At 47.2% G+C, this 57671-nt stretch carries 45 protein-coding genes, 1 pseudogene and 1 riboswitch (2 of these 47 running past the window's edge); of the genes and pseudogenes, 8 read left to right on the plus strand and 38 right to left on the minus strand.

The features are described 5' to 3' along the window. The 3 genes in view from uca to RS891_RS24300 are tightly spaced (at most 1 nt apart) and all read right to left on the minus strand, a layout consistent with a single transcriptional unit that may run on beyond the window. Positions 1–1662, minus strand: partial view of an urea carboxylase gene (gene uca / locus RS891_RS24290; protein WP_315793431.1) — the 5' portion only. 2064 nt of this gene lie to the left of the window's left edge; 1662 of the gene's 3726 nt are visible here — the first part of the coding sequence; it begins with the start codon at positions 1660–1662; the stop codon falls past the left edge of the window. Beyond that, a complete protein-coding gene (locus RS891_RS24295; protein ID WP_113053558.1) occupies positions 1655–2329 on the minus strand; it encodes an urea amidolyase associated protein UAAP2 in 675 nt (224 codons plus the stop codon). Before RS891_RS24295 ends, uca begins: the two co-directional genes overlap by 8 nt. A 1-nt stretch (position 2330) precedes the next feature. Beyond that, a complete protein-coding gene (locus RS891_RS24300; protein WP_315793432.1) occupies positions 2331–3044 on the minus strand; it encodes an urea amidolyase associated protein UAAP1 in 714 nt (237 codons plus the stop codon). 72 nt (positions 3045–3116) lie between these two features. Beyond that, a riboswitch (guanidine-I (ykkC/yxkD leader) is annotated at positions 3117–3237 on the minus strand. A gap of 239 nt (positions 3238–3476) precedes the next feature. Between RS891_RS24300 and RS891_RS24305 the strand changes: the two genes are divergently transcribed. Together RS891_RS24305 and RS891_RS24310 are read left to right on the plus strand one after the other, a co-directional pair. After that, entirely contained in the window at positions 3477–4802 is a 1326-nt protein-coding gene (locus RS891_RS24305) for an APC family permease (RefSeq protein ID WP_113053556.1), read from the plus strand. A 176-nt stretch (positions 4803–4978) separates the two neighbouring features. Continuing rightward, positions 4979–5608 carry a TetR/AcrR family transcriptional regulator gene (locus RS891_RS24310; protein ID WP_113053555.1) on the plus strand — a complete coding sequence of 210 codons (630 nt, stop codon included), beginning with the start codon at positions 4979–4981 and terminating at the stop codon, positions 5606–5608. A 288-nt stretch (positions 5609–5896) separates the two neighbouring features. On the opposite strand, the gene RS891_RS24315 is transcribed toward RS891_RS24310, so the two are convergent. From RS891_RS24315 to RS891_RS24370, 12 genes are all read right to left on the minus strand, one after another. Continuing rightward, positions 5897–9433, minus strand: a complete 3537-nt coding sequence (locus RS891_RS24315) for an S-layer homology domain-containing protein (RefSeq protein WP_315793433.1) — start codon at positions 9431–9433, stop codon at positions 5897–5899. 898 nt (positions 9434–10331) lie between these two features. Continuing rightward, on the minus strand, positions 10332–11087 hold the full coding sequence (pstB, locus tag RS891_RS24320; protein ID WP_315793434.1) for a phosphate ABC transporter ATP-binding protein PstB: 756 nt from the start codon (positions 11085–11087) through the stop codon (positions 10332–10334). A 53-nt stretch (positions 11088–11140) separates the two neighbouring features. Continuing rightward, positions 11141–12049 carry a phosphate ABC transporter permease PstA gene (gene pstA, locus RS891_RS24325; protein ID WP_315793435.1) on the minus strand — a complete coding sequence of 303 codons (909 nt, stop codon included), beginning with the start codon at positions 12047–12049 and terminating at the stop codon, positions 11141–11143. Continuing rightward, the gene (gene pstC, locus RS891_RS24330; RefSeq protein ID WP_113053551.1) at positions 12046–13014 is read right to left on the minus strand and encodes a phosphate ABC transporter permease subunit PstC; all 969 of its coding nucleotides are present in this window, start codon (positions 13012–13014) and stop codon (positions 12046–12048) included. The genes pstA and pstC overlap by 4 nt, the downstream gene beginning before the upstream one ends. Before the next feature lie 107 nt (positions 13015–13121). Continuing rightward, entirely contained in the window at positions 13122–13985 is an 864-nt protein-coding gene (locus tag RS891_RS24335; RefSeq protein WP_063565318.1) for a phosphate ABC transporter substrate-binding protein, read from the minus strand. A 55-nt stretch (positions 13986–14040) separates the two neighbouring features. Beyond that, positions 14041–15435, minus strand: a complete 1395-nt coding sequence (locus RS891_RS24340) for a stalk domain-containing protein (RefSeq protein WP_315793436.1) — start codon at positions 15433–15435, stop codon at positions 14041–14043. 313 nt (positions 15436–15748) lie between these two features. Further along, positions 15749–16873: a response regulator gene (locus RS891_RS24345; RefSeq protein WP_315796421.1), complete on the minus strand. Its 1125-nt coding sequence runs from the start codon at positions 16871–16873 to the stop codon at positions 15749–15751. Positions 16874–16899: 26 nt separating this feature from the next. Then, positions 16900–19890, minus strand: a complete 2991-nt coding sequence (locus tag RS891_RS24350) for a histidine kinase (RefSeq protein ID WP_315793437.1) — start codon at positions 19888–19890, stop codon at positions 16900–16902. A gap of 236 nt (positions 19891–20126) precedes the next feature. Then, the gene (locus RS891_RS24355; protein ID WP_315793438.1) at positions 20127–22499 is read right to left on the minus strand and encodes an S-layer homology domain-containing protein; all 2373 of its coding nucleotides are present in this window, start codon (positions 22497–22499) and stop codon (positions 20127–20129) included. 15 nt (positions 22500–22514) lie between these two features. Beyond that, positions 22515–24014 carry a dockerin type I domain-containing protein gene (locus RS891_RS24360; RefSeq protein WP_315793439.1) on the minus strand — a complete coding sequence of 500 codons (1500 nt, stop codon included), beginning with the start codon at positions 24012–24014 and terminating at the stop codon, positions 22515–22517. A gap of 212 nt (positions 24015–24226) precedes the next feature. Then, positions 24227–25096 carry an aldo/keto reductase gene (locus RS891_RS24365; RefSeq protein WP_315793440.1) on the minus strand — a complete coding sequence of 290 codons (870 nt, stop codon included), beginning with the start codon at positions 25094–25096 and terminating at the stop codon, positions 24227–24229. Positions 25097–25165: 69 nt separating this feature from the next. Next, positions 25166–25597 carry an RrF2 family transcriptional regulator gene (locus tag RS891_RS24370; protein WP_181586587.1) on the minus strand — a complete coding sequence of 144 codons (432 nt, stop codon included), beginning with the start codon at positions 25595–25597 and terminating at the stop codon, positions 25166–25168. 331 nt (positions 25598–25928) lie between these two features. Here RS891_RS24370 and RS891_RS24375 point away from each other — a divergent pair, with 331 nt between their 5' ends. Together RS891_RS24375 and RS891_RS24380 are read left to right on the plus strand one after the other, a co-directional pair. After that, entirely contained in the window at positions 25929–26204 is a 276-nt protein-coding gene (locus RS891_RS24375) for a CD3324 family protein (protein ID WP_315793441.1), read from the plus strand. A gap of 90 nt (positions 26205–26294) precedes the next feature. Further along, a complete protein-coding gene (locus RS891_RS24380; RefSeq protein WP_315793442.1) occupies positions 26295–27038 on the plus strand; it encodes an MBL fold metallo-hydrolase in 744 nt (247 codons plus the stop codon). A gap of 93 nt (positions 27039–27131) precedes the next feature. On the opposite strand, the gene RS891_RS24385 is transcribed toward RS891_RS24380, so the two are convergent. The 10 genes from RS891_RS24385 to RS891_RS24430 form a co-directional block, all read right to left on the minus strand. Beyond that, positions 27132–28010, minus strand: coding sequence for an AraC family transcriptional regulator (locus RS891_RS24385; protein ID WP_113053542.1), 879 nt, complete (start codon positions 28008–28010; stop codon positions 27132–27134). A 35-nt stretch (positions 28011–28045) separates the two neighbouring features. After that, positions 28046–28873: a sugar phosphate isomerase/epimerase family protein gene (locus RS891_RS24390; protein ID WP_315793443.1), complete on the minus strand. Its 828-nt coding sequence runs from the start codon at positions 28871–28873 to the stop codon at positions 28046–28048. Between the two features lie 12 nt (positions 28874–28885). Then, positions 28886–29893 (minus strand): zinc-dependent alcohol dehydrogenase, encoded by a 1008-nt coding sequence (locus tag RS891_RS24395; RefSeq protein ID WP_315793444.1) that lies wholly within the window; start codon positions 29891–29893, stop codon positions 28886–28888. A gap of 325 nt (positions 29894–30218) precedes the next feature. Continuing rightward, positions 30219–31709 carry a GH85 family endohexosaminidase C-terminal domain-containing protein gene (locus RS891_RS24400; protein WP_315793445.1) on the minus strand — a complete coding sequence of 497 codons (1491 nt, stop codon included), beginning with the start codon at positions 31707–31709 and terminating at the stop codon, positions 30219–30221. Further along, the gene (locus RS891_RS24405) at positions 31669–32877 is read right to left on the minus strand and encodes an endo-beta-N-acetylglucosaminidase (protein ID WP_315793446.1); all 1209 of its coding nucleotides are present in this window, start codon (positions 32875–32877) and stop codon (positions 31669–31671) included. The genes RS891_RS24400 and RS891_RS24405 overlap by 41 nt, the downstream gene beginning before the upstream one ends. 100 nt (positions 32878–32977) lie before the next feature. Then, on the minus strand, positions 32978–34477 hold the full coding sequence (locus RS891_RS24410; RefSeq protein WP_315793447.1) for an ABC transporter substrate-binding protein: 1500 nt from the start codon (positions 34475–34477) through the stop codon (positions 32978–32980). 58 nt (positions 34478–34535) lie between these two features. Continuing rightward, entirely contained in the window at positions 34536–35492 is a 957-nt protein-coding gene (locus RS891_RS24415; protein ID WP_315793448.1) for a carbohydrate ABC transporter permease, read from the minus strand. A 24-nt stretch (positions 35493–35516) separates the two neighbouring features. Beyond that, complete coding sequence (locus RS891_RS24420; protein ID WP_205524889.1) at positions 35517–36422, minus strand: ABC transporter permease; 906 nt, start codon at positions 36420–36422, stop codon at positions 35517–35519. A 285-nt stretch (positions 36423–36707) separates the two neighbouring features. Further along, complete coding sequence (locus RS891_RS24425) at positions 36708–38267, minus strand: response regulator transcription factor (RefSeq protein WP_315793449.1); 1560 nt, start codon at positions 38265–38267, stop codon at positions 36708–36710. Further along, entirely contained in the window at positions 38264–40096 is a 1833-nt protein-coding gene (locus RS891_RS24430; RefSeq protein WP_315793450.1) for a cache domain-containing sensor histidine kinase, read from the minus strand. The genes RS891_RS24425 and RS891_RS24430 overlap by 4 nt, the downstream gene beginning before the upstream one ends. 232 nt (positions 40097–40328) lie before the next feature. Here RS891_RS24430 and RS891_RS24435 point away from each other — a divergent pair, with 232 nt between their 5' ends. After that, on the plus strand, positions 40329–43478 hold the full coding sequence (locus RS891_RS24435; RefSeq protein WP_315793451.1) for an alpha-mannosidase: 3150 nt from the start codon (positions 40329–40331) through the stop codon (positions 43476–43478). 165 nt (positions 43479–43643) lie between these two features. On the opposite strand, the gene RS891_RS24440 is transcribed toward RS891_RS24435, so the two are convergent. The 9 genes and pseudogenes from RS891_RS24440 to RS891_RS24480 all read right to left on the minus strand — a co-directional run bounded on the left by RS891_RS24440 (position 43644) and on the right by RS891_RS24480 (position 51229). Then, positions 43644–44966, minus strand: a complete 1323-nt coding sequence (locus RS891_RS24440) for an LLM class flavin-dependent oxidoreductase (protein ID WP_315793452.1) — start codon at positions 44964–44966, stop codon at positions 43644–43646. A gap of 83 nt (positions 44967–45049) precedes the next feature. After that, on the minus strand, positions 45050–46297 hold the full coding sequence (locus tag RS891_RS24445) for an MFS transporter (RefSeq protein WP_315793453.1): 1248 nt from the start codon (positions 46295–46297) through the stop codon (positions 45050–45052). Between the two features lie 141 nt (positions 46298–46438). Next, positions 46439–46879 carry a GNAT family N-acetyltransferase gene (locus RS891_RS24450; protein WP_315793454.1) on the minus strand — a complete coding sequence of 147 codons (441 nt, stop codon included), beginning with the start codon at positions 46877–46879 and terminating at the stop codon, positions 46439–46441. 39 nt (positions 46880–46918) lie between these two features. Beyond that, positions 46919–47458: an SMI1/KNR4 family protein gene (locus tag RS891_RS24455; RefSeq protein WP_064635959.1), complete on the minus strand. Its 540-nt coding sequence runs from the start codon at positions 47456–47458 to the stop codon at positions 46919–46921. A 401-nt stretch (positions 47459–47859) separates the two neighbouring features. Further along, a pseudogene (locus RS891_RS24460) lies at positions 47860–48093 on the minus strand (GRAM domain-containing protein); the annotation flags it as partial. Positions 48094–48372: 279 nt separating this feature from the next. After that, positions 48373–49191 carry a purine-nucleoside phosphorylase gene (locus RS891_RS24465; protein WP_076287857.1) on the minus strand — a complete coding sequence of 273 codons (819 nt, stop codon included), beginning with the start codon at positions 49189–49191 and terminating at the stop codon, positions 48373–48375. A gap of 126 nt (positions 49192–49317) precedes the next feature. Then, a complete protein-coding gene (locus RS891_RS24470) occupies positions 49318–49644 on the minus strand; it encodes an immunity protein TriTu family protein (protein WP_315793455.1) in 327 nt (108 codons plus the stop codon). A 156-nt stretch (positions 49645–49800) separates the two neighbouring features. Then, positions 49801–49977, minus strand: a complete 177-nt coding sequence (locus RS891_RS24475) for a hypothetical protein (protein WP_181586586.1) — start codon at positions 49975–49977, stop codon at positions 49801–49803. Positions 49978–50068: 91 nt separating this feature from the next. Next, positions 50069–51229 (minus strand): serine hydrolase domain-containing protein, encoded by a 1161-nt coding sequence (locus RS891_RS24480; RefSeq protein WP_315793456.1) that lies wholly within the window; start codon positions 51227–51229, stop codon positions 50069–50071. A gap of 185 nt (positions 51230–51414) precedes the next feature. On the opposite strand from RS891_RS24480, the gene RS891_RS24485 reads away from it, so the two are divergent. Next, positions 51415–51855 carry an Lrp/AsnC family transcriptional regulator gene (locus RS891_RS24485; RefSeq protein WP_063565290.1) on the plus strand — a complete coding sequence of 147 codons (441 nt, stop codon included), beginning with the start codon at positions 51415–51417 and terminating at the stop codon, positions 51853–51855. 12 nt (positions 51856–51867) lie between these two features. On the opposite strand, the gene RS891_RS24490 is transcribed toward RS891_RS24485, so the two are convergent. Further along, positions 51868–52992, minus strand: coding sequence for an MFS transporter (locus tag RS891_RS24490; RefSeq protein WP_315796425.1), 1125 nt, complete (start codon positions 52990–52992; stop codon positions 51868–51870). 421 nt (positions 52993–53413) lie between these two features. Here RS891_RS24490 and RS891_RS24495 point away from each other — a divergent pair, with 421 nt between their 5' ends. Both RS891_RS24495 and RS891_RS24500 read left to right on the plus strand, forming a co-directional pair. Beyond that, a complete protein-coding gene (locus RS891_RS24495) occupies positions 53414–54982 on the plus strand; it encodes a helix-turn-helix domain-containing protein (RefSeq protein WP_315793457.1) in 1569 nt (522 codons plus the stop codon). 87 nt (positions 54983–55069) lie between these two features. Then, on the plus strand, positions 55070–56137 hold the full coding sequence (locus tag RS891_RS24500; protein ID WP_315793458.1) for an ABC transporter substrate-binding protein: 1068 nt from the start codon (positions 55070–55072) through the stop codon (positions 56135–56137). A gap of 107 nt (positions 56138–56244) precedes the next feature. On the opposite strand, the gene RS891_RS24505 is transcribed toward RS891_RS24500, so the two are convergent. The 3 genes from RS891_RS24505 to RS891_RS24515 form a co-directional block, all read right to left on the minus strand. Then, complete coding sequence (locus RS891_RS24505) at positions 56245–56796, minus strand: hypothetical protein (RefSeq protein WP_315793459.1); 552 nt, start codon at positions 56794–56796, stop codon at positions 56245–56247. A gap of 61 nt (positions 56797–56857) precedes the next feature. Next, the gene (locus tag RS891_RS24510) at positions 56858–57187 is read right to left on the minus strand and encodes a hypothetical protein (RefSeq protein WP_315793460.1); all 330 of its coding nucleotides are present in this window, start codon (positions 57185–57187) and stop codon (positions 56858–56860) included. Between the two features lie 456 nt (positions 57188–57643). After that, positions 57644–57671 carry the 3' portion of a hypothetical protein gene (locus tag RS891_RS24515; protein ID WP_029881333.1) on the minus strand. It continues 320 nt past the right edge of the window, so only the last 28 of its 348 coding nucleotides appear in the window; the start codon falls outside the window, past its right edge — the gene reads right to left on this strand; it ends in the stop codon at positions 57644–57646.

The raw sequence follows: 57671 nt of genomic DNA on the forward strand, positions 1-57671 counted from the left end.
CACAGCTTCACCCAGAACTAAAGTAGAACCCTGAGCCGCAAGTGTGGGTGTGTAGAGCGGAATCGGTGTTCCATCCAGCGTTGCAGACATATCCGCACCTGTCAGGCAGAATGTCATTTCATCACGGAAGCGGTACGAGCCTCCGCGCAAAGTCATTTCCAGCCCCGCCGCACCTTCATCATTACCTAGCAGACGATTGCCGATTCGAAACGCAAGCGAATCCATCGGACCCGAAGGCGGTACGCCGATATCCCAATATCCTTTACGGCCCGGATAATCCTGCACCGTAGTCTGAATCCCGCCGTCCAGCACTTCAATGGCATGCTCTGCCGGACTGAATCCAGCGAGCATGTTCGTATATACCAACCCTTCCCGAAAAGGCTCCGTATCCAGAAACGCCTGAATGTAAGTCTGGTTGGTGGTTATGCCATATACTCGCAATGCAGCGAGTGCTTCAATCATGCTCTCAATGGCGGCCTGTCTGGATTCGGCATGCACGATTACCTTGGCCAGCATTGGATCATACAGGGTTGTCACTTGTACACCACTGCGAATCCACGTTTCCACCCGAACATGTTCGGGCCACACGACAGCATCGATCCGGCCATCACTCGGGCGAAAATCATGCAAACAATCCTCCGCATACAGTCGCACCTGCAAACTGTGGCCTTGCGGCTGATGAACCAGAGCCGCCAGATTTTCCATCTCTCCGGCTGCTTCCCGAACCATCCATTCAACCAGATCAATGCCCAGCACCTCTTCCGTTACCCCATGCTCAACCTGTAGCCGGGTGTTTACCTCCAGGAAATAAAACTGTGTTGTCTCCGGGTCATACAGGAATTCGACCGTACCCGCACTGCGATATCCTGCTGTCGCAGCAAGCCTTCTGGCACTTTCATGCATGGCGCTTCGCGTTGCTTCCGGCAGGTTCGGTGCCGGGGTCTCTTCAATAATCTTCTGATTCCGACGTTGTACGGAACAATCCCGTTCACCCAGTGCCACCGCTTCTCCAAAAGAATTACCGAAGACTTGCACCTCGACATGTCTTGCTCTTGCGATATACTTTTCCAGAAACACGCCGCCATCGTTAAAATTCGCAACGGCCAGTCGGGTTACCGAATCGTATGCCTCTTGCAACGCTTGTTCATCCGTGCAGATGCGCATCCCGATCCCGCCGCCACCGGCGGTGCTCTTGAGCATAACGGGATAACCAATCGCAGCAGCCTGTTCCATCGCCACCTCCAGCGATGGCACCAGCCCCGTACCCGGAAGTAACGGCACAGACGCCTGTTCCGCAATGGAACGCGCCGTATGTTTCAGGCCAAACAGTTCAATATGCTCCGAAGTTGGTCCAATAAACGTAATTCCCTGCTCTCCGCACGCTCTCGCAAAGGTCGCATTCTCACTTAGAAATCCGTACCCCGGATGAATTGCATCAGCACCAGCCACCAAGGCCATGTTCAGGATAAGTTCGGCATTCACATAACTCTCCTTCGCCGGGCCATCACCGATCAGGATGGATTCATCTGCCAGTTCAACATGCAGACTATCGCGATCTGCTTGGGTGTAGACGGCCACAGAAGCAATGCCCATCTGATGCAACGTACGAATGATTCTGACGGCAATCGCTCCGCGATTGGCTATGAGCACTTTTTTAAACATGAGAATCGCTCCCTTCTGCTTCCCAGATCAGCACCTGAGCAGGTGTCGGATTGTATGCATTGCATGGATTGTTAAGCTGTGGACAGTTGCTGATCAACACCGTGACAGGAGCTAGAGCCACCAGTTCTACATACCGCCCTGGTCCCGATACGCCATCTGCAAATGTGAGCTTGCCTTCGGGTGTAACCGGCACATTCATGAAGAAATTGACGTTGGGAGCCAGATCCCGTTTGGAGAACTCCGGGCGACTGGACAGCATCAGCATGAACGTATCCCGGCAGTTATGCATCGGCAGCGCATCATGGGAGTACCGAACGGTATTGCTCTGTGCCGAGCAAGCTCCACCAATCGTATCGTGTCTGCCACAGGTATCCGCGGTAATCTTAAGCAGTTCCCGACCCGACTCCGCAACCAGCACTGATCCGGTCGTCAGATACAGGTTCTGCTGTCCAGTAATCGTTTGAATAGCACTATAGTGATCCCCAGGATCTTCCGTAGCATAAAAGAGTGTATCCACCGCCTGATTCCCTTCCAGATCGACAATGCGGAGTACCTGGCCTGCGGCCAGATCATGAATCCACCCATCCCCTGCCGGGATGATGTGGTCGTAGATCGCTGTGGCGGGTTCCCGTGTGCTCGTGGTCGCTACAAATGTTGATGTGCTCATATTAATTGGCCCCTTTCAGTAATGATTGTGCTTGCCAGGTATTTTCAAATGCTCTCCGACTCTCCTCACAATGAACAAGGCAGCGATCATCTTCCTTCACAGGCTCGGCATCACTGAACGTCAGCTCAATAACTGAATCTGGATAACGCCCTTCCGGGTCCAGCGGATTCGGTGTATTGGATACGACGAGAAGAAGTTCCATTTCCGTGCGAAGCGTTATCGAAGTACCTGCAGTCGGTTGCGATTCGTATCGCATCGTGCCATCCAGCTCACAGACCACTTTGGAAAAAAAGTTAACCGGCGTACAGAGATCACGAGGCGTCAGCCGATGTCGATACATCTCTACCACCAGATTCTCATATCCGCTACGGTACCAGTCATTTCGCTCCTGCTGATAGGTCGTGACTCCATATTTGTGATCCGTACTTCGACGTGTTGTGTATCCCGACAACGTATCATGCCAACCCGTCGTGTCATCGATAATGGATGCAAGGACACGGCCCTGATCACTCATCAACACATGACCGGATGTCAGATATGCGGTGTGTTGCGCTTTGAGTGAATCCGGCATGTTGTAACGTTCGGAAGGATCGGAAGCCTGAAACAGAAGTGTTGTCAGGTTAGCGCGATCCCCCGCTGCTGTCATTCGAATGTTCTTGCCCCGGCTAATGTAACTTGACCACTTGCCACCTGCTTGGATGCGAATTGAAGTCATATCAGTACCTCCTGTGTAGTAGAAAAAAATATAAAAAAGCCCGGGAGAAATACCAAAAATGAATTTGGTACATTCTCCCGGGCTTTTTTCCCGCCGTGTACATGGATGTGAGCCAGATCGGCTACTTCCATGCGTTTTCTCTCGGACCAGGCAACAGTGTGAGCCACCGTTCGGAACCCTAGAAAACATTTTGTATTCGGTTGCTTTTCATGTTAACAATCCTAACACATAACAAAAACAGTGACAACAATAATTTTATTTTAATTATTTTCTTCAATATAGCGATCGGATTCATGTTATATTTCCAGGCGTTTTCACCTCTTTTTACGAAAAAAAAGCTTGTGATTTCCAAAAAATCTTGGTTAAATGTGAGGTGTCATGACAAACACCAATGCAAAAAATCGATACATTCCGAAATCAGGGGGAGATTCTATGTCAGATAAACTAACTTTAAAAAGAGACTTATCGTTGTCTCACGTCGTGACCATGGGTCTGTCCTGGATGTCACCCATGATCTTTTTCACCAGTTTCGGTGTGTTGCATGAAGGTTCCAGAGGCATGCTTCTCGCAGCTTACTTGCTTGCATTTATAGCCATCTTGTTCACCGCGCTCAGTTATGGTCAGATGGCCAAGGCGTTCCCCGTGTCGGGATCAGCGTATACCTATGTAACCAAATCCATGAACCCATTTATCGGCTTCCTTGTCGGGTGGGCCATCCTGTTAGATTATCTCTTCTCCTGTATTATCGCCGTGCTCATGTTCGGTATTAATCTTCACGCACAATTCACCTCGATACCTTCCTTTGTCTGGATTCTGTTATGTACCCTTGTGGTCATGATCATTAATATTATCGGGATCAAAACATCAGCCAATGTCAGCAAAATCTTCGTAATCATGCAGATCCTGTTCATTGCAGGTTTTTGCTCCTTACTTGTATACAGAGCATTTCAGAGCGGGATCACCGCAGGCTGGAATCCGCTTAATACTCAAGATGGTGTCCCCATTTCCACGATTCTTGCCGGAGCTTCGCTAGTATGCTTCTCGTTCCTTGGTTTTGATTCCATTACGACCATGACCGAAGAAACGAAGAACCCAAGGAAAACCATCCCTCGGGCCATCATAATCATCGTTTTATTGGCAGGACTAATGTATTTCGTCACAGCTTTCCTGATTCAGCAGATGTACCCTTCATTCACGTTTAATCATGTCGATTCCGCAGGTTTTGAACTCATGCAATCGATCGGTGGTCCCTTACTTGCCTCGATCTTCACCTTTGTCATTATATTCTCTGTACTATCTCAGGGTATGTCCTCCATGACGACCGTAACACGTCTTATGTTCGTGATGGGAAAAACGTCCTTGTTGCCACGAGCATTCGCATCACTCCATCCTACACTTCGAACTCCAGTGTTCAACATTGTTCTCATGAGTGTCATCTCGTTATCGGCTATGTTTATCAGCCTGGAGACAGCGATCATGTTTGTTAGTTTTGGTGCATTAACCGCATTTCTGTTCGTCAATCTATCCGTTATATTCCACTATATTATTCGTGAAAAACAGCGTTCTCCCCGTGATATGTTCGTACGTTTCCTATGTCCGCTACTCGGTGCCGGATTTGTATTTTATCTTATCACGCTACTCGATGTTTCCTCGTTGATGCTTGGCTCCGGATGGCTCGTAGCTGGACTCATATACTACCTTGTTAAACGTTTGAAGCCCGCAACCATAAGCATATCCAAAGTGGATGAAGCCTTGTAAACAAAGGTGATTTTGTTCAATGGTACTTTGATTGTTCAGTTGTTCGTTTGACATGTTAGTTAGTGAGGGCACACGAGATTTGGCGGTAGTGCTTAACCCACTGACGGATTGTTAGAACACAGCATGTAGAGCCAACAGATAGAGTAATAGAATAGCGCGTAACGGGAGGGATTGCTGTGACGTTGGAACGAATCAAACAAGCTTCCCTGATGTTATTTTCCATCCACGGCTTTGACGGCACTTCGATGCAAACCATTGCACAACAAGTCGGTATACAGAAGCCTTCTATTTACACGTATTTCACAAGTAAAGATGCGTTGTATCTCGAATTACTGCATGATTCACTTACACAGGAGTTGGACTTCGCCCGTCAGTTAACGAAAATTCGTTCTGACGTAGCTTTCAAAGAAGTGCTCTTTCAATTCTTGTCCAGCTTCATTGATCGTTACGAGAGCGAACCGAGTGTTTCTTATATGCTCAAAACATTCCTTTATCCTCCGCAGCACCTGCAAGCTCCAATTCAGGACTTGCGTAATCATTATATCGATGAATTGGAGCAGATTTTGTTCACTGTGTTCAGTAAGGAGCCGGCGGATCAGGAATTCTACATATCCCTTGCTAACTCTGGACAATATCAGGTTGCTGTTCCCTTGCAAAGAACGAAACCTTATCCAGCTGCGGAAAGCTCCTTCGCCTTTTTCATGGTGCATCTGCAAGGGTTGTGGGTTGAGTTGCTACGCAGCGGTGCGGAGCGTGCCTACGTCAGATTGCAGAGAACATGGCCTCTGGTTAGTGCTTCAGTATAATCAGTAGCTCAACATAGAAGAACTCTAGCTAAAAATCATAAGAAAAAAGGCATTCCCTGTCATACGGAAGACAGGGAATGCCCTTTTGGGGTTTGCTCTGTGGCTTTGCTCGATGCCTTTTCTCTATCGCTTTGTTCTGGAATTCGCTTCATTCTAACGAATTGAGGATACGCTAATTCCTTCTTTTTTGTACAATTCCGAATTGTAACGAATCACAGAGACGTTATCTCGACAATTATGGGCCGTTTTTTTTTCTACTTATATACGGTTAATTCTCTTCTTCATATCTTACACATGCAACGCCAACAACAACTTATAGATCATTGCCGCGGCTTCCGCACGGGTCGTCATATTTCCTGCACGAACCGTATTGTCCGTATATCCGTTCACAATTTTGGCTTGAACGGCTGTATTGAGTGCTTCTTGTGCCCAAGCCGGCGTTTGCGTCGCATCAGTGAAGCTTGGTTTTACAGTATCTCCACTCGTTCCCGATTGTGCATCTGCACTTAACTTCAATGCATTCGCCATCATCACAGCCATCTCGGCACGAGTGATCGTCTGATTAGGCTTGAACGTGTTGTCTCCATAGCCCTTCACGATTCCGGCTTGCACAGCTGCGGCAATATCGCTCTTCGCCCAGTCTGGCAGACTGCCTTGGTCTGCGAACGTCGAATCCGACTGCACGGACTTCAAAGCCAATGCCTTACTGATCAACGTAACAAACTCTGCCCGTGTAATCTTCTTGGATGGTTGGAATGTACCATCTGTGTAACCCTGGATAACGTCCATGCCAATCAAACGATCTGCATAGTCGGATGCCCAGTGTCCGTTCAGATCGGACAGATTAGCAGCTGTGTAACTGGACACAACAAAGGTACCCAGATGATTCACATTAGCTGATATTGTTCCTGCTGCATTCGTCTTGCCACCAATGAATACCCAGCTCTGACGGGCTTCATTATAATAGTAAATCGCTGGCTGTGTTCCTTGTGGCAGCTTGGAAGCATCATATTGCAGACTCAATGCTGCCTGATCGTTCAATGTCCGTCCTCCACTGCGAGTAATCTGGACCGCTTGCCCCAGTACATTCAGCGAAGCTGCATTCTGCAATTGGTCCTGGGATACTACGGACAGTTGCAAAGTATCTTTTTCCCCAATGGCTCCAGCCGGAGCGTTGAATTGCACGATATCTTTCAGACCCGTTTGTACTGGCTGATTCGCTTCGACATCTACCTCCACTTCAGTAGTTGAATCTGATCCCGTATCCGGGTTGGTTGGTGTGGTTGGCACGGTAGGCGTTGTTGGCACGCTTGGTGTGCCTCCACCGGAATTCCCTCCAGCGTTGCCTCCATTACCTCCACTTGAACCCCCACTTCCATTGCCCGAACGGGCTTGTACAGTAACCGTACGTGTGACTTCCTGTGCAGCATTGCCGGCAATATCTTTCACGTTATAACGAATGGTGTAGAGCCCCGCCACTTGTGTGTTCACTGTGCCATCAATCTGCACGGAACCACGGATACCTACATTATCGGTAGCCTGTGCCCCAGGCTCGTTATACATATCTCCCACGGTTAATGTCATCTGGCTGCTGCCTTGCAGGGTGATGACGGGAATCTCGCGGTCTATTTTAATGACCAGAGGTAAAGTATACGTTTGTTCCAAATCGTCTGTTGCTCGGAATAAAAGGTTGTGCTCTCCCGGCTCCGTTTCCTCCAGAGGAGTATTCTCCGTATATGGTTCGTACGTCTGCCCTCCATCACGGGATAACTCAATAGTCGCCGAAGTGGCTGGCGCGTAAACTGCGCTGGTTACGCTAACCGTTACGGACTGGTTTGTCCATGTATCCGTATGATACGGCTGGCCGTCAGCGGTGGTCATGTTGTCTTTTAACACCAATACCTGATTATTTGTTCCTTCCACAATGACTGTGAACGTTCTGGTATCCGTTTCGCTGCCACGTTGTACCGTTGCTGTCAATTCCAGTCGCTCATTATTTTCAGGCTGTGTAAGAAGCTTACCCTGTGCATCCATCAATTCCGGGTTGGAGCTGGACCAGCTAATCGTGGCTCCATGTTTTCCTTCAACAGGAAGGGTAAGGTCGGAAGTGACCGCGTTGAGATCACCCAGATCAATCGCTTGAAGCGTATCCGTTACCGCCTGTGCATCACTGTAAGGTGTAGCACTCACGAAGATCGGATTGGAGTAGAACCACAGATCGCGATAGTTCTGATCATTGATCTCGTTGAACCGAGTCTCTGCATCCGCTGTTGTGATCTTCGGATCAAGTTGCGGTTCACCATCTACGGTCTCACCAGCAACATTCATGCCCAGATTTGTACCGCGCAGGCGATAATATTTATCCTGATCTGTAGCTTTGATCTTGTACGTGATGACATTGTAACCTTCCGCATCGGTTGTCCAATCGTTGGACGTGAAGGTTGCCAGCACTTCGGTAGAGTCGTTAGTATCTTTGGAGTATGCGGCTGTGCCCTTCTCGGCCTTGCCCGTCACATCTCCCGCGATGAGATCGACATGATCGACCACCGGTACTTGTCCAGCAGACGTGCCACTGTTGATTGGTTTTTCATAGTTGTTGCTCGTGGTTGGACTCTTGAAACGGATTTTCAGTTCCACTTCGTCACCTTGGGTCACACCCAGGTCACCGCCCATTTCAGCCTGAGTACCCGCGCCGGAAGCCGTGAAGTCCAGTGCGTTGATCAGATCACCGAATACGGAAAATGATTTCCCCGAACGCAGTCCTTCCAGCACGGCTTGCATACCTGTACCATCAACCCACGAATAGGTCTTCGCATATTCGCCCGGAAAATAACCGCTGGAATTCGTGCCAATCGTCTTAAAATGGTAATCCGAATTGCCATAGTTCCAGAAGTGACGCCCTTCTCCCAGCAATGCATCCCACAGACCGCCCACTTTGGCGACCATGTAATCCACACCGCCGTATGTACGGTATTTGTATCCATCATCTGCGGTCGGATTGGCTACGTTGTAGCTCGTGTTATACCCACCGCGATCCGGTTCCATCTGGTTGCCAAGCATACCTTCGATACCAAAAACAACTTGTGGAGCCAGATCGTTGAACTCACGGAAGTCCGCGATGGTATATTTGTATTTGCCCCGTGAAGGGTGATTGATCATTGCATAACTCGTCGTTGGATACTTGGTTGCCAGCCAATTGATAGCAGCCAGTGCATCCTGATGAGTTGTATAGGCACGTCCCCCCGTCAGATCCCAATTCGCTACATCAGCCGCATCGAAAAGATTTGCGTCCCGATTGGTAAAACGATACTCAAATTCGTTTGCAGCTTCCAGCGCTTCGGTCGAATTCGGCTCATCTGTGAGAATCCCTACACCAACGTGTTCATGTGTCGGCATGTCCCATTCGAAACCGGAGAAGATCGTTTTGCCTGCGTATTTGCCTGCTTCCTGAAGGGCCTTGATCTGTGGCACCTGATATTCGTTCATCCCTTTGGACATCGGAATCGATCCGCCTGGAATGTCTACTCCGTTGTGATCCCGCTTGGATAACCGCAAATGATCCGTAAGCGCAATCCAGTCCAGACCATACTTCGTCAGTCCCGCTTCGAGTACATTTTCCAGCGAATTCTGCGCATCATCGGACTCAAACGTATGTACGTGCAAATCTCCCGTTTGCCATGAACCTGTTGTCGAGCTGTTGGTTGGTGTGTTATCTCCTGCATCCGCATAGGTTACCGCAGCAGGAAAAGCTCCCATGACAAGGCCTGTAGCCAGTGGTATAAGCGTAAGCATAGCGAGCATTTTCTTTCCTTTATTGTTGAACAAAATCATCCCACCACCGTTCTGAGTTGTTGTGTCGGGAGTAAATATAAGAAACTTTGAGGACTGGGTCAACGCAATGAAAGCGCCTATTAAAAATTTGACATATTCCTGCATTACTTTACATTTCGTTAACGATTTCTTTTGCTGTGTCTATGAAGATCATGCTCTATCATTCTCCATATTGAGGTGCTGAAATGTACTAGAGAAAGGTTGCAAGAGGGTGGAGAAAAATTCGAATTTTGTTCACCATTCAGGAAAGTTCCACCACAGCTAGTGGAGCATTAGGAAGAGAATTAGCATAACAAGGGTGATGAAGAGGTATATATGAAGGACTTTGTAAATATTTGAGGACGGAGCATCTGCCGAATATAGAAAAAAGAACCCCCGAATGCACAGGCGCAACGCGCCCTTAATCCGCAGGTACTCTGGATTTGACTGGGTTTTGATTTAGCTTTTACATGTTTACTTTTGTGAAGAGGAAGTTAACGGGTTGTGAAATGTGGGGCAAAATTGATCCTACCTAAATTCATGGATAACATCAATTCAAATAAAAATTTCATTCTATGTACTCCTTTTTTACATGGCCACCCAAATAAATTAGGACGACTTTTTTTATATTCTTGCTTCGTAACGCTTAGGTTTTCTCTATTTTTGACATGCCCTCCCCTTAAATCAATTTCTAGTGAAACTGGTAGCTTGCCTACCCCTCCAAAATATTGTAAACCTAAAGCGATGCAGACTGATAATATCAGAAATATAGAATTCCAACAAATGGATGTTGGTATATAAAAAAACTTCCTCGATTTCTAACGCTGCATGCAAGACATGTTTTCCACTACAAAAACAGAAAAAAGCCTTCCAGATAACTATCTGAAAGACTTCACCTCTTGCCGATCTACAATTAACCAAATCGACCACTGATATAGTCCTGCGTACGCGAATCGACGGGCTCGGCGAACATGTCTTGGGTAGCGGAGTATTCCACGACCTCCCCATTCAGGAAAAACACCGTCTGCTGAGAAACCCGAGCTGCTTGCTGCATATTGTGTGTGACCATCACGATGGTATAACGTTCCTTCAACTCATGGGCCAACTCTTCGATCTTGAAGGTTGAGACGGGATCAAGCGAAGCCGTAGCCTCATCCATCAGCAGAATGTCTGGTTCCACTGCCAGTGCACGTGCGATGCAGAGGCGCTGCTGTTGTCCTCCGGATAAACTTAACGCGGAACGCTTCTGGTTATCCTTTACTTCATCCCACAGGACAGCAGAACGCAGGCTCTGTTCCACGATTTCATCCAGCTTCTTTTTGCCATGAATGCCATGTTGTCGTGGGCCGAAGGCCACATTATCGTAGATGGATTTCGGAAAGGGATTCGGCTGCTGAAAAACCATGCCGATCTTCTTGCGAATGGTTTCCACATGCACCTCGCCGCTGTAGATATCCGTCCCACCTACGGCCACTTTCCCTTCGATGCGTGTTCCGGGTATACGGTCATTCATGCGGTTGAGGGTTCGCAGCAGCGTCGATTTGCCACAGCCGGACGGTCCGATAAAAGCGGTAATGGCCCGTTCCGGAATTTCAATGGAGACATCCTTAAGTGCCTGAAACTGACCGTAATATAAATTCAATTTGTTGATCTCAATGATTGGGTGCACAATAGTTCCTCCCGGTGTTGAAATTGATCTGGTTACTGGATCAGCCTGACACATCAAGCTTGATTTTTGCGTGCATTCAGCCAAATTGGCACACGGAACAGAATATTAATGAGCAAAGCCACAAAGATCAACACAGCCGTTGTCTTTTGCGCAATTTCCTCGGCATCCGGCACAATTGCTTCGGATTGAATGTACCACAGATGCACAGCAAGGGTTCCTCCCGGTGATAGCAAATTGAAGTCCCACATTTCCCCGGATGTAGACACCCCTGCGGTCAGAATAATGACGGCACTCTCACCGAATGCCCGACCTGCCGTGAGGCAAATGCCTGTCATGATCCCGTTTACAGCCACCGGCAGCAATACATTACGGATCGTCTGCAAATGGGTGGAGCCAAGTGCAAAGGACGCATTACGAAGTTCAACTGGAACCGCCCGGACCGATTCCTCGGTTACCCTGGTCAGCACAGGCAAATTCAGAAAGGCAAGGCTGACAGCGGCGCCCAGAATCGTAAGACCTATCTCGAAGAACTCCACAAACAGGGCAATACCAAACAATCCAAAGATGATGGATGGAACAGATGATAGTCCCTCCACGCAAATCCGCACGATCTCCATGAGTTTGTTGTTTGGGGCAAATTCCGCCAGGTAAATCCCGGCCGCCATACCGATGGGAATGGAGATCAGAAGGGATAGAATCAGCACATAGAACGAGTTGAACAGCGCCGGCCCAATCCCTCCTCCTTCTTCAATCTCGCTTGGAACACCATATAGAAAGTCCCAGCTTAGCAAAGGCAACCCTTTTTCCAAAAGAAGAAATAACAGTCCAACAATGAATAAAATGACGACAATCCCTACACCCCATACCATGCCCGTAAAAATCCGGTCCATCAGCGTGGATGTACCTCTGCGTTTGCCAAACGAATAAGAAGGGACCGTGTTCGCCTGTTTCTTCAAACTCATGAGTAGCGTCCCCCTTTCTTCTGAAGCATTCTTACGGCTACAATCATCAGGATGGAAATGGCAAGCAGGATAAAGCCCATCATGTAAAGTCCGTGATTCCAGGTGGAATCGAATTCGACACTTGAGATTTGCATAACGATATTACTTGTCAGCACGGCTGTTGGCGTGAACAGACTGTTCGCGAGCTGCGCCGTATTGCCGATGACCATCACCACCGCCATCGTCTCTCCAATGGCACGAGTCATCCCGAGAATGACGGCGTACATGATTCCGCCTCTTGCAGCAGGCAAGACCACACGAGTTATGGTTTGAAATCGGTTCGTACCCAGTGCGTACGCTGCATCCCGGTATTTGTTCGGTACAGCAGATATGGCATCATCACTGATCCGGCTAATGGTAGGCAGCACCATAATCGTCAGAACGATGGACGCTGCGAGCAAACCATCCGCCAGATCATGTCCACTGATATCCCTAAGCCAGGGGATGAGAATCGTCAGTCCCAAGAAACCGTATACCACAGAAGGAATACCCACCAACAGATCCAATACGGGTCGCAGAATATGGCGAAGCCATTTTGGCGTCATTTCGGCCAGAAACACAGCAATGATGACGGAGATTGGAATGGCAAACAGCATCGTGAGCCCCGTCAGTGCCAGCGTTCCCAGAATAAAGGTCAGTGCGCCGTAATGCTCATTTTCCGGGTCCCAGTTGGTAGAGAAAAAGAATTCGCTGAGCGAAACATCCGCAAAGGTCAGAACGCCCGTACGAAGCATAAGAACCAGAATGCATAACAGAACCAGACAAACGAACAATGTACTGCCAATACAGATCATGCGAAACAGTTTATTGGACCATCTTAAACGCGCCTTACGGTCAAAACGGGTTCCCGATCCGGGAGCCTTGCCAATGCTTGGACCAAGCTCACTCGGAGCAGGGCTGTTCGTGGATGGATTTAAATCGATCATGAAGGGCTCTTCCTTTCACATAGAGAAGCCAGCTTGGCGACCGTGCGCAGAAGCTGGCTATCCCTTTCCTTATGAAATGCGAGAATGATGAACGTTCGCAGCTTTCGTTATTTAACGGCAGCAAGCGGAATGAATTTCAGTTTTTTCAGGGAACCGTTCTGGAACTTGCTGCTTTGGATATACTCGATGAACGCTTTCGTTGCTCCCGTAGGTTGACCTTTGGTCATGTAATATCCAATACCCCATACTTTGTATGTTTTGTTCAGGACGTTTTTCTCTGTTGGTGCTACGCCATTGATGGATACAGCCTTCATTTTGCTAGTTACATACGGAAGGTCAATATAACCGATTGCATTTGGTGTTGTTTCAATCGTTGTTTTCATATCACCGCTGGAGCCAACCTCTTTGTAGTTGTCCCCTTTGCTCATGAAGTCCTTGCCATCCAGTGCTTTTTGTTGGAAGTTAACCCGTGTACCGGAACCAAATTTACGGTTAACTACAACGATGTTGGCATCCGATCCGCCGACTTCCTTCCAGTTTGTCACTTTGCCGGAGAAGATGTCCTGCAGTTGTTTTGTTGTCAGATTGCTTACACCCACATTGGTATTAACGACAGCCGTGAACACTGTTACAGCTACCGGATTGGCTACCAAGCCATCAAATTTCTTGAAGCCAGGTACATCTTTGGATGCATCCCAGTCTACAGCCCCAATGTCCGCGATCCCTTTACGAACGGATTGGGGACCTGTGATGGAACCTGCTGCGGAAGCCGAGATTTTAACTTTTGGATTATCCTTTTTGAATTCGCTGGCTGCCTGAAGTGTCAGCGGAAGTAATGCGGAGGAACCGTTAATGACGATTTTACCTTTCTCTGTGCTCTTGGCAGCTGATGCTGTCGTTGCGCCACCCAGTCCACCAATCAGAGATACAGCCATAAGCATTGCTGTGAAGGGTTTGATCCATTTTTTCATGTTAATTAAACTCCTCTCGAATTAAAAAGCTTGTGATCATATTTGATATAAAACATTACTTCGTAACGGCTCTCCAGCTTCCGCCAGCTTGTACCAGTACTCGGCCGTTCTCAACCACAGAGATCTGTGATCCGGCAACCGCGATGGATGATACATCGGAAGATACGGTATACAACTTGGTTTGTTTTCCAGTTACCGGGTCGATCGAAAGGATCACGCTGTTGTTGTCATCCTGGGCTGCCAGTACATACAAGATTCCACCTGACAGAATAGCTTGTTCTACATCGTACTCGGTGTACACCGGCGTAGACTTTTGGGATGAATCCACAGACAGCAACGATGCTTTACCGTCTTCGGAAGGTACACTCACGTAGTAGGCCTTTTGTCCGTCAGCAGACCATACAAATACCTTGTCGTCGGTTGATGTTGTAAGCTTCACAGCCTCCGGTTTTGAATCTCCTGTGTTATACGAAAATATTTGCTGTTGATTGGATGAGAAATCAATGGAGACATTGTCTTCATCCACATTGGTTGTATCCGAAGTTACGGTACCAAGTGTTGTTACGGTATAGATGAATTTCTTGCCGTCAGCAGAAACATTCAGGTTTTCCTTATAATCCACCTTGTCTTCGACCACTTTCGTAATCGCGCCATCCGCCAGATTCAGCTTGGCAATCACAGACCCTTTATCTCCTTGCAGGAAGTAGATTGCACTCCCGTCAGCAGACCAAACCAACTCAGGCTTGATGCTGTTGTCACTCGTGATCAGTTTGGAAGCCTTGGTCTTCAGATCAATAACATAAACGGCTCCTTCGGCATTCGTATAAGCCGCTTGATCACCACTTGGCGAAATAACGAGATCCGATCCACCGTCTGTCGTTAGCAACAACTCATATTTGCCGCTTGTTGTATTCACGAGATAATCGTTTCTGCCATTGTTGTCGCTCTTGGAAACAATCAGCTTATCCGCTCCGGCAAAACGAGGATTCTCGACTTCATCGATCAAGGATACCGTACTGATCTCAAGCAGTCCGTTTCGCTTGACAATCGTACCGCCAACGCCCGACACCAGTGGACGAAGAGCGATGTAACTTGTACCACCGATGATGGTAACCGGTTGATTCAGATTCACTTTGACGTCATCTACCACAATTTGTTTGCTATTGTTTTGGAGCGTCACGCTGTGATCATTCAGCTTGATCACCGTCGTTCCGCTATGTACTTCGGCTTGTGCGCCGATGGCTTTGATCACATCACGAAGTGACACAAGTGTCTCCCCATTTTTAACGATGGAACGAACGATGACGCTGTTACCGTTTATTGTAAGCGTGGAATTTTGCACCTGAGCTGCATTAGCCGCAGGTTTCACTGCAGGAGCAGCCGATACTGCACTAACCACAGAAGTACCTAACACTGTTGCTACCATGGACACCACTAACACTTTTTTCATTGACATTGGCTCTTGTCACCCTTCTCTATTCCATTTAATTTGCCTTGTTTTGTCATGCCCTGCTGTCTGGTATTCTGCATGTATCGTCTTTATGAGAGCTTGTCCGGCTCATCCCCCCAAACTTCCACGTTCATAGTAAAAATGACCTATCACGATTGTAATTATAGGAGAGATTTGTAAACGGGAAATCCTGGAATTGTTAACGAATTGTCAATGTTTTCATAAATACAAAAAAAGAGTCGATGGAATATGATCCATGACTCGTTTTTTGTGAGTTAAAATTGCGGCTCCAGTATCCGAACATGTCGATTCTTCAGACCTCAATCTGTTCATATAACTGTCTCGTGAGAAAGGAGGGTTGAATGTTAAGCTCAGTCAATCTTTCTTTGAGATTGCGATAGATCCGCAGCACATGGTCGTGTTTACCCATGTACAAGTACGCCTGCATGGCACGACGATAGGCTTCTTCTTCATATGGCGATTGACTGATTGCACGTTCTGCTGCCTCTGCTGCTTTTCTGCCGTTACGTGAATCCAGATATTTCTCGGAAAGTTTCAGCTTAAGTTCCAGTGAAATTTGCTCCAGCTTATGACTTAGCTCCACTATCCATGGGTAATCCTCCTGAGGTAACAGTTCGTCCAGATACAAATGTAAGGTTTGCTCGATTAGAGATATCGGCATATCTTCTTGCTCCATCCTGAACGAAATGTCCAGAAAATCATATACGTCTGCTCTGATTCGTTCCTTATCCAGGATATAGTGCTCACTTTTATATCTCAACAAATGTTCAATACCAACGTTCCGCAAATTTTTTCGCAACAGGCTCACACAGGTGTGCAAATAAATTTTGGCTTTCTCATAAGGTTCATCCGGCCATAACTTTTCGATAATACGATCCCGGTGAACTGCACTTGTGGCAGGGTTATTCAGCAGCAAATACGCAAAAAGCTCCTTCTCTTTGGCTGTTCGCCACATCATCGTCTTTCCATTTGTGATTGCAACACGGAATGTTCCAAGCAATTGGACAAACAACTTGTCCGTATTATCAGTCTTGACGACAACGTGATCCGTGGGTCTGTTCTTCTCCTTTGTCAATCGCTCAATGGTCCGTGACAAGCGCTCCATCTCGATGGGTTTGAGCAGGTAATCCAGCGCTTCATGCTCGAAAGCGGCCACAGCATACTGATCATAGGCAGTCGTGAACACGATCATGGCGTCCGGTTCCACTTCGTGTATGTTCGCTGCCAACTCCAATCCGCTCATTCCTGGCATCTCAATATCCAGAAACCAGATATCCGGGTGAATGTTCCGAAGTGCCACAAGCGCATCAAAGCCATTAGCCGCACGCCCTGCGACGTGTACTTTACCTGTTCGAGTAAGGAACATTTCCAGCATATTCAAAGCATGCGGCTCGTCATCCACCAAATACGCTTGCATCACTACAGGTTCCCCCTTTGCTTCATTTATTGGTATGGGAATTCAATCGTTATCTTCGTCCCGTGACCTTGTTCACTCTGGATCACAGGTGCTTGTCCGTTCATGTGTTTCAGTCGCCTCTGTACATTTTGCAAGCCAATTCCCTGTTCGGCATGGCCTCTTTCCAGAATACTTGCGACCTGCTCAGGAGACATGCCGATCCCATCATCCTCAACCACCACTTGAACCCGATTTTCACATTTTCGGATGAATAACCGCACCGTTCCTCCATCAATCTTTTTCGACACCCCATGCCGGATAGCATTCTCCACCAGCGGTTCGATGAGGAGTGGCATCACTTTACAGGAATTCAGTGATCTGTCCACATCCAACTCAACCTGAAGACGTGAACCGAAGCGCTCCTGCTCAATCTCCACATAGGCCTGAATCAACTCCATCTCCTTGCTGAGCGGAATCAACTCCTCCGAGTTATCCAGATGAAAAAGAATTCGCAAATAACGACTGAAGCTGCCTAACAGCTCTCCCGCTCTGGGCCCGTCTGTGAAACATAACGACATAATCGTTCCCAAGGCATTATACAGAAAATGCGGTTTGATCTGTGAACGAAGAAACGCCATTTCGTTGTTCGCAGCTTCCTTCACCAGTCGTTTCATACCGAGCAAGGTATGTACTCGGACCAGAATCTCTCCCGCATCCAGCGGACGTGTAATAAAATCGTTGCCTCCTGCCTTAATGCATGCCTCAATATCCGCTGGTGTACTGCGCATGTTGATAAACAGAACCGGCAGCTCCACCTGGCTGAATTCCAGCCGAATCTGTTTACACACCTTATAACCTGTAACCGCAGGCAGCATTGCATCCACGATGACGAGATCAGGCAGCTTACCGCTTGCAAGTAATGATTGCACCTCTATGTCGGAGTCCGCAAAGCTAACCTGAAAACCTTCTGTAGAAAGTAATGTATTCAAGTGCTCCATGTCCACAAGATCGGTTGTTGCAATTAATATGGCTGCTGAAGCGTTGCTAGATGGCAATTCCGATAAATCCTCTACGTACGTTTCCTGAGATACTGCAGTCTCAGTAACGCTCTCCATGCCAGCATTTTCTGCGGATGGAAGCTCGATCTGAATTGATTCTGTTGCATCGTTGACCGTAAGCCGCCCCCCCATAATGCCGACAAGCTCTGCTGAAACAGACAAGCCTGCTGAACCGTTCTGCATACTCTGTAAATCAGCGCGGTCTTCTCTCCCCAATCGGGTAAACTGTTCCGTGTATGCCTCGAAACGAAGTATAATCCGCACTCGCTCTTGATGCCGCTCGCACTCGAATACCAGCTCCCTGTGACTATGCTGACCAATCATATGATAAACAAGGTTGTACAGCACTTGCAGCAGACGGCTCTCATCTGCCATAACATAGCGGGCCTCAAGCTCCAGCCTGCGTACCATAACGATTCCTTTTCCCGTAGCCAGAAACCCGAGCACCTCAGTGACCAAAGAAAGGCAGGATACCAGATCAACAGTGCCCACCGCAATCTTCATATTGCCGTCTCTAAATCGCGACATATCGATCAGATCATTCACAAGATTGGACATCCGGTATGATGTATTGCGTATGAGTTGAAGCTTACTTCGAATTTCGGTCTCATTCGTGCGTCTCAACGACGTTCCTAGAAGAGAACGGGATAAATGAATGATGCTGTGAAGCGGAGAGTTCAGTTCATGCGATGTCAGCAGCAAAAACTCATCCTTTACCTTGTCCGATAATTGAAGCTGTTGCGTAAGCCGCTGCATTGCATCATAAGCTCCGACATATTGATAGATCAGGAGCACGGCGAAGACACTCAAAATTACTAATGTTGTACAATTAAGTAGAATCTGACTCACCGGATACCACGTTACGAGGATGCCAAGAACGTAATTTACAAGCATAAGCCAGATACATGTGATGAGAAGTTGTAACTGGGAACGACTCTTGCTCTCATATTTCTTCAGAACATAGTGATGCAGAATGACAGCAAAGGCTACAGCATAAGACAACAGGTTAACGATATACATGCCTTCCTGAATGGAGGAATACACTCGAAATGGAGATATCATGATCAGGGCGACGTATAGAGCAAGCAGAACACTTGGCAGCTGCAGCCATCTTCTGATCGTTTGCCCCAGCCCAGGGGCCAGTTTCCATGTAATCATGCTAACAATGACGGATACACCATATACCGCTGCATATTTCATTTTAAAGGCGAACTCAAAGGGAATTCCCGGCGCAAGCTGTAATAACAGACGCTCCCCATTCGTCACCACAATGACGGCAAAACCCAAGAAAAATAGCGCGTAAAGCAACTGAATGCGATCACGATGCAGACGAAGATAGAGATAGAAAAACAGCAAACCAAAGATGACTACAATCCCCATGATGAACAGCTCCAGTCCAGACTGAATCATCGTTCTTCTTTCAATCTGACTGGCATACCCCAGTTCAATCGAGTTGTAGATGCCACCGCTGCGAAAATCAAAATTAGCTACCTGTAACACAATTTCGAGCTCTGCTTGTTTCGTATGAAAATAAATCGTATATGGCTCATTGCGTGGTATATAGGATGCCGCAGACGTGCTCGGAAGCCCTGATCGGCTCATCTGCTGCCCATCCAGATACATCGCATCCGCGAATCGAACATATCGTTTGGCAATTGCCAGCTGCTCCCCCTGAGGCAAATTCCGCACAATCAGGCGATAGGTCCCATATCCCTTCCCGCTCATTGGATAGCCTTGATTAATCACATCCTCATCCCAGTTCCCAGGCACTTGCATCATGATGGGCTTGATACGCGTTAGATGGATCTGCTGTGGTGAGAGCAGCTGCTCAGGATAGAATTCCCATTCTCCATCCAGTGGAATAATGGTATGGCTTGTCCATGAGAAGTCTGCCAACTCCAGAGTCCCCTGCTTGGCAACAGGCGCCCCTCGTCCACCCCCGATCTGCAACACAACCACGAGTGCGAGCAGCATTGTCATTAATCCAACCCCTAACAAAAACCGATCCTTTCTGATGACAGTCATCTCTCCTTCTTCCGTAGCAGCTACCACTCAATATAGCGTTATTTTCGCACTCACGCTTGACCCTGTCCATCCTTTTCCCAGGCTACGATATAACGATGAAAAAAAGGCATCCGCAGATGCCTCTGGAGTTCATCTGATGCTGCTCGTCCCTAGCGCAGGATAGGAACAAAGCAGCATCAGCAATAAACATTCTAATTTTGGGATGCAGCCTGGATTGCGCCGTGAGCCCAATGACCAACAGATACATCCTTCCACATGGATGTACTGGACAGATCAGGTTCGATATGAACCAGACGATTCAGCAATGTAACGGCCTCTGCTCGTGTCACAGCATCGTTTGGACGGAATGCCCCATCTTGCGACACACTCATGATGCCTGCTGCCAATACACGCTGAACTGCTTCGCGTGCCCAGTGCTGTGTAAGATCAGCAGCTTCGTTTGGCACAGCCGTTGTTTCTGCAGTTGCTTCCTGAGTTTTCAAAATCCGTTCAATAATGACAGCCATCTCGGCTCGTGTAATGGAACGCCCTGGCATGAAATCCCCGGCAGCATCGCCACGCATGTAACCTGCTGCAGTAGCCTTTGTAATCGCTTCGCGTGCCCATTCCGCAACCGGCATATCCCGATATGATCTATTGTGCGCAGCCTCGTCGCTGCCAGACGGCAGTATTCGAGATAATAAGGCAGCCATTTCAGCACGCTGAACCGCTTGATTCGGTCTGAACGTGCCGTCCGCAAATCCTTGAATGTAGGCTGATGACTGGCCCCCATTCATCAAAATAATGGAAAATGTGCTGAACTTGGTGACTTCAAACTCAATTCCTGGTTGATCTGTTCCATTAAACTTAACGATTTTACCCTTAACGAGTTCCTTTGTCCCATCGCTATGTTCGATAAATACTTGCAGCTTGTCCAGTTCCTTCTGCGTCAGGTTCTTATCTCTGACCGGAAGCACAACCATCACTGGACGACTGCTTATATTCGTCTCAATCGTCATTGGACGTCCTACCAAGCGGAAGTCGGCAGGATCTGTTGATGCTTTGATGATTAATGGATCTTTCTGGATACGCTGTTCCACCGCTTCACGCCCTGCGGCATCCTTAATCGGAACAAGGTGGAAGAATATATCGGAGCCCAGTCCCTTTAAAGAATTCGCCGGAAGTTGAAGGGAAGCGTTATCCGTTTCAATATACAGATTCATCTTCTCATCTGCCATCAGTGAAGTAGACTTGGCTGGCAGCTTCACATTCAGTTCGGATACCTCGTCCTTCTCATCCGGAATCATGATCCGGGCAATATTCGAACCGGCCTTCTTCAAGCTCTCAATCGCACGAGAAGTCTGCTCGGCTGTCAGATTCACCACATCCTTTTTACGTCCATCTGCCCCTGTTGTTCTTTCGATGATCGTTGTAGAAACAACTACATTTGCATTCCGTTCATTGGTCACATTTAGCGTAATCTTCTCGGAAGTGCTTGCAGACGGTGAGGTTGGCGTCGAACCACCGGATGAACTTCCTGAACCGGACGAACCCGGATTGGATGGTGTTGTTGGCGTTGTTGGCGTTGTTGGTGTTGTTGGCTCACCAACGACCGTGATATCGCCTGATATTGCCTGTTTATGCATTTCAATTCCATCGGTATCCGTCACCGTGAAGTGTTCTAGTAGCGTCTCGTTGACGAACTCCACCGGATACTCGCCTGCAACAGCATTGGAGGAAATCGTGAATTCAATTTTGAACAACGTCTGGTAGGTCTCGAACGCCGGGATAGGACTCAGTCCTCCATTTTCATCACTCCAGCCCACGATAAGCGATCCTGTCTCATTATTCGCATGATGTCGTATTCCCGGACTGCCTGTAACATCAGTCACCTGTAAGGCTGCCGGGTTGAACTTCAGACGTACCCCGTAAGAGCCAATCGGTTGAGAAAGCGCCACCGTGTCGACAGTTAGCGTTACCTTGTCACCTGCTTTTCCTTCTTCTGATCCAATGTAGACAACAACACTCCCCACCGGTTTCACATCGGCCAGCACAGTAACTTGCCCATTTTCCCCAGTCACCTGAAACGGATCAAATTCCTCTACCAGTGCGCCCGCATGAAGAGCTACTGAACTTTGACCGATAGCCGCACTCTCCTTAATTTTAAAATGAAGGGAATACAGCGCCGTGGATTCCTGAATGAAATTTTGCGTCGTCATTATCACTGATATATATCCTGGAGCAGACGTATCTTCAGTTAGGCTGACTCCCTGATAATTCTCATAAGCTTGGCGGTTTACAACCTTGTCCCCTTCAACGAGTTCAAGCACAGCCGAATCATAGGCAAAGGACAATTCAGAGTGATAAAAAGAAAATTCTGAGCCTTTTGAATCATAGGATACAGGCACTTCGACGATGTCTCCTGGTTTACCAGATACTTCTCCGATATGAATTACAGGATCTACACTGGCATGTGCTTGAGGAAGCCACGAAAAGCTCATGGAAACCAAGAGCAGCACAGCCAGAAGCGCCTTCATGAATCGTTTGGATTTTACAGAAATGAAATGTCCCTTATTGTTTGGCAAGATAGTCACTCCCTTCTAATTATATGAATTAATCCCCAAGTAAACGCCCATAATCAGGGCTGAATCTTCGGCATCCAGTACACCATCATCATTCATGTCCAACGCTTCAATCTGACTCGGTGTTAACGTGATTAAACCTTTGATATATTTATTCACCAATAAGGCATCGGCAGGTGTAATCACACCGTCTCCATTCGCATCCCCTTTAATACGCAGCATGATCGTTACCTCCACGCTATCCGAAAACACAGCTCCATTCTTGGCCTGCCAGCCGAACGTTGTCTTGATCCCTGTAAAAGCCGAAGAAGGAACGAAGGCCAATGTGTTCAACTCTGCGACAGGAACCACCTGATTCTTCACAACGTCTGTACCATTCAGTTGTAATTTACCGCTGTCAGGCAGGGAGGCGATGCGAATATCCGTCATAGACCGGTTCTCTGGGTCGGCATAGTTACTGGTAAAATCCGTAGATGTAAAGGATACCGGGAGCCCCTGTTTTACCGTTTTGTTAAACGTGCCTACAACAGGTTTGGGGGTGATATCCAGCGTTAGTCCCAAGATACGGGCAGAGCTGCCATCTGCACTGAATACAACGATTCGGTCTCTCGCCGTATCAGCCATATACAATTCGCCTTCCGGTCCGAAGACAATCTGATTAGTGAGGTCAATCGGATATGTCTCGTTTCCACTCGCCCACGTACTCAGGACAGGACGTTCAGGAGATACAAAGCCCTCGTAGCCACTCTGCATGATCTGGTTCTCGCTCACAACGTATACACGTTTGTTTACTGGATCCAGTGTCAAGTCTCCGAGTTTATCTGTTGAATTCAGTATACTTGTTACGGGGTAAAGCATCGCTCCCTGCCCATTGGTATACCATACCTGATCTCCAGTTCCCTGGGTTGCGCCAGAGTATTCTGAGAATGCGCCACTCAAACCTCCCCATCCTTCGTGTCCCAAAGCGAAGTTGGCCAATGTGCCATATCTCGCTGGAGCATTATTCATTTCTCTATACACGTTGAAGAAAACGTACAGTCTTTCATAATCGCCCTGCTTATATCGAATTAAGTTTCGAATGTAAGGCTGCTTATCCTCATCTGGATGCGGATACAACGAAAATTTACGCATAACGTCTATAGGCTGTCCGTTCACAGTACCATCCTGATTAAAAATATGTACTTTTGCGGCTGCTCCGGATTCAGCAGCGTAGATCAGCCCATCGTTCCCCATCGTAACCGCCGTCACCTGGTTGACCTCTATCGTCGATAGTACCTTGCCTTCCGGTGTAGACCGAATAACCCGATTGTTTCCAGTGTCTGCAATCAGCAACTCTGTTTCACCATTAGCCGTCTTATAGAACTCGATATCTGTAGGTCTGTTTAATGAAACGGGCTCTGTTGCAGCCAGAGCCGATGAAGCTGGAAAACCCACGCTTGTGAGTAATGTAATGACAAGAGCAAGCATACTCCATCGTGTTCTTTTGACTCTCGCACCCTTTTTAGTGTGTAAACTCAAATGGTCTCCTCCTTAGGTTTCTGATAACGTTCTGTACCAATATAGCAAGCAGTTCTTAACAATCACTGAACACCTAAGAACCAACAGAGTAGGGTGCAAAAGACCTTTTTCCTCAAAAAAAACGAAGGAATTAACGGATACACCCGTTAATCCCTATCGCAATTGTTTCATTCATATAAAATTAGATATGCCAATGCAACGGATCCTTCGTTCTACCGAATAAAAAGTTTCATCAATGTATTAAAAATCGGATTCACAATATAACCTGTCGGATGGATAGAATACCTCTTACCCGAGTTCAGACGGCTGATCTTCTCCATTTCCTCAGCGGACAGCTCAAAATCAAAGATTTCACTATTCTCTCTGATCCGCTTTGGATTGGATGATTTGGGAATCAGAATAACACCTCGTTCCAGATGCCAACGCAAAATCACTTGAGCCACCGTCTTATGGTGATGATCAGCGATTTCCTTCAATATGGGATGCTGCAATAACACTTTATTCCCCTGTCCCAACGGACCCCATGCCTCATGTAAAATCTGATGTTTGTCCATATAGGCTCGTAGTTCGTTCTGAGGAAATTCCGGGTGCGTCTCGATCTGGTTGATCATCGGCAAGATTTTCGCGTGCTTCCTTAATTCTTCCAGATGCTGAATCTCAAAGTTCGCGACCCCAATGACTTTGATCCTGCCTTCCTCGTATAATTCCTCCATGGCTTTCCACGATTCGATATACTTTGGCGAGGCAAAATGGATTAAATACATGTCGAGGTAGTCGACCCCCAGCTTGTTTATCGTTTTCTGGAAAGCTTTTTTGGTCGCTTCATAACCATGATCCGTATTCCAGACTTTCGACGTGATGAAAAATTGCTCGCGCGGAATCTGACTATGCCGGATCTCTGCTCCCAGCGCTTTCTCATTTCCATAGATTCTGGCAGTATCAAAATGCCGGTACCCGACTTGAATGGCCTCACGAGTCGCTGTTGTAAATTCTGCTTCTTTCGTTATTTTGTAAACCCCAAAACCCAGTTGGGGAATGGGAACCCCGTTATTGGCTTCAATCACTTTGGTATGCAAATTCATTTTAACTACTCCTCTCAAAACGGAATATACTTGATATATATTATATCTAGTTAAAGCCAAAAAAAGAGGTTAACCCTTTTTTTCTTCATGAAGCAGATCGGTTAACCGTATGTCTTTTAAATAATTCTGCATGGCGATCTCCGCACCTTCAAGATGATGAATGACCTTTTGTTTCACGTCATCCACGTCCTGTCCCTGGAGTGTTACATCGGTATGAATTTTAAACAAGTCTTTGCCAGGTTCAACCGCCAGGAATACGTCCAACATCGTGATTTCCGATAACGGCTGAGCAAGCAATATGCCGCCTTTCGCCCCTTCTTTGGCCATTGTCAGTTTGGCGTTATTCAGGTTGCGAATGACTTTTACCGTCGTAGGAACCGGAATATTTAGCTGCTCCGATATCACTTTGGTCGATAGATAGTTAAGACAGTTCTTCTCGGTGTACGTGTGAACGTAGAGCAGAATGGAGATTCCCTGTGATAAGGCTGTAGAGTATGCCATTGCATTCATCCTAACTTTTTTTCTAAATATACTATATATCTTTTATGTTTAGTTAGCAACTACAACACAATCTCCAAAGCAAGGTCAAGATACATTCGGTTGACTGTTCCCTTCCAGTGTAATACAATGCCAATTTTAAATGTATATCATGTTCATCTGCACATCATCCTGAACTTAAGAAAGGAGCTGATGGGATGGTTCGAATCGATGCATCCGGCTCTGGGCAGAGCCCTCTTTCCATATTTGCCTGGAGCCTTTTCTAACAGCATTGAAGGTAAGAGCTTTGCCCCTCTATATATCCATTACGTTATATAGATAGGAGCAAAATCAGATGAAATACAAAAATGCAGACTATGTACTACCACCAGAACTGGTGCAGCGCATTCAACAATATATTCAGGGAACCTATTTGTATATCCCGGTCCAGGAAGAATATAAGAAACCATGGGGAGCATGTTCCGGTTCGAGAGCCATGTTGCAAAAACGCAATAAGGCGATTGCTGAGGCTCATCATTCCGGAATTTCTGTTCGTCTTCTGGCACAGCAGTACTACCTGACAGAGCGCAGTATTCGCCGTATCCTTCTCCAGCATAAACACGGACAATAATAATGTTGTATCATGTATGTCCTTGCTCGTTGTTAAGAGCATACGGTAATCTGTTCCTGAAGGATTCAAATCAGGAGGTGCCTTTACTTCATGAGTTTTTACGTTACACCACTAAGTATCGAATTTGAATACAACGGGATACCACAGGTTATTTCACCTGCCCTGATTGGTGATCAACGGCATGCCTTTCTGGTAGATTGCGGTTACGCCGGCTTCATTCCACATATTGAAAAAGCATTGAATAGACATGAGTTGTCGTTGTCCAATCTAACTGGCCTCATCATTACCCATCATGATCTGGATCATGTAGGCTCTCTCGCAGAGATCAAGCGAACCCATCCCGATATCCGGATTATCGCGCATGAACAGGAAGCTCCATATATTGATGGCACGAGAACCTCATTGCGGCTGGAGCAAGCGCTAGCGACACTTAGCCTTTTGCCTGAAAAAGCACAGCCCGCAGCGAAGGAATTCATCTGTACGTTGGAAATGATTGAACCAAGTCCGGTTGATCAGACGGTTCATGATCATGAACTACTGCCATGGTGTGAAGGTATGGAGATTATACACACACCTGGTCATACACCAGGGCACATTTCCATTTCCCTTCCCTCAAGTCGTACCCTGATAGCTGGTGATGCTGTGGTCATTGAGAACAATGGGGAGCTCGGAATCGCCAATCCCCAGCATACACTGGACATGAAGGAAGCGGTTCGCTCTGTACAACGCTTGCTTGGATATGAGATCGATAAGCTCATTTGCTACCATGGGGGGCATTATCAAGGGGATGTTCGACGTGCGCTTCAGCGACTACTTCAATCCTATGCCCCGTGAAACACCAATGGCCCATACCTGATGTATGGGCCATTTTTTATGATCGTTATTGCTGTCATACGGACGCATGAACTTTGCTGAACTTTACTGAGTTTACTCTACCCTCGACTTCATCGCTGCATATTTACTGGGGGTGATACCTACAGCAGCCTTGAAAGACCGACTGAACAGATGAATACTCGAAAAGCCAACCTCCTCGGCAATCCGGGTTAAATTATGTGTTCCTTCAATAATTCTTTTCTGGGACTGCTCTATTCTGATATGTGTCACATATTTGTGAAGGGTAATCCCCAGCTTGCTTTTGAACAAATGCGATAAATGGTTCGTCGATACACCAACATGTCTGCTGATGGCAGTATTATTTAATTGAGGGTCGGCGTAGCATTCATGAATATAACGAATCGACTTTTCAATGAATGCCCACCCCTTGGTCATATTCCCCTCTTGGTCGTGATCTTCGGATTGATTTTTGAAAAAGAGATGTAGCATCTCCAAACATATGGATTTCGTAATTAACGAAGATCCTCCCCGCTGCTCCTGAAACTCCTTATGCATAAGCGCAAATCTCTTTTTCCATTCGATTCGATCGGCTAGCTGCAAATGAGAGATTGGGCGTATGGAAGCCAGCTTCATTTCCCTATCTTCCAGATCGGGTCTTTCACTATGCGCTGCACTCGTATTCTTCAATAAACTGCGCTCTTCCTCATAATACAGATCAAAATGAAAAATATACTGAATCAATGGCTGCTGGGAGGTGGACCGAATGATATGAGACATGAATGGATGCATCAGCACAATATCGCCTTCTTTGACCTGGTATTTCACACCACTCAAGAAGAACTCCGCTTCCCCTTGTTCGATGTATGTATACACATGATCGTGGTCTATCCATTCCCCTGCCAAAGAAAATGATTCCGTCACTCTTGCCGCTCTTACGAATGGCGAAATGCTATTCATCCATGGCTCATACACATGTATTCCTCCCAACTGCCTTCTCACTGATCCGGTTATATTGTCGCAAACACTTTATCGAAGCCTGCTTTGGACTTGGCAAACAATTCACTTGAATCGACGGTTGGCGTTGGTGCCAGCACCTCTTGAGATACGACGCCATTGTATCCAATCGCCTTCAGGTTCTTCAAGAACCCCTGCAAATCGATTACTCCCTCGCCAGGGTATAAACGCTCATGATCCAGCAATTCTTCAATGGGCAGATCATAAGCATCATTGATATGAACATGGACAATCTGTTCCTTCTTAAGATCCAACACCTCTTCGATCTTTAATCCATTCGTATGCCAATGATAGGAATCCACCAATAAACCAACATTCGGAGCATGAATTGTTTCGATCCAGTCAAGCGTATCCTCCACACTCCAAATAAATGGATTCTTCCATTGAGTGCGCAGATGATGGCAACCCACAAACTCCAGGCCCAGTCGAATGCCATAGGCGTCCAGAATATCTGCACACAATCTCAATCGTTTGGTAGCTGCCGCCATAAATGATGCTGCTGGCTGATCTGTGGAAGGTAAAATATAGGTGCAACAGCTGTAACAGTTCAATGCAGCAGAGGCTTCTGCCATTTGAACCAGCGATTGAAGTCCATCACGAAACTGTTCATCTGTGGTTCTCCAGTCTACGGTCAGATCGGATGAACCGATGATCACCTGATTGCTCTCCAACAGATGTATAGCCTTTTCCTTGCCAACCTCTTCAATCAATGAGAGCGGATTCAAATCTACAGACTGAAATCCGTATGTTGCAGCGTTTGTAATATATTGTTCATTGGACTCGATGTTCCCTAAGCCTGCTCTTGTTAACCCTCTAATCATCCCAATCTCCTCCTAGGACCAGTCAAACAGTACACCGTTATACTGGTCTTTATTCAATCTCAGTCCCTCGTATGCTTCTTGTGCTTGATCCGGCTTCATCACATGACTGATCAATGGTTCGATATGCAGCTTGTTCTTTAACATCAGTTCAAATACAATGTTCGAATTTCTCACCAGAGAATGCTTAACGAATTCGTTCGGCTCAACCGGGAAGCGCCATTCATGTGCCCCCTTAAACGTAATGCAGCCTCGTCCATACAGGTGGCAGTAATTCAATATATCAGTGACATCCGTGTTATATTCGCCTCGTGGACTGCCGAGGAAAATAATCTCTCCCAGCTTCCCGATCCACTCCAGACTTTGAACACCTACACTGGGTACACCCGTCGCCTCAATATGAGTGGATACACCTGCTCCATTCGTTATGGCATGTATCTTTTCTTTTACTTTATCTTCTCCGCCATGAAGCGTATAGTCAACCCCACATGTCTGGGCAGTTCGAATTCGTTCCGGTGACAGGTCCACGCCAATCACAGTTGCACCTTGAAGGCGTGCCAATTGAGCAGCCAAATTCCCTACAAGTCCAAGCCCCGTCACCCCCACAACGTCCCCAAGTTCAATATTGGATACACGAACTGAGGTGAATGCCACGGTTACCATACGGGTGAAGGGAACCCACTTCAAATCCAAGTGCTCAGGTACCTTGATGAAAACATGATCTGTGGATACCACTTGATATTCAGCATGTTGACCATAATGAAACACAGCGTCCCCGGGCTGAACATGGCGTACACCCTGTCCCACCTCGATCACTTCACTTACACTTGCATACCCCGGACATACGGGAAGCTTGGCCCACTCTTCTTTTCCCGATAACATGGCCAGCTCCGTCCCCGGACTGATGAGGGAATAGATTAATTTAACCAATACTTCCTTCTCCCCTAGGGCTGGCAAAATAAAATCCTCTTCTACCGTTTCCACTTGCAGCGGACGAGCAAACATGATCTTTCTATTCTTCATCACCTTCACTCCTTTCTTATCTTTTTAACTACAATATAAGACTTTTCATTCGCATTGTCTTTGATTGCAAAACCGATTTTTTATCTAAAACAACGATTTGATAACCTTTGCAAGCGAATCAAGCATAAATGTAAAAAGACTCACGAGATCCAATGATCTGTGAGTCTCATAATCAATTATATTCAGTCGTAATCTGATGCAATGCGGTACATTCATTAGATGACTGGCTACTTCAGGGATAGCCAGCCGTCATTGAAACCGGATTGGCCGCATGGTTCCTTTTTTGCTAATTTCACAGCTACACTTGTCACTTCTTAACCGCCAACTACGGCTGCAACCCATGAACCTCAAATTCATAGATTCGGGCTGCGGTATCACCGCCCTGCGTAGGTTTCAGCACATTCAGCTTCACATAACGAGCCTTGACCAGCGCAATTGCATCCGAGGTTTCGGCTGCGGCGTTCCCCTGTACATGAACTACATCTGACCAATTCACGCCATCAGCACTGACCTGGATCGAATAGTCGCTTGTATTAAAACCAGACCATTCCCCACCGCTCTCCGCATGTTTGATGACAAAACCGCTGATCTGATGTTCTTTGCCAAGATCAACTTGCAGCCAATGCGGCTGGTTACCCAGTGCGCACCACTTGCTGTTGTCCGTCATCTTGCCGTCAATTGCCTTTCCCGCACCTTCAGCAGGTCCACAGGCATGGTCGGCAGTGGCCGTTTTGCCAAGTGCGACATTTTTGATCCCGGAAGCACCCTTGCTTACGGTGATCAAAGCTTGCTTCGTTACGGTATCCTGCCCCGAACTGTTGGTAGCTGTAAGCGTCACATTGTACGTGCCTTCCTTGTCATACGTTACCACTGGATTTTGCTCCGTGCTGACAGCCGGACTGCCATTCTCAAAAGTCCAAGACCAGCCTTCCGTCACCTCGGAAGAGAGATCAGTGAAATGCACTTGCTGGCCAGGTGTGATAAGTGTTGCATCGGCCTTGAATCCTGCTTCCGGCTTCGGATACGCTGGCCACTGGATGGTCACGCTTGCAGCTTGGCCTCGCTCATATTTTGCATTCACTGCCACGACTTTCAGTATAGTTGCCTGTTCCGCGTTGATTCTCTTCATCTCAGGCACATAGAAGACGTTATTGGTGGTCGCACCCACCCAAGTCTCTTTGCCGTCGGGCAGAACACGGTAAATCTCATACTGCTGAACTTCCTCATCCAGTGCTTTCCACTGCAATCTGGCATCACCGTATATACCCCCGCGGAAATCGGATTGGATGACATTCAATTCTTGAACTGCTTCAAGTTGCTTCACTGGATTAGAATTGTTCCGAATGGATATCTGACCAATATGGATGTCATAATCCGATATGATTTCCTTGCTGTCAAAATGCAGAGACAATGCCACAATCCGCTTTCCTTTGTAAGGCGTCAGATTCAAGATGTCCGTCGTCCACCCCGATGCCTTTTTGTCTTTTACATCCAGAAAGACGAACTGGTCAGGACGGTCTGCAAAAGCCAGGCCAACCTTCATGCTCGGCTTGTTCTGCGTTTTGTACGTGATCGACAGCTTGGTAGCTGGCTCAATCTTCAGATCGGTTTGATACAGCTTCAGATGGGTGGCATTCGCCGAACTTAGCGTACCCGATACCTTGAGGGAACTGCCCCCATAGTAGGCATCCGACCAATCCAGGGACGGCGTAAGTGCGTTACCTTTACTCTCTGTCAGCCAGCGCCATGTCGGAAGTACGTCCTGCAAACTGCGATTATTCCATCCAGTCTCCCGCACCTGCGTGCCATCCCACATAGAATTTCTCGCCACTGCCCGTGTTGAAGTTGGTCGTGAATGGCAGTTGGTCCACCGGCGATGATTCAACCACATTGTTCGCAATCCCTTTCCAGGCCTGGCTTGTCGCCGTATTTGCCGGGTTGCCGTTCTGCCCTACCCAGAATTTATTTTCACGATCAAAGAAATCGGTCATGCTGTCCGCGCTGTTGTACGACCAATCCGGTCGATAAATGCCGAGGGAAGTTACAGCCGGTTTCCCCTCAGGAAACAGCAAATTCCATTTCAGACTGGTATCGTATCCTTTTGCTTCCACATCAATACCTGCGAACAGTTCAAATGGCGATCTGCCCAGGCTTTTGGCTTTGGCCGCAGAACTGCCAAGATCATTCCACCAGAAATTCAGGAACATGCTGTCCGATACCTTGTTCCCGTTATCCTGAAGGAACATCGCATTCCGGTCCGTCAGCGCATTTTGCCATGAAATATTGCCTTCCTTCGTCATGGAATCATACCAGATGATCTCCATACCCGCGGGCTTATGATCTTGAAGATAACGGAGGAATGTCTTCATTAACTGTGCGTCAGTGGCTGTTCCACCTTCAGTCTCCTGGTTGATAAACCAACCGTCAAAACCGTAATACTCTGCCACCTCTATCAGTTTATCCGCAGCCGGGAAGGAGCCGTCGCTGTTCTGCTGAAGCATTTGCTTCACCCACTCATATTTTCCACCGTATACGGATGGCGGGAAGAACACTGTGCCCATGATTGGCACTCCGTTCCGGTGTGCCGCATCAATCGTGTCAGCGCTTGGCGGCACAATAATACCTTCACCCGCCGAGCCACCCCAATATACGAGCTTGTCGACATACTGCCAGTAAGAGAACGTATTTGCAGAAAATGTATCCGATCCCTGTGATGGAACGCCGCTGGTTCCCTGGTTCAGTGCAGACAAGGCCATCACTTTGGGATCTTTCGTTGCGTTCGGGTTAACTGCCTCTCCTGTGAATCGGCTTTGGAGTGGAATAGTGCTCCGGTTGAAGGCCGCATCCGGGTCGGAAGCTGGATTCCAGTTAAGCAATTGTTCAGGCAGCCAATAGGATGAATAAGGTTGCTTCGCCAAGGCCGCTGAGGAAAGAACAGCGCATACCAATACTACAAATATGAGACTCGCACCAAGTTTTTTCATGCCATACCCTCCAATCCATTTTTGGCAATCCAATCAGGGTAAAAAAAGAAACGCCCGTCAAACCAGGACAGACGTTTCCATGTCTACTTTATAATTCAGGTTATTTTTGATTTGCAGCTTTCCATTCGTCGTACTGCTTTTGCGCTTCCGCAATCACTTTATCCAGACCTGCCGCTTTCAACTTCTCGATCGCTTTCGGCAGATGCTCATCCGGGTCAACAGCTCCCGTCATGATGGATGGGTAGAATTCCTTCACGATGGCGGAGATGGAAGCCACTTCCGTCTTCACCGGATCAGGATTGAAGTTGAAGCCAAAGCTCGGGGCAACTTTCGCGGAATTGTTGAATTCCTTGAACGCTTCCCACTTATCGGCTGGATCTTCCTTGTGCATGTAGGTCAAGAACAGGTTACCCAGAGCAAAACCGGGCATCTGGAATCCGTCCTTCATCGCTGGCAGATCCTCTATGACATTATCCGAAATCTTGTTGTAATGTGTTCCTTCAATACCGTAGTTGATCAGGTTACGCAGATATGGATCGGTATTGAGCAAGTTCAGGAACATCATAGCCCGTTCCGGGTTCTTGGAGTTCGCCGAAATTGCATGCATAGCGCCTGTTGCTGAGCCAGTGAAAATAACCGGATCCTGCATCGGTGTAGTCACGATATCATAGCCCGCACTTCTGGACCATCCCAGTTCGGCGTACGGCTGTGTCTGTTCACGGTCAACAAACCATTTGCCTGTTTTGATGTTGTCGATGCCTTCCAGTGTCGCTACATCCTTGCGCAGATAACCAGCCTGATAGTATTTACGGATGGTTTTCAATGAGCTTTTCAGCTCTTCAGATTCCAACACATTAACGTATTTACCGGTGTCTCCATTCATGTTGATACCAACCGGGAATTCGTCACCGAGCAGGAAGTCGAACGCCAGATAAGGCTTAAAGCCCTTCGGAACAGCCAGCGGAGTAATGTCTGCTGGTTCATTGTCCTTGATTTGCTGCAGGTAAGGCTCCAGATCTTCTAATGTACGAATCTTGCTGATGTCCATGTTGTATTTATCAACGTACTGCTTGTTGAACCGCCATACCCATTGCGAAGCCAACTCTTTATTAACTGGCACGGCATAGTTTTGGCCATCAATCTGCGATCCTGTGAGGAATCGTGGATCAAGCTGCTCTTTAATGCCCTGACCATACTTATCCAACAGATCATTGATTGGCAGGAAGGCTCCTCTGGTGGCATTTGGCAGATAGTCATAAGCCCAGGAAGAGGTGAAAGCGATATCATAATTTTCGCCCGAAGCGGTAATGACTGGCATACGTTTGGAATAATCACCCCAGTCAATCATCGTGATGTCGACGGTTGTATTTATTTTCTCCATTAAGTATTTGTTCATTTCTTCCTGTACCATTGGCAGATCGCGCTGTGGACCACCAATCAGATATACTTTGAGCTTCACTGTGTCCTTATCGCCGGATTCTCCCCCGGATGCCGCATTTCCGCTTGTATCATTGGTATTACTGCCACTGCAGCCTGCTAGAACAGTAGAAAAAGCAAGCAGTAAAGTAACCATGAGCAGAGCGATTTTTCTTGTCTTCATGTGTATCCCCCTTATCAATGTTATTGTTACTGCCCTTTGAGGGCAGGCACAACCAGACTTATTCTTTGACCGAACCGATGGTCAGGCCTTGTATAAAATACTTTTGGAAAAACGGATACGCCAGCGCAACCGGCAGTGTAGCCAAGACAACCATTGCCATGCGGACGGTCTCCGTTGGCAGTGTCGAGGCAATGTCATAGGACACGACCCGGCTGCTGTTTTGCACAACAAAATCCATATTGTTCTGTATTCGAATCAGCAATGTCTGGAGTGGAATCAAATTCGCATTGTCGATATAGAGCAGCGCATTGAACCAGTCATTCCAGAATCCTAACGTACTGAACAATCCAATAGTCGCAATGCCCGGTAACGAAATCGGCAGTACGATGCGCGTATAGATACCGAATTCAGTAGCTCCGTCGATTTTGGCCGATTCAATAACCGCATCCGGCACAGTGGTCGTGAAAAATGTACGCATAACGATAATGTAAAAAGCGTTCATGATTGACGGCAGGATCAGCGCCCAGATTGAATCCCGCAAGTGCAGCACCTGCGTAACCACTATGTAACTGGGAACGAGACCGCCGGAAAATAGCATGGTGAAGAAGGCCAAAAAGCTGAAAAACCGACGCTGAGCAAAATTTTTGCGCGAGATGGCGTACGCATACGTCGTGACCAAATACAGTGTGAGCGCGGTTCCAACAACCGTCACCGTTAAGGTAACCCCAAACGATTGGGCCATCTGCTGCCCGGATTCCATAAGGAATCGGTAGGCATCCAGCGTCCAGACTTCAGGGAATAACTTAAATCCATTGATCGCCAGCGTCTTCTCATCGGTAAATGAGATGATAACGATGAACAGAAACGGAAAGATACAAGATAAGGCAAAAAGACCGATAGCTATATTAAAAATCACATTGGATAAAGGCGAAATGGCATTCAAATCTTTCGATTTCTGTCTGGTCCTCTTCGCATGGGCAGATGCCCGCTTTACCGGTTCGCTTAAATTACTCATGGACAGCACCCCCTTGCCGCAAGCCTAGAATACGGCATAATCCTTTTCAATTTTACGCACAGCATAGTTTGCCAGCAGGACAAGAATCAAACCGACAACCGATTGATACAATCCTGTAGCTGTACTCATTCCTGTATCACCCATAATGGTCAAGCCGCGGTATACAAACGTGTCGATGACATTGGTGACCGGATACAGCGCACCAGAATCCCGCGGAACCTGATAGAATAGTCCAAAGTCGGAACGGAAGATCCCGCCGATCGCCAGAATGGTGAGGATGATCATCAGTGGGCGGAGCAGTGGCAGCGTAATGTACCGGATCTGTTTCCACTTCGTGGCGCCGTCGATCATCGCTGCCTCATAATAAGAACGGTCGATACCTGCGATTGCCGCCAGATAAACTACACTGCCATAACCTGCACCTTTCCACAGGCCGAGCAGAATGAGAAAATACGGCCAATACCCTGTCTCACTGTACCAACTAACCGGATCTCCACCAAAATAGGTAATGATCTGGTTGAACACACCCTTTTCTACACTCAGAAACGAGAAGACGAAATAACTGATAATAACCCATGACAGGAAATAAGGCATAAACATTGCGGTCTGGTAGATCTTCGCCAGCCGTTTGTTCAGCAGTTCGTTCATGATGATCGCAAGCGTCACCGCGAGCACCAACCCGAGAAAGATCAGACCCAGGTTATACAGAATGGTATTACGTGTGATGATATAGGCGTCACTGGTGGAGAACAGAAACTCAAAGTTTTTGAACCCGACCCATTCGCTTTTTAGAACGCTTTCAAGAAATCCGCCCGGATGAATCCGGAAGTCCTTAAAAGCAATAATCGTTCCGAACATTGGCAAATAGGCAAAAATGATAAACCAAGCTGCTCCCGGCAGTACCAGCAGAAGAAACGCCTTGTTCTTCATCAGACTTTTGAAGATGCCCTGCACGGCTGTCCCTCCTTATAATCTCGTTCATTATCGCTTTAGCTGCATCCAGTATTAATCCCCTATAATCAACACTGGACCTAAGCTCTTTTGTTGCTTTGGATTTCCTCGTTCACTCCTACCTCCATTATGCAAGCGCTACCAATTTTGAGATAGTTGAAAAAACCAATAATTTGATGGATTAATTAAAGATCGTGCATTCATTGCATTACAAAAAAGACACCCCCACATGGGGAGTGTCTCCATTCAGCCGGAGCCCCCGGCTTATTTTTTCATGTAGATCGACCGCAGCTCCGTAGGAGAAACGCCAGCATATTTCTTAAACTGTCTGTAAAAATAAGTGGAGTCCCAATAACCCACCTCGCCCGCTATTTCTGCCGTCTTTTTGTCCGAATATAACAGCAAATGAGTGGCACGCTCGATCCGGTACTGGTTCACATAATCAGAAAACGTGGTACCGACCTCTTGCTGGAACAATTGGCCGAGGTAGTTCGGATGAAGCTCCATCCTCTGGCTGAGCGTCTTAAGTGAAAGCTCATCTTGATAGTGATTTTTCACCACCTCCAGCACAGACATGATATGCGGGCTGTACGTTTTCTCGGCGGTATGATATGTATCCAGCGTGTGATGAACAACTTTTCTGACCAATTGTTTCAGTTTGCTGAGCGTATGAATTCTGGACAGGGGCCCGAAGATGTCTCCGTAGTCAGGCGTTTTCTCCAGTTCCTTGGCGGCCAGCATAAGCTGGATGGCAGAATTGAAGAACAGTGTTCTCGCGAGACAAAGTTCCTTACCCTCAACACTGAAGAATTCGTCGATGAACCGGTCCACCTCTGTACCTTCCCCATCCCGCAGCAGCTTGTGGAATTGCTCCATCGCTGGCCCTGGCTTCTCTTGATGCTGATTGGTAGGTTCTTCGTTCTCCACTTGCATGATAAAGGTATTACAATCCATAAACAAATGATTCTGAAGCCACAGCTTGACAGACTTACAGCTCTTCGGAAAACCCAGATAGGTCGACTCGGATTGACCGATGATCCCCCATACACGTGCACCTGTGTCCTCAGCAACCGCTTGCTTCATCTTGTTAAGTGCCTGGAGCTGCCATTCATCACTACTTTCCGTACCTGATGAAATGAACAGCAGCATGATGTCTCCCTCCTGATCGGGGAAACAGATGATACCGCAGCCATCCGGGAGGTCTTTGTTCCCGATCTGCTCACACTTCTCAGCAATTCCAGGCAGATACATCTGGGAATCCTCCCCTTTATCCTCCCCTACAATTCGCAAAGAAGCCGCACAATATGTGGACTTATTCATGGGAATCTCAAGCAGCTGCGCACGCTCACGGAATTCTTTGGCGTCAATGGTCTCGTTCGCCCACCGCTGCAAAATATTGTTGCGCAGAATCCTCCAGCTCTGATCCATCTGAATCTGGCGCATCTCTTCGTGCTCCCAATCCTGCTGCATATGCTTGATGGTCGCTTCCAGTTCATCCATATTGACTGGCTTGAGGAGGTAGTTCTCGACTCCAAGCGAGATGCCTTCCCGCACATATTTGAATTCTTCGTAACCGCTCAAAATAATGAATTTAGTATATGGATTGCGCGCTTTAGTCTCCCGGATCAATTCAAGTCCGGTCATTTGCGGCATCATGATATCCGTAATAATCAGATCGACAGGAACCTCGTCCATCATTGCTAGCGCTTCCAACCCATTGCAAGCCGTTCCGGCAATTTGCATATTATTCTGATCCCAATCAATGATGGCTTGCATTCCTTTCACAATAAGCGGCTCATCATCGACCAACATTACACTTCTCATCCCGTTTCCTCCCTTGTAACTGGAATGCTGATGGTCACCTCACATCCTTCGCCCTCCACACTGTTCAGGTGCAGACCATAATCACTGCCATAATTCAGACGTATGCGGTCGTGCACGTTCTTAAGACCCAAAGATCGGTCAGATGTCTCAGCAGCTTCATCGCCCTTATGCAACCCATGTTGCAGTTCAAGCAATCTCTCCGCGGAAATCCCCTTTCCGTTATCCTTCACACGGATGTGAATCACGCCGGTCTCTTCTTCGGCTGTGATGGAGATCCGGTTATCCTCATCATTTGTACGAAAACCATGCACAATGTAATTCTCAATAATCGGCTGGACCAGCAACTTGACGACCATGCTTCCCGCCGCTGCATTCTCGATATGCGTCTCCACCTGCAGCTTGTCCTCATACCGATATTGGACCAAAGCCAGGTACATGCCGCACAGCTCTATTTCCTCTGCCAAGGTTACATGGGTCTGCTTTTTGATCAAATGACGGAACATCGTGGCGAGAATATAAATCATCTGCCCTACATCCCTGGCTCCCAAACTGATGGCTTTCATGCGGATGCTTTCCAGCGTATTGTACAAAAAATGGGGATTGATCTGGGCTTGCAAAGCGACAAGCTGCGCGTTCTTTTGCTTGATCTCTGACACATATACCGTTTCTATGTAAGACTCCAGCCGATCACACATATGATTAAATCTCTGCGAAATCTGCTGCAGCTCATCTTCCCCCTCCATCTCGATACGTTTACTTAGATCACCCTCCTGCCAGCGACGCATGTAAAGCACGAGTCTGTGAATTTTTTTGGAATAACGACGGATGATGGTGAACGTCACCGCGATGCTAATCATGATGCACAGAATCACAATCCCAATGAGGCTGAAACGAATCGCCTGAAGGCTCTGTTTGATTTGCGACTCCGGAATAATAGAAGCCACGACCATTCCCGTATTCCCGATATTCAGCAGCTGCACCTTGGAGCGCTCCTCCAGATCCACCCAATCCTCCGGCAAATTCATCTTCCCCCAGTACGGGTAGACGGTGTTGTCATACTTGCCTTGCGAATCGAAAATCACCTGACCTTCCCCTGTCATCAACATGATCCGACTGTTCTTGCCGTCGAGTCTATCTCGAAGAAGCCCTTTGATACGGTCTGTATTCAGCTCAAACATAATTGCTCCGTACTGCTTCAATGTCACGGAGTCTTTGAGCACATTCGCGTAGCTGTAAGGGGTAGGCTCATCAGCCATTTTCCCTTCGAACAGCGGTTCGCTGCCCATGTATTGCCAAGGTGCACTCCTCAGCCGCTGGAACCAGTCCTGATGCCCTGCAGGCAGCTTGGGATGATAGTAAAAGTGCTGAGTCTCCCGATTAAGCACATAGAAGAAATCCTGATCCGTGCTGTATAACACGACATTTGCAATCGAAGCCTCATCCTTTAACAACAGACGTAATTGATAATCGAAGTTCCCTCGCTCTGTACGGTAGCTGTAAGCATATTGATTCAGACGCCAATTGAGAAAATCCTCGTATTCATGAGTCAAAAAATACTTCAGATCATCGCCGATCATGGCGTCGGTATAAATCTGCTGCACGGCATTATACAGCCGTTCGTATTGCTGATTCAGGTTGATACTGACAATATCCAGCTCCTGCAAACTGGCATCCATTTGTTCCTGTACCACTCGCTGTTCATAATAGCGGTAGGCCAACACCGATATGCTGATGAACAACAGGACCATCACCATGGAATAAAAGAGCAGGATTTTGTTGAACATTTTTTTCTTCAAGTAGTTCTTATACATGGTTCGTATCCTGGACATTCGCGCCTGAACACCTCCTCCAGACCAATTTCCAACTCAGTGTATCACCGTTTGGTTAAATTCGACAATCACCAGCCCTCAGAACCCGTAATCCATATTATGATTTGTCAAAATTGAATGGAAGCGCTATAATGGGCGCATTCCCCTATAAAAGTTATGTAATACATACTCGCTTTGGATGCTCTCTATATATGAATCACTCCCCGATAAAATGAACTGGGGGTTTTTAACGATGTTTCTTACTGAAAACAAACTACAAGCACGTATTCATGAATTATCCGAGCTCCGTTACCGGAATCGTTTGCCTTTAAATCATTTTCTTGCCTGCGAAGACCGCAGGGAAGAGATCAACCCGGTCCTGCCGGCAGATAATAGCCATTGGAAGCCTATGCATACAGGAGAAAGTTGGTCCGGTCGAGATCTCTATTTGTGGCTGCGTACAAAAGTCGAGTTCCCTGCCTCCTGGGCAGATAAACGGATTGTCGGACTGTTTGATTTTGGCGATACCGGGGGTGGTAACAATTCCGGGTTTGAATCCCTGTTCTACTGGGATGGCAAGCCGTTTCAAGGCGTAGATTCCAACCACAAGGAAGTGTTCTTTCCAGCCTCTGCCGCAGGCAGCACCAACGAGCTGGTCTTCCGCTTATGGTCCGGTCTGGAAGGTGGCGGTCAGCCCCGCAACCAGACGCATACGTTCAGACAAGCAGAACTGTGCTGGCTGGATGAAGCTGTTGATGATCTTGTATTTACAGGGTCGGCGATTCTGGAAACGGTCAACATTCTGGATGCCCATGCACCGGAACGCACAAAGCTGCTTCATGCGCTCCAGCAGTCCTTCCGCCTGATTGACTGGTCGCAGCCTAAGTCCGATGTCTTCTATTCCTCTGTGCATGACGCAAGGGATGACCTAAGCTCCCGATTGAATGCGATGGACAAGGCCTCTGATGTGACCGTTACTTGTATCGGCCATACTCATATTGACGTTGCCTGGCTGTGGCGGTTGAAGCACACGCGCGAGAAATGCGCCCGCTCCTTCTCTACGGTCATGCGTCTGATGGAGATGTTCCCGGAGTATGTTTTCCTTCAGACACAGCCCCAATTGTACGAATATGTGAAAGAGGACTACCCGGAACTGTACGAATCCATCAAGGAACGTGTCGCTGAAGGTCGCTGGGAAGCGGGCGGCGGCATGTGGCTGGAGGCTGACTGCAACCTGACTTCGGGCGAATCTCTGGTCCGGCAATTGCTGATCGGTACTCGTTTTCTCAAAGAAGAATTCGGGACGGATTGCCGATATCTCTGGTTGCCAGATGTATTCGGCTATAGCTGGTCCCTGCCGCAAATTCTTAAAAAATCCGGCATTCATACGTTCATGACGACCAAAATCAGCTGGAACCAATACAACCGCATGCCATTCGATACATTCCACTGGCGCGGAATTGACGGCTCAGAGGTGCTGACCCACTTCATTACCACGCCTGAGCCTTGGTCCGAGCCGGGTTCATGGTTCTATACCTATAACGGGAAAATCATTCCGAAGACGGTCAAGGGCATCTGGGATGCCTACCGCGATAAGGAGATGAACCAGGATCTGCTGCTGTCGTACGGATACGGAGACGGCGGAGGCGGAGTTAACCGTGAAATGCTGGAGATGAGACGACGGCTGGATCAACTGCCCGGACTGCCCAAGGTTAAGACAGGACGTGCAGATGATTATTTTGAAAAGCTGCAGGAGACAGTGGAGAAAACCGATTCGTACATCCATACATGGGATGGCGAACTGTATCTGGAGTATCACCGCGGAACGTATACCAGTCAGGCGTACAACAAATGGATGAACCGCAAGCTTGAGCTGGCTTACCGCGAAGCAGAATGGCTGAATGCATTGCAAAGTATTGTGCATAATGACTGGAATCTGTATCAAGCGAAGTCTCTGACTGCGGGTTGGAAAATCATTTTGCGCAACCAGTTCCATGACATCATTCCCGGTTCCTCCATCACAGAGGTGTATGAGGATAGCAGAATTGAATATGCAGAAGCTGAGCAGATTGGCAGTCACGTGGACACGCAGGCTCGGATGGCTATCGCTGGCAGCGGAGAATCTCCGCATACGTACACCATTTGGAACTCCTCCCCATGGGTCGCTACAGGAATCGTGAGCATTCCTGCGGCATCAGGTGAATTGGAAACGGGGACTTGGCTGAGCGATTCCGGTGAGATCCTGAACGCTCAATACCAGGATGCCCGTTGGTCCGTCGAGGTGAAGGATATTCCTTCGCTGGGGTACACCACCATTCACTTCCAGATCAGTACGGTAAACGAAATCCCTGAGCATTCGCCATTCATCCACTCAGCCAATGGAATTGAGACGCCGTTCTATCTGCTCGAGTGGAACGAGAATGGGCAGTTGACACGCCTTTACGATAAAGAGTCACACCGTGAGGTGCTTGCCAAAGGCGCTAGAGGCAATGTGCTTCAGGTGTTCGAGGACAAACCGCTTGCCCACGAAGCCTGGGATATTGATATCTTCTATCAGGAGGATATGCGAGAGATTACGAAATGCACCAGCATTGAAGTCGTAGAGATTGGGCTGCTTCAGGCCGTAATTCGCTTCGCTTGGGAATACCTCGGCTCCACAATTACGCAGAACATGACTGTATATGCCGGGCAACGGCGAATCGATTACGCCACTGAGGTGGATTGGCATGAACAGCAGCAACTGCTGAAAGTTGCCTTCCCAGTCGGCATCCGCTCTACCGAAGCCACCTATGATATTCAGTTCGGTAACGTTAAACGGCCGACGCACTGGAACACAAGTTGGGACTGGGCGCGTTTCGAATCCGTTGGCCATCAATGGGCGGATCTGTCCGACAGAGGTTATGGCGTCAGTTTGCTGAATGATTCCAAGTACGGTTATGACATTAAAGATAACGTCATGCGGCTGACCCTGATCAAGAGCGCTACGCACCCTGATCCACACGCCGATCAGGGACTGCACAGCTTCACCTATGCTCTTCTTCCGCATCAGGGAGATTGGCTGGTTGGCGGAACCGTGCAGCAAGCCTGGCTTCTAAATTCTCCGGCTCGATATACAGTGGGACAATCAGAGCAACCAAGTCGCTCCATGTTCACCTTGTCCGGCAGCACAGCCATGATCTCGGCAGTTAAGAAGGCGGAGGATTCCAATCGTGTCATCGTACGCGTTCATGATTATTCCGGCAGCATGAATATGCTTGAACTGACAAGCGATCTACGGATACAAGCATGGAGAGAATGCAATCTTATGGAAGTACCGGAGGGCGAACTCCTGTATGATACACCGATAACTTTTGCTCTTGAACCTTATGAAATCAAGACGTTTGAGATTGATCTGAGAGTATAATCCTATAACTGCAGCAGCTTAACCAAAGAAACGAGCAAGTCCCCAGATGATGGGCGACTTGCTCGTTTCTTCGTGTTGTGGTTATTCGATCGTTATGATAGGGGCTTTCTGGATCGCTTTTAAAGCATTCTAAACTGGAAGCACGTTCGATATGCGATATTTGATTTATTTTACCGTCTCCAATGTATATCGATTGCGTGGAATCTCAAGATTCAAATTACCGCGCAGTGTCTCATGCTCATACTCGGTACGGAACAGGCCGCGCTCTTGTAAGACAGGTACGACCAGATCCACGAAGTCCGCGAGTCCGTTCGGCACAACTGTACGAATGTTGAAACCGTCCGCAGCTCCCCCCTCGAACCATTCCTGAATCTGATCAGCAATCTGATCCGGTGTACCGATGAAGGATGTGCGCGGCGTTGATGCAAGCAATGCCACTTGGCGGAGAGTCAGTCCCTGTTCTCTTGCCTGCTGCTTGATCTTGTCTGTTGTACTTCGGAAGCTGTTACTGCCCAAATCACCAATCTCCGGGAAGGGATCATCCAATGGGAATTGGGCGAAGTCATAATGATCGAAGTATCGGCCCAAATAGTTCAGTGCCTGGTCAATGCTGACCAATTCCGCGATCTCCTGATATTTGCGCTCCGCTTCTTCCTCCGTTCTGCCCACAATGGGACCGATGCCAGGGAAGATCAGAATATCTTCTGCCTTACGTCCATAAGCCACCGCTCTTGCCTTCACATCCGAATAGAACTCCTTAGCTTCCTCCAGCGTCTCATGCCCCGTATATACAGCATCGGCCGATCGGGCTGCCAGATCCTTGCCGGATTCCGAAGAACCGGCTTGGAATATTACCGGATGTCCCTGCTTGGAACGTGCCACATTGAGTGGCCCCTGGACGGAAAAGTGTTCTCCCTGGTGGTTCAACGTATGCAGTTTGGATGGATCGAAGAAAACACCATTCTCTTTGTCCCCGATAAACGCGTCATCCTCCCAGGAATCCCACAGTCCTTTAACCACATTCAGATGTTCTTCTGCAATTTCGTAGCGCAGTGCGTGGTCCGGATGTTCACCTTTGCCAAAATTCAGAGCCGAGCCTTCAAGTGGCGAAGTGACTACATTCCATCCGGCGCGTCCTCCACTAATATGGTCCAGAGAAGCAAACTGTCTTGCTACCGTGAACGGCTCACTGTATGAGGTGGACAACGTCGCAACCAACCCGATGTGTGAGGTTGCGCCCGCGAGAACAGAAAGCAGGGTTAACGGTTCAAAACGATTCAGGAAATGCGGGTTGGATTTCTCGTTAATAAATAGGCCGTCCGCAATAAAAAGCAGATCGAACTTCCCTTCCTCCGCCTTAATCGCCTGCTTCTTGTAGAAATCCAGATTTACGCTGGCATTGATTGGAATATCCGGGTGCCGCCAAAAAGAAATGCTATTTCCCACTCCATTCAAGTTTGCTCCCAATCTCAATCGTCGTTGTGACATATAAATTCCTCCCTTTGTTGTGGTGATGAACAATGAATTCAGTTCGAGTACCTTTTTTCTCTGAGAATCGCTTCTTCATTTCATCATTTCTTTATGCTGTTTCCGCCTGCTTCTGTTGCTGCCATGCCCAGTCCCGGTTTATTCGCCTCGTTCCTTTCGCTTACCCGGACTGTCCAGGCTGCTCCCAGAAGGACAATGCCTGTCAGGAGAAATATAAAAGGAATCCCCGTCCATCCGCCCAGAAAACCGCCGAGTAACGGGCCGAGTACAATACCGAATTGATTCGCCGTCTGACTCAGACTGACAGCCCTTCCCCGAAAATCACGGTCAGCATATTTGATGATCAACGCATTCAAGGCCGGATATACGGCTGCGAAGAACAGACCATAAACAAATCGCAAACTTCCAAAATAAATGAGGTTATACGCCGTCAGTTGCAGTAAACTGCCAATGCCACCGCCCAGCAGGCCGATAAACAACGTTTTCTCGTATCCGATCTTTCCGCCAATCCTTCCCCAGCGCGGCCCCATAATTACCGTTGCCACACCGATGGCCGAGAAGACGATTCCTGCACTAAGTGTTGCACTACTGACATCACCACCAATCTGGACCACATAAAGCGTCAGTACAGGTTCGATAATGAGCACGGAAGTTGAAACGAGCAAAATCAAACCATAAATCCGCATTAATCCCGGCGTGGCGGCAGCTTTTTTCAAATCACCCAGAATACTGGTACGAATTACAGTGCGGGGACCGCGGGCTTCCTTTACCCATATCACCATCACAGCCGAGAGCAGCGTAATAATTCCCGAGGCGATAAAGCATCCGCGCAGACCGATCCACTGGCTCAGTACTCCACCCACAAGCGGTCCCAGAATTCCCCCAGCAGCCGTGGATGTGGAGATGACACCAAGCGCATAACCTACATGCTTCTCCGGTGTATTGGTGCCGACCAACGTAATGGATGCAGGATTGAAGCCGGCCATGAGTCCCTGAAATATCCGCACAGCGATAAATGTGTAAGGATCATAAACGAAATAGTTAGCCAGATGAGCAATGGCGAGGCCAACGCCCGAACGAATCAGCATCAGTTTGCTTCCATATCTGTCAGCCAGCGAGCCCCAGAATGGAGCACATAGTCCGCTGATCAGAAAGCTGATCGAGATCGAAATGCCGGACCAGACTTCCAATCCGCTCTGGATACCGAGATCATTTTGCAGAAATAGCGGAAAGAACGGAACAGACAAGGTGTAAGACATATGATTGAAAAATAGACCAAACCACAAAATATACAGATTTCGCTTCCAATGCGGCATCTTGGCATTCTCCATACTATATAATTCCTATATAAAAAGTAGGTTATTATCCATATTAGGATACCGTCACTGGAAAGTATAATAGAAAAGTTCAATAGACCCATTCAAGAATTAAATGAATGGATCTGTTTTATGCTGCTATTTTGACCGTAAAAATTACTTCACTTGAACGGACATGAATACATCCACCTCATCTTCACTGTCCAAAACAAACCCAAAGCGCTCATACAAACGCCGAGCTGGACTGCCCTGCAATACATTTAAAGTAACACGTTTGCCCTTAACGTCATCCCGTTTCAGTAGCATATTCAGCACTTGGGTCCCTATTTGCCGACCCTGATAATCGGGATGGATATAGAAATGTTCCAGCAGCATCTCCTCTGACTTGGGCTTCAATGCTACACACCCCACCATTTCACCCTCGAACTCGATAATCCATGTATACTCAGGATCAAATGTATTACGGAAACGTTCACGAACCTTCAAATCATCGTATCTTCCCAACCGGTTTAGATCATCATATAGAACCAAAGCTCGCAACTCAGCAAGGTGCTCCTCATCTGCCTGCTTGGATTGACGCATGGTTATTTGGATCATTGAAAGGACTCCTTTTACGTTTATTCGAATTCATGCTGCCTACGTTGCATTGTCCTCATCCTTTTCTTCCAGACACTTCTGAATGAATTCAAATAACCCCGCAGCTTCAATTGATCGATGTCCCCAATCATGCCAAAAATACAACACCTGTCCTACCGTTCCAGAACCTGATGGGTCTGTGTCCAGACATAGATAATCCCCACCACCATTTTCTGCGATCGGAATCCATTTGCAGTTCCACAGTACTGGCTTAATGGCATCATCTTCAATCTCCGGTTCCATATCATCCGGGTCGAATTCTTCCTGCAAAAACGCCCAATTCTCCTTAACCTGATCCAGAGGCGACAATGTCAGGTTCCGCACAAAGCAATCTACGCCAACATTCCAGACTTGTCCGTTATGTACACGATACAGAGCCTTCATCTCTTCAGGCAATGTCACCCCAAGTTGATTTTCCACAGATTGAAAATCTTCATCGCTCGCACCAGGTTGAAGATTGAGCGCTACCTCAAAATCTGCATTTGCTCCTGTTCCTTTTGCAATAATACGTTGCCATAGCAGCTCTGCTTGCTCGATCATTCTCATCCTCCTTTTTGTGTGCTATATAGATTGTCTAGTCTAATGATATAGAAAATCTATACTTCACGTTTCTCCTCAGGAGTATAGTTAATTCATTGATAATCCATATCCTTGTTTATCTTTCAACTGTACGATATCAGAGATAGGAAATACAAGGGAGTGCATGACGATCTAGTTAATCCCATCATTTTGCCAAATCAAAAAGCACCGCCCAACGGATTAATTCCGTATAGACAGTGCCCATTTTATAGCCTTTTTAGTGCATATCATGTTATTACTATTGTCTATATAGATTTCAATGCATCATTGATCTATGAGGATTTGATAAATTCATCTGGCCAGAGCAGAATCCGTTCAGTTTATTATCCCACATTTTTTGGGTTATGTACTTCATCTGAAACTTAAATGATTTCGTTATTCATTCTCTTGGCTTGTACAATCTCTTTGATGATCTTAGAACGATTCCAGACAACAAACTTGAAGACATGTCCACTGTCTAATGTAATGGTAATTCCGTTAGGGATTAGTCCCCATGTCGCACTTTTCTCAATCTTAGTCATAGCCCAGATCTCGATTTGAACCCATTCCGTCTGAAAATTCAGACCATGAGGAATAAAAATTAATCGTTCATTAGTTAGAAAAAGCTTTCTCCTACTCCTTCAAAACCTCTTAACCAGTTTGCATGAATACTCTCAAAAATGACGTGTTCATGGGGGCCAATTCTTCCATTTCTATCAGTCTCCTTTTTCAGCCTATAGCTTGAATCACTATTATTATAGGTCGTTTTGACCGATATAGGAATATTTTGCGCATGTTCATTTGTAAAAAAGCATTGCCCAACGGAATCACTCCGTCTTGGACAATGCTTCATAAATTTTTTTACTTTGAAAAGAAAGCTTCCTCTCGATTCCGGATTACATCTCTTTCAAAATACCTTTAACCAGTCCAATAAAGGTTGTTTTCACTTTTGCCGCGACTTCAATCACTTCATCATGACTTAACGGTTGGTCCAGAATGCCGCAGGCCATATTGGTCAGACAGGAAATTCCCAGTACTTTCATCCCACCATGGATGGCTACAATCGCTTCAGGTACCGTCGACATCCCCACAGCATCCGCGCCCATCGTACGAATCATGCGAATCTCTGCTGGAGTCTCATACGCCGGACCACTCCACCATGCATATACCCCTTGCTGCAAACCGACATTCTGCTCCTCCGCTACCTTCAGGGCGATACTGCGGAGTTCGCGATTATATACCTGTGACACGTCCGGGAAACGCACACCCAGTTCGGCATTATTCGGACCCATCAGCGGATTATTGCCTACCAGATTAATATGATCGGTAATCAACATAAGCTGTCCAGGTTCGAAGCTGGTATTGATCGCTCCACAAGCATTGGTGATAATCAACTGCTCGACACCCAGTGCTTTCATAATCCGAACCGGGAACGTTACTTCATCCAGCGTGAAACCTTCATAATAATGAAGGCGTCCTTTCATCGCTACGACAGTCTTGCCCATCAATTCTCCAATGACCAATTCATTGGCATGACCAATAGCCTCGGATTGAGCAAAATAAGGAATGTCCGTATATGGAATGACGGTAGCATTCTCGATCTCGTCCGCGAGCGCTCCCAGCCCTGATCCCAGAATCATGCCCACGACAGGCTTGTTATTAATACGGTTTAATATGTAATCTCTGGCTTCCTGAATATGTGCAGATTGATGCATAAATATATTCCCCCTGAACATCTGAGTTTGGATTAAGTAAGTGCTATAAACCAAGTGTAATGAACAATCGCGGACATGTAAATGGGAGCTGGATAAAGTGGCCTCTGTCTCTCCTCCCGAAGCCGGTTAAGGTTTGAGCCCGGACTGTAACACCTCGAAATATTGTCTCAAAATCCAATCAAATTCAGGTTCGTCATCCTCTATGTTTTCAACATACTTCCATAAAAGCAGTTCTTCCGTCTCGATGTTCACAACCTCATATTCCATTTGTTTTGATGCCCAGACAGTCACCTGACCGATGGCATACTCGGACTCATGAATGAATCCGGTTGACTGATCAGGGATAAGTCGTTCATCGATGTTCCCCTGTTTGGCCTGCTCCGTCGAGATACCCAACGTTTGCAACCGTTCCGCCTGACACTGGGCCCATTGATTAAATTGGTTTCGGATCATATGAAAAGCTTCCCCACCTTCTGAATTGACCAACATACATGTCTTTCATGCTTCAACTGTACACAAAAAACCGATCCTCTGTCGAGAATCGGTTCCATTATTAAATACGGATAAGGTATTCCGCTATTCCGCACTGACATGTAATGATAAGCTTGCTTATTGCTGCTCCAACGAATGCTGCTTTTGGCTTTTCATGAAATCCATTCCCATGCTCAGCAACAGCATCAGTACAGCAAACATCACGGATTTACCAATGGTTCTTTCAGGAAAGATCATATAGGCAGCTAGAAAATTCCCTGTGAACACAAACAGGTAATTGCGGATGCGATCCATCTTCTCATCTCATTTCGGAATCAAATTTAGAATTCACTGTAATCTGCTGCTCTACCTTATCACATTTTTCCATATTAATCCATAACTCAACTTATCTCTTTCGCTCTATTCCCTCATAGACAGCCTCGCAAAGTTCCGTTGTGAATCTGCCCGACATGCCCTCCAAAGCTGTATTGGTGAACGCAACAACGCTCAGTTCTTCTGTTGGATCAACAAACCACGAGTGACCATAGGTTCCACCCATGCGCCACGTTCCAGCAGACTCAGGTGTACCTGCTTCTGCCGGATCTTTCAGCACCGTGAATCCCAAGCCAAATCCTCTGCCTGGCCAATAAGGCATGTCCAAATCTCCAATCTGATTAGTCGTCATTTCGTTGACAAGCGCTTTAGGAAGAAGCGAACCTCCACCTTGACGCAGCGTTTCAAGCAATGATAGGAAGTCTCCTGCACTTCCTATCATGCCCGCACCACCCGAAAGATAGGCCGATGGTTCAAGGTATCTTTCGGGTGCGAGTTGGAAGCCCGCCGCACCTTCAATAAACGGTACATGGTCCTCATCCCGCAAGCGACGAGGTTGCCCCGAACTGTTGGAACTGTCCGCATATGCAGCTGTCATTCTCTTCGAATCCACAGCGACAAAATCCGTATTCTTCATGCCCAGTGGATGAGTCACGAGCAGTTCTAATGCCTCTCGCAGTGTCAACCCAGTCACTTTCTCAATAACCGCACCTAGTACATCTGTTGCAATCGAATATCTCCACATCTTCCCGGGCTCATACAGCAGTGGAGCAGAAGCAATCCTTTGCAAATTCTCTTCCAGCGTAATGCCAGCGATATCCATTCCATCCGATACTCCGGCAACTTCGTACGTTCCCCCGTTCTCCTGAAAAAAACGATACGTTAAACCCGCCGTATGTGTCATCAGATGATGAACCGTCATGGAGGCAACTTCCCCATTTGGCTGTTTGGGACGGAATTCTGGCAACCATTTCATAACCGGGTCATCCAGCTTTAATTTACCCTGGGATATCAATACCATGGCGGCGGTGGATACAATTGGCTTGGTTACAGAAGCATACCTGAACAACGCATCTTCTTGCATGTGTCTGTTCTGTTCTCGATCGGCGAGGCCATCCGCGCTGTTATAGACCACTTCCCCTTTCCACGCAATCTGAACAACGGAACCCACAATTCTTTTTTCTGCCAACGTACGGTGAATCACTTCTTCTACAAATTCAGGATTAAACTTCATATTTCCGTCTCCCATCTCACTCATCCCCTCCATGTGCCACATGCTTGATTATTTAAAGTAAGTGTGCTTATTATATAAATGATCTCATCTGTATTACATAAGAAAACCATGTTATTCGATTTAATCTGCGATGAATATAAAGGCATTTACTAAACATTTCCTATAATTTTAAAGGAGGCCATCTCATGGACCAAATCGATACGAATATCCTCTTTCATTTGCAAAACCAGGCAAGGCTATCCATGACTGAACTGGGTAAGCTGGTCGGTTTATCTCAACCCGCCGTAACGGAACGCGTGAAACGATTGGAAGAAAGTGGCGTAATCGAAGAATACCGCACCATCATTTCCCCGCAGAAAATAGGGAGGTCGAGTACCTCCTATCTTCTTTTTCGCACACGGGATTGCCATGCCTTTCTTGATTTCTGCCGTTCGTCACCCGAAGTGATCGAATGTCATCGCGTGAGCGGAGAGCATAATTACCTGTTGAAGATCATGACGGATTCGATTGCTGGTCTTGAAGCATTTGGAGACCGATGCGATCAATACGGCACTTACACCACCCTCATCGCGATGTCTTCACCTATTGCAACCAAAAATCTCATCGAAGGAACGAATCCGGTGTAAATGTTTCATCGATCATCGGTCCTTAACCTGTCTTGGGAAACCCTGTTTACTGGTGAACCAGGCGACGAGCAAAGCCATAACGATCAACAGGATCAGGGAAATCGGCAGGAAACGAGCACCTGTCTGGTCCAGCAGAATGGCTCCGATGATCCCTCCCCCTCCGATCCCCAGGTTCCATGCTGTCACCAGCATGGATTGGGCAACATCGGCACTTCTGCCTCCGGCCTGCGCAATTGCAGTCTGTAATAACGTAGCCGCTCCGCCAAATGTAAGCCCCCAGGCCACTACTCCCAGAATGATCATCATCGGTTGATGGATAAAGATCCCCATCACCAGCGAGGCCAGCGCAAATAGAACAAGGCTAACCAGAATCAATAATCTCATGTAACGGTCAATCAACAGCCCAATAATCCATATACCGATTACCGAAGTCACTCCAAAGATCATCAGAACCAGGTCCACCCGTTCGGACAGCATCGTCTCGCCCAGATAAGGTGAGATATACGTGTACAGAATGTTATGGGCCAATACCCAGGTCAGAACAACAAACAATATGGGACGAACCCCCGGTATAACAAAGATCCGATGAAGCGCAAGCTGCTGACGTGCAGGCTCCCCCTCATAGTCAGGTACTTTCCAGAGCACCCACAATACAAGCACTACCGTCAATAATGAGACTGTTCCAAAAATAAGACGCCATCCGGCGTAATTGCCCAAAAAGGTTCCCAAGGGAACGCCCAATGCAAGCGCGAGCGGTGTGCCCACCATGGCGACAGCCATCGCTTTTCCCTTTAGCGAGTCTGAAACCATCCGGCGTGCGTAACCTGCCGTCATCCCCCACAACACTCCAGCAGACACGCCCGCCATGAAGCGCGCAGCAAGGGTCAAACCATATACCGAGGATACGGCCGTAATCGTGTTAAAAATCAGAAAACCGAAGATGCATAATAGAAGCAACGGCCTGCGCCTCCATCCACGAGTTGCTGTCGTTAGGGGAATTGCCGCCAGAAGAGACCCCACCGCATACAAAGTGACGAGCTGTCCAGCCAAACCTTCACCGATCTTCAGATCTTGCGCTATTTGCGGCAGCAGCCCCGCTGGCAGGCTTTCTGTAAGAATGCATATAAATCCAGCCATGGCCAAAGCGAGCAGAGCTGACCAGGGGAGGCGTTCTTTTGCGATTGTGTTCGCGTTCACAAAAACTCTCCTTTATCCTTTTATTTTTATATAATTCAGAAGCCTCTGGCCTACAAAATAAGCTTATAAAATCGGACTAACATTTGGCATACATAAACAACGGCAGATAGATCGTTTTAGGAGGATAATCCATTTAATTTCGGTGTTTCTCTTTGAATTTTATTGTAAACGCTATTAAACAGTAATCTTCACATACTGGACCATTAGAAAGGATGGGAGAACAACGAAGGGAACATCGAAGATGACGAAGATGATTGATAGCATTTCTGTTACTCGCTAGAATAATAAGATAATACTTAGGCTTTGACTCCAATGCCTTTTAATACACACTGAGATCGGCTTCATAGAGAGGGATATTCCAATGTACAATCTTACATCTATTGAGCACCACACCAGGCTGCCCTCTAATGGCAACCCGTTCACACATACAGAAGGACAACTGTTACTGCTGCTGGAGGATGGAGGGATCTGTCTGACCGTGAATCGTCAGCATCGCGATCTCAAGGCAGGGCATTTTATTTTTCTCCAGGATGGCAAACAACTGCAGATTAGACAGACTTCCGCAGATCCTTTACGCATCATCGCGTTGGAGATCGAGGGCCAGATCTCGAACAGAGAGGATTTCGAAGAGGCTCTTAATCTTCCTCCCCTTTTTGAGCATAACCGTGTTGGTATCCTTCAATCACATGAACGCGAGTTAATCAAAGAACTGCATATACTCTGGCAGAAACAAAATCATTGGCAGCGGATTCGTATCCAAGGACAATTTCTGCAATGGGTCGCCGATGTCGGAGAACGGCTTGAAGCCACCTCCGATTATGACTCGGCCAGTCTTGTACTGGACGCGCTGCGTTACATGGAGCAAAACTATCAGACGCCGATTACACGTCAACAGCTTGCCGAACGGGCGGGTTTCTCCGAGGGCTACTATTCCCGTTTTTTCAAGAAAAACGTGGGCAAAAGTCCGCAGGAATATCTGACCGACATTCGAATGCATCACGCCAAAAGGCTGCTCACCAGGCAACAAAGCTCCATACAGGATGTAGCCGCCCAAGTGGGTTACAACAACCCTTTATACTTCAGTCGCATATTCAAAAAAACCGTGGGCCTCTCGCCTACCGTCTATATTCATTCGAATCCACGTCAGATCAGGGTGGCCGCCATGAATAATCAATATACAGGGCATCTGCTGGCACTGGGACTGGAGCCTTGCGCCGCAACGGGATCTTCTTTCAAAGCCAAGACCTCTTTGCTGGATCATACGCTTTTCATGAATGCCTATGAAGGTGAAGCCCCCGATTCAACTACACTACTCCGGGCTGAACCGGATCTGATTTTGACCAGTGAATATACAGACGATACACATGTTCAGCAACTAGACAGGATTGCACCTACACGGACGATTGCTTTTCAATCCCAGGACTGGCGCAGTCAGTTCCTTGAAATTGCTGAGGCTACCGGACGAAATCAACAAGCTTACAGCTGGCTGGATGAATATGATGAGAGATCCCTTCAGGCTGCAACACATCTTCGTCAGCAGATCGGCTCTGCTTCAATCGTGTCGTTACTTGTACGAAGTCAGGATTGTTTTGTTGCTGGTTACCGCCATATGGGTGCGGTCCTGTATCAGGATCTGCAATTGTCCACCCCATCCCTGATCCATGAACAGCAGAGCCATTATATTGCTGAGGATTGGAAGATGGATGATCTGGACGCCGATTACATCATGTTGGTGTTCCACCCTTCAGTCAGTGATTCAGAGCGGCAGAGATGGTTAAACTCACCGTGGTGGAAAGCGCGGGAAGCGGTGAAGCGGGGACGGGTTTATTTGGATCAGATGAATTATGTACTCGGCAGCTATAATGCCTTCTCGCATGATCTGTTATTACGGGAAATTCCCGAGCGCCTTCGGTCACTATCGTGCATGTGAATGGTTCCTTTTGTGCCTCGACGCACTGAATCTTCTCTCCTATACTAGTAATTGAGAATGATAATCAGTAAAGGGGAACATGCACATATGAATACAGATAGAAGAAACAAACGAGGATTTAAACCCAATTTGAAGGCAGGCATCATGCTCATACTGCTGATTATTCTAATTGCCGGTTGCGCCAAAGCCGAACAGACTTCTACGGGAGAATCCACTTCCGCAGCCAGTGATTCAACAGAGAACACCAACGGTACCACATCGTCTGATAGTGAGGCAACCAGTACGGAGACACGTACCGTTGAGGGTATTAAGGGTCCTGTGGATATTCCTGCTGAACCCAAGCGTATCGCTGGCTTGACCTATGCGTATGCCGATCACCTCGTGGCATTGGGCATGAAACCATACGCCATGGTGACCCAAGTCGGTCAGGAGATGCCTGCCTATCTGAAGGACAAGCTCGAAGGCGTCGTACCGCTCGGTTCCGTCAATGAATTCAACAAGGAAGCACTTCTGGACACAGAGCCGGATCTCATTCTGTCCAATGAAGTACTTGTTGATGAATACGACGCGATCAGCGCAATTGGACCCGTCTATATGAGCAGCTACTTCAGCAATTCGCTTGAATGGTTCAAGGACACAGCCAAAGTATTGGGCAAAGAAAAAGAGGCAGACGAAATCGTGGATGAATTGTATCAAAAAGCCAAGGAACTTGGTACCAAGGTTGCTGCCAGCAATGCCGTGGATGACACCATTCTGATTTTTCGTTTGACCGATAAGCAGATTCAGGTATTTGCCCCAAGTGACAAATCTTCCGACGCCTTCTATTCTCCGAACCTGCTGTACGATATAGCCGGACTCCATGCACCTGATCTTGCCAAAGCAGGCATCGTCATGAATGAAGTTATTGAGAATGTGTCGCTCGAGTTGTTGCCTGAATTGAATCCGGATCGTATTTTCATGATCATCTCCGGTAGTGAAGCAGATAACGAACAAGCGCTCACGAAGCTGCGTGACAATGCAGTCTGGAAAGGCCTGAAGGCTGTGAAGAGCAACCAGGTTTACCTGGTGGACAACACGGTCTGGGTAGCTGGATTTGGACCGATTGCCTATGGTCAGGTTCTGGATGAAGTAGAACAAGCTTTGCTTGGAAACTGAACACAAAATCACTAGAGATTTGCAGCATAAATAAAAAATAGGCATGTCGTTTACATGAAGGAAGAAAGCCTCCAGGTAAATGCATGCCTGTTTATGTTTATGAATTCTCATTTTAATGTATAGCCCCCGAGATAGGTTTCCATCAGTTCATTAGAGAGATGAATGGCTTCGGAACGATTCGTTGCGGGCATGGAGAGCATGAGCCCATCTTCGGAGCTCCAACTTTTACTGTTCTGCTCTCCGTTCGAATTCTCCTCCGAAATAGCGATGGTGAGTCGGGTGAATGCACGATCTACGAATAGTGTTCCGTATACGAAGATATCCGTTTTCCCATTTTCAAAAATGAAGTATTCCATCAACCCGTATCCTTTATGAAAACGAATTTCGAGGTTCTTTTGATCTTCGGGTACAGGGAAAGATTCACCTTCAATATCAATAGTTCCTCTGAATATGTAATCACCCGAGGTCGTTAGATAACGCTTGCCATCCATGTTGATATGAACCGTTTGCTCTGGTTCCCTGTTGTCTTCTCCCCCTAGCCGATATTTTACACCCACACCATCAAGATGGATCGTTCTGGGCAGAAACAGAAGAACCACACTGGTCACAATCATCAATACCCAGATGGCAAGCACGATCGAAATTACTTTTTTCCTCATAGTCCATCTCCTCAACTCATCGGTCTACAACTTTTGAAGATATACTGTCTCTTCCTGATCTTCATTCCATTGAATATGGACTGGGATAGAAAAAGTCTTCATTTTCCAAGTATTTCGGACCCGAGGATTGCTTAATATTCCGGACAGGTGTACCCAGATTTTCTTCCAATCCGCTTGCCGTTAGATTTTTGCCGTCAAACTGATAACCAACATCTTTCACCATATTTTCGTCCCCGGTATATCGAATCGTATATTCAACCATACCGGTTTGAAATCTGTTGGTAACCACAACTTTCCAATGCTCACTTTCCCCATTCAGGGATATCATCCTCTCAGAACATCCTACGAGAATAAACATGAGCGCAATAAAAGCCAAGTAATTAATCTTCATTTTCTCCCCTCCCTATCAAAGATGGCACATGAATTAATTACAAATTATAACATATAAGCTACTTGCATGACTGTTTAAAGCATCCGCTTGCTTTCATTCCGGGACTGATTTGAGACTATGATTACAGATGACTTAAAACGCACAGCTGAAATTGGCACACAACTTTTGCATACAACAAAAAAACCGGTCACATCGTGACCGATTCAATCAGCTCCTCAGGGAGCGTAGGCTTAGAAGTGCGAATGACAAAGAGCCTATGATCGCTACTCCTTAATGTTACTCCAGACGACTCTTTAGTTGTAACTGTTGATCGAACACAAAAGGCCAGCTTTTGCTTCCACGCAAAAACAAAAACACCTCCGTATTCCGTCGATGATGGCAAAAGAGCAATATGCCGTGGAAGGTGCTTAGTGATGACGATTATAGAATAGTTAATATATAATGGCGTGCAAAGGGTTACAACTTGTCCACCTGTAATAATGTT

Origin of the sequence: Paenibacillus sp. BIC5C1 (genome assembly GCF_032399705.1) — a bacterium.
Taxonomy (GTDB): Bacteria; Bacillota; Bacilli; order Paenibacillales; family Paenibacillaceae; genus Paenibacillus; species Paenibacillus taichungensis_A.

Excerpts from the sequence above, each read along its gene's own strand:
- RS891_RS24295 (WP_113053558.1), bottom strand. The coding sequence starts at position 2,329 with ATGAGCACATCAACATTTGTAGCGACCACGAGCACACGGGAACCCGCC.
- RS891_RS24300 (WP_315793432.1), bottom strand. The coding sequence starts at position 3,044 with ATGACTTCAATTCGCATCCAAGCAGGTGGCAAGTGGTCAAGTTACATT.
- RS891_RS24305 (WP_113053556.1), top strand. The coding sequence starts at position 3,477 with ATGTCAGATAAACTAACTTTAAAAAGAGACTTATCGTTGTCTCACGTC.
- pstA (WP_315793435.1), bottom strand. The coding sequence starts at position 12,049 with ATGAGTTTGAAGAAACAGGCGAACACGGTCCCTTCTTATTCGTTTGGC.
- pstC (WP_113053551.1), bottom strand. The coding sequence starts at position 13,014 with ATGATCGATTTAAATCCATCCACGAACAGCCCTGCTCCGAGTGAGCTT.
- RS891_RS24335 (WP_063565318.1), bottom strand. The coding sequence starts at position 13,985 with ATGAAAAAATGGATCAAACCCTTCACAGCAATGCTTATGGCTGTATCT.
- RS891_RS24340 (WP_315793436.1), bottom strand. The coding sequence starts at position 15,435 with ATGAAAAAAGTGTTAGTGGTGTCCATGGTAGCAACAGTGTTAGGTACT.
- RS891_RS24345 (WP_315796421.1), bottom strand. The coding sequence starts at position 16,873 with ATGCAAGCGTATTTGGTGGATGACGAGCCGCATGCTTTGAATATGCTG.
- RS891_RS24350 (WP_315793437.1), bottom strand. The coding sequence starts at position 19,890 with ATGACAATGCTGCTCGCACTCGTGGTTGTGTTGCAGATCGGGGGTGGA.
- RS891_RS24365 (WP_315793440.1), bottom strand. The coding sequence starts at position 25,096 with ATGAATTTGCATACCAAAGTGATTGAAGCCAATAACGGGGTTCCCATT.
- RS891_RS24370 (WP_181586587.1), bottom strand. The coding sequence starts at position 25,597 with ATGGCATACTCTACAGCCTTATCACAGGGAATCTCCATTCTGCTCTAC.
- RS891_RS24375 (WP_315793441.1), top strand. The coding sequence starts at position 25,929 with ATGAAATACAAAAATGCAGACTATGTACTACCACCAGAACTGGTGCAG.
- RS891_RS24380 (WP_315793442.1), top strand. The coding sequence starts at position 26,295 with ATGAGTTTTTACGTTACACCACTAAGTATCGAATTTGAATACAACGGG.
- RS891_RS24390 (WP_315793443.1), bottom strand. The coding sequence starts at position 28,873 with ATGATTAGAGGGTTAACAAGAGCAGGCTTAGGGAACATCGAGTCCAAT.
- RS891_RS24395 (WP_315793444.1), bottom strand. The coding sequence starts at position 29,893 with ATGAAGAATAGAAAGATCATGTTTGCTCGTCCGCTGCAAGTGGAAACG.
- RS891_RS24400 (WP_315793445.1), bottom strand. The coding sequence starts at position 31,709 with ATGTGGGATGGCACGCAGGTGCGGGAGACTGGATGGAATAATCGCAGT.
- RS891_RS24405 (WP_315793446.1), bottom strand. The coding sequence starts at position 32,877 with ATGAAAAAACTTGGTGCGAGTCTCATATTTGTAGTATTGGTATGCGCT.
- RS891_RS24410 (WP_315793447.1), bottom strand. The coding sequence starts at position 34,477 with ATGAAGACAAGAAAAATCGCTCTGCTCATGGTTACTTTACTGCTTGCT.
- RS891_RS24415 (WP_315793448.1), bottom strand. The coding sequence starts at position 35,492 with ATGAGTAATTTAAGCGAACCGGTAAAGCGGGCATCTGCCCATGCGAAG.
- RS891_RS24420 (WP_205524889.1), bottom strand. The coding sequence starts at position 36,422 with ATGAAGAACAAGGCGTTTCTTCTGCTGGTACTGCCGGGAGCAGCTTGG.
- RS891_RS24425 (WP_315793449.1), bottom strand. The coding sequence starts at position 38,267 with ATGAGAAGTGTAATGTTGGTCGATGATGAGCCGCTTATTGTGAAAGGA.
- RS891_RS24430 (WP_315793450.1), bottom strand. The coding sequence starts at position 40,096 with ATGTCCAGGATACGAACCATGTATAAGAACTACTTGAAGAAAAAAATG.
- RS891_RS24435 (WP_315793451.1), top strand. The coding sequence starts at position 40,329 with ATGTTTCTTACTGAAAACAAACTACAAGCACGTATTCATGAATTATCC.
- RS891_RS24440 (WP_315793452.1), bottom strand. The coding sequence starts at position 44,966 with ATGTCACAACGACGATTGAGATTGGGAGCAAACTTGAATGGAGTGGGA.
- RS891_RS24445 (WP_315793453.1), bottom strand. The coding sequence starts at position 46,297 with ATGGAGAATGCCAAGATGCCGCATTGGAAGCGAAATCTGTATATTTTG.
- RS891_RS24450 (WP_315793454.1), bottom strand. The coding sequence starts at position 46,879 with ATGATCCAAATAACCATGCGTCAATCCAAGCAGGCAGATGAGGAGCAC.
- RS891_RS24455 (WP_064635959.1), bottom strand. The coding sequence starts at position 47,458 with ATGATCGAGCAAGCAGAGCTGCTATGGCAACGTATTATTGCAAAAGGA.
- RS891_RS24465 (WP_076287857.1), bottom strand. The coding sequence starts at position 49,191 with ATGCATCAATCTGCACATATTCAGGAAGCCAGAGATTACATATTAAAC.
- RS891_RS24470 (WP_315793455.1), bottom strand. The coding sequence starts at position 49,644 with ATGATCCGAAACCAATTTAATCAATGGGCCCAGTGTCAGGCGGAACGG.
- RS891_RS24475 (WP_181586586.1), bottom strand. The coding sequence starts at position 49,977 with ATGGATCGCATCCGCAATTACCTGTTTGTGTTCACAGGGAATTTTCTA.
- RS891_RS24480 (WP_315793456.1), bottom strand. The coding sequence starts at position 51,229 with ATGAAGTTTAATCCTGAATTTGTAGAAGAAGTGATTCACCGTACGTTG.
- RS891_RS24485 (WP_063565290.1), top strand. The coding sequence starts at position 51,415 with ATGGACCAAATCGATACGAATATCCTCTTTCATTTGCAAAACCAGGCA.
- RS891_RS24490 (WP_315796425.1), bottom strand. The coding sequence starts at position 52,992 with ATGGCTGGATTTATATGCATTCTTACAGAAAGCCTGCCAGCGGGGCTG.
- RS891_RS24495 (WP_315793457.1), top strand. The coding sequence starts at position 53,414 with ATGTACAATCTTACATCTATTGAGCACCACACCAGGCTGCCCTCTAAT.
- RS891_RS24500 (WP_315793458.1), top strand. The coding sequence starts at position 55,070 with ATGAATACAGATAGAAGAAACAAACGAGGATTTAAACCCAATTTGAAG.
- RS891_RS24505 (WP_315793459.1), bottom strand. The coding sequence starts at position 56,796 with ATGAGGAAAAAAGTAATTTCGATCGTGCTTGCCATCTGGGTATTGATG.
- RS891_RS24510 (WP_315793460.1), bottom strand. The coding sequence starts at position 57,187 with ATGAAGATTAATTACTTGGCTTTTATTGCGCTCATGTTTATTCTCGTA.